Genomic DNA, 46,525 nt, shown 5'->3' with positions numbered 1-46,525 from the left:
CGACAAATCTACAATTTTTTTTTATTCGTAAAAGTTTCTTCCCTAAAAATCCATTCCTATATTTGAATTTTGACAAATTCCTATGAAAGAACTCACTTCGGCTGGTTTTTATAAGCTTCTTTTAGACGATCTGGGTTTTCCCGCAAAGGCAAAACAGGACATTGCATTACAACAGCTCGCAGACTTTGTAAATTCTAATTCCAAAGACTCTATTTTTATGCTTAAAGGTTTTGCCGGAACCGGTAAAACCACCATTATAAGTACCCTGGTTAAAAATCTTTGGAAGATTAAAAAATCGGGGATTTTGATGGCTCCCACCGGGCGAGCGGCAAAAGTGATCGCCAACTATTCCAAAAAGGAAGCCTTTACTATTCATAAGAAAATTTATTTCCCTAAAAAGTCCAGAGGATCGGGGGTGCAATTTGTACTTCAGCCTAATAAACATAAAAACAGCATTTTTATAGTAGATGAGGCCTCGATGATCTCTGATACTCCCGGCGAATCTAAATTAATGGAGAATGGAAGCCTTCTGGATGATCTTATTCAATATGTTTATTCCGGCCATAACTGCCAGTTGATCTTAATTGGGGACACCGCACAATTGCCTCCTGTAAAAATGGAAATAAGCCCTGCCCTTGAAGCCGATAAACTTCAGTTTGCGTATAACAAGGAGGTAAAGCATATTGAACTGGATGAGGTGGTACGCCAGGCCGAAGAGAGCGATATTCTTCTTAATGCCACCCGGATTAGAGAATGTCTCCAGGATGGCTTTTACGAGAGTTTTAAGTTTCAACTCGGTCCAAAAGCCGATGTGGTAAGGCTGCAGGATGGATATGAAATTATGGACGCCATAGAGGAGTCTTACTCCAATCTCGGCCACGAGGAAACCAGTATTATTGTTAGATCTAACAAAAGAGCTAATCTTTATAATGAACAAATAAGATCGCGCATTCTCTTCCAGGAGGAAGAAATTTCGGCAGGGGATTATCTTATGGTGGTGAAGAATAATTATTTTTGGATAAAACCAAGTTCAGAAGCAGGTTTTATTGCCAATGGTGATATTGTGAAGGTGCTGGAGATCTTTAGTATAAAAGAGCTCTATGGTTTCCGCTTTGCTGAAGTTAGGGTGCAAATGGTAGATTACCCAAATATGCGTGCTTTTGAAACCGTTGTGATGCTGGATACCTTAACCAGCAATACGCCTTCACTTACCTACGACGAATCCAACCAGCTTTACCAGGAGGTGATGAAAGATTATGTCGATGAAACTTCTAAATACAAGAAGTTTATGAAAGTGAAGAACAATAAATTCTTTAACGCTTTACAGATCAAATTTTCTTATGCTATGACCTGTCATAAATCCCAGGGTGGGCAATGGCATACTATATTTATTGAGCAACCTTACCTGCCCGAAGGCGTTGGAAAGGAATATTTACGTTGGCTCTATACCGCCATTACCCGGGCCACCGATAAGTTGTATCTTATTGGTTTTAAAGATGATTTTTTTACTGAAAATTAAAAATACTTAACCGTGAACAACCCACTTAAAATAATTGCAATGGTACCTGCCCGCTATGAGGCTTCCCGTTTCCCTGGAAAACTTATGCAGGACCTCGCCGGAAAAACGGTAATTAGAAGAACTTATGAAGCCGCCTTAAACACTAATTTGTTTGAGGAAGTTTATGTAGTGACCGATAGTGATGAGATTTTTGCTGAAATAAAGTCTTTTGGAGGAAAGGCTATAAAAAGCAAAAAGGAACATGAATGTGGCAGCGATCGTATCGCCGAAGCGGTAATGGATATGGACGTAGACATTGTGGTAAATGTGCAGGGTGACGAACCTTTTATCGACAAAGAAAGCCTGGTTAAACTTCTAAATGTTTTCCGGGAAGATGATGCCGGAATTATTGACCTTGCTTCATTAAAAACCGCCATGTCCGGAAGTGAAGAGATCACAAACCCTAACAATGTTAAGGTGATTACCAATAAAAATGATTTTGCCCTTTATTTTTCCAGATTTCCTATACCATACCCGCGAAATACCGACGCAAGGGTTACCTACTTCAAGCATATAGGAATCTATGCTTTCCGAAAAGAGGCACTTATAGATTTTTATAATTTCCCGATGTTACCCCTGGAAGCTGCAGAAAAAATTGAAGCTATACGTTACCTGGAATATGCCAAGAATATTAAAATGATTGAAACTACACATCAAACTATCGGGATCGATACTCCAGAAGACCTGGAGAAGGCACGTAAGATGTTTAAGGATTAATTGTTCAGAGCTTGCTTGTAGGTGCTAAGCGCACGTTCCCGGGCTTCTTTATGGTCTACCATAGGCTCAGGATATTTTTCTGTGCCGTATTCCTGAACCCATTTCCTGATGTACTTTTTATCCTTGTCAAACTTCTCGATTTGGGTTGTAGGATTAAATATTCTGAAATAGGGCGCTGCATCAACACCACTGCCGGCAACCCATTGCCAGTTTCCTACGTTAGAAGACATTTCATAATCCAGTAGTTTTTCGGCAAAATAAGCTTCACCCCAACGCCAGTCAATAAGTAGGTGTTTACAAAGAAAACTCCCCACCAGCATTCGCACGCGATTATGCATAAAACCAATTTCATTTAACTGTCGCATTCCCGCATCAACTAATGGGTAACCCGTTTTTCCGGTTTTCCATTTTTCAAATTCCTCTTCCTTATTTCGCCATTCAATGCGGTCGTACTTCTTTTTAAAAGATTCGGTAAGCGTATTGGGGTGATGATATAAAACCTGCATAAAAAATTCCCGCCAAATCAGTTCCTCAAGAAAAGTTTTATTGCTTTCGGCATTGGCCTTTTTTACCATTTTACGAACGCTAACTGTTCCGAAGCGCAGATGAGGGCCAAGTCTGGAAGTGCCATCTTTTCCGGGAATATTCCGGGTTTTTTCATATTGCTGAATCAAAGTGGGTGTGACATCATAATCGGGCACTTTTATTACTGAAAATTTAAAGCCAATTTCACTTAAACTTAAATTTGGTAACCTTGAATTTTTTACCAGGTTGTTTAGGGATTGACTGGTATAGTGAATCTTAAGGTCCAGGGATTTAAACTGTTCTTTCCAAACTTTCATATAGGGTGTATACACCACGTAGGGATTGCCGTCTTTCTTAACTACTTCATCTTTTTCAAAAATAACCTGGTCCTTAAAAGTGTGAAACCCGATATTATTTTCAGAAAGTATATCGGCTATTTCCTTATCTCTTTTTATAGCGTAGGGTTCATAATCGTGATTGGTGAATACTTCAGCAATTTTATATTCCTTTATTAATTGCTGAAAAATATCGTTCGGTTTTCCGTGGTATATTGCGATAGAACTTCCACAATCGTCCTGAAGATCCTTGCGCATTTGCTGAAGCTGCCCATGAATAAAAGTTACCCGGGCATCATTTTCAGGTAATTTATCAAGGATTTCAGTATCAAAAATAAAAACTGGCAGAACTGGATTTTTAGATTTTAAGGCTGCGAGAAAACCAATATTATCATCTAATCTAAGATCACGTCTAAACCAGAAAATATTCACTTCTTTATTCATTTACGAAATATTTAAAGTTGAGAGTCCGCCATCAACGCCAATAATCTGGCCGGTAATCCAACTGTTTTCTTTACTTAATAAAAACGCAGCTGCATTGGCTATATCTTTTGTGGTTCCAACTCTTTTTAATGGATGTCTTTCGCTCATCTTCTCCTTTTTGGAATCGTTGGATAATAATTTTTCAGAGAGGGGAGTATCTGTTAATGAAGGAGCTATTACATTCACGCGTATTGTAGGAGCATACTCAGCTGCCAGTGATTTCGCAAAACCTTCAATGGCACCTTTTGCTGCAGCAACACTGGTATGAAAAGGCATTCCAACCTTAACGGCCACGGTGCTAAAAAACACCAGACTTGGGTTTTCAGCATTTTTTAATTTCGGCATAATGCCCTGAACTACTTTTATCAAACTTAAAAAATTCAGGTTAAGTTCTTGCTCAAAATCCTGGAGTTTTAGCATTTTGAAAGGTTTCAGGTTAATGCTTCCGGGGCAATATACCAGGCCGTGGATTTCTTCCGGCAACTCCAAATTTTCAATATTATCTTTTAAAACATCAAATTCTAAATGTTCAACAGCGTCCTTTAATTTTCCTTTACTTCTTGAAGCGACAATTACCTTGTTATCTTTAACGAGTTGGTTCGCGATTTCTAGACCAATTCCCTTAGATCCGCCAATGAGTAAAATATTTCTTTTCATAAGTTATATGATTTAGTTTAAGATAAAATATCCTGTTTAAGCTTTGAATTTTTAGTCTTTGGCTTATCAAAATCACCAAAGAGATCTAAGAGTTTCTTCTGCCTGTAATTAAAGATCTCTTTAAGTTTTGGGGCAACCAGAATAGGATGAAACATTTGACCTAAAATTCCGAAAGGCAATTTATAATCTACAATATCTTCCATTTCTACGCCACCCGGGATTTCCTTTAAAAAATGTTTATGATGCCAAAGAGCATATGGCCCAAATCGCTGCTCGTCTACAAAATATTCTTTGTCCTTTACGTGTGTGATCTCGGTTACCCATTTGGTTTTTATTCCTGCAACGGGAGTAACTATATATTGAATAATTTGCCCCGGAAACATTGGACGATCTGCACCCGAAAGAATATTAAACCCCATATAATCTGGAGTAATAGTTTTTAAATTTCCCGGACTCGAGAGAAATTCCCAGGCCTCCTCCAGACCGATGGGCAGTTTTTGTACCGACTTTAAAGTGTAGATTTTCATTAGCTAAAATTTTATTACAAAATTAAAGACTATTTTGTTTAAAGTAAAATAATTAAAGTTAAACAAAATACAAATATGGAAATTATGGATGCTAAGGCTTTTCTGCCTATATTTGAGTAAACTAATTAACCTAAAAGACATGAAAAAATTACTTTTATTTCTATGTACCGCCGGTATTATGAGTGCAACTCAAGCCCAGGTACAGGCTCCACAACCGAGCCCCTTCACTAAAATCGAACAAAAAGTTGGGCTTACCGATGTTACTTTAGAATATTCCCGTCCCGGAATGAGAGATCGTGAAATTTTTGGAAATTTGGTGCCTTACGGTGAAGTTTGGCGTACCGGGGCCAACGAGAATACTAAAATAACTTTTAGTGATGATATTACTATTCAAGGGAATGAATTAAAAGCAGGAACTTACGCTATTTATACCATTCCTAAGGAAAAGCAATGGGAGGTTATATTTTATTCTGATGCTTCTAACTGGGGAAATCCCGTAGAATGGGATGAGGAAAAAGTAGCGCTTAAAGCCACGGCTGAAGTAATGGAACTTCCTTTTGAAATGGAAACCTTCACTATTTTAATAGATGATCTCCATTATAATTCTGCTGCTCTTAATTTTTGGTGGGACACAACAGTGGCGAGCTTAACTTTTAATGTGCCTACAGAGGCCAAAGCTATGGCGAGTATTGAAAAAGTTATGAATGGTCCGGGAGCAGGGGACTATTTTGCAGCTGCCAGTTATTATCACGATATCAACAAAGATTTGGAGCAGGCCTATGAATGGATCAATAAATCTGTAGAGATGGGGAATAATGCCTATTGGGTACTAAGAAGAAAATCTCTTATTGAAGCCGACCTTGGAAAAAAAGAAAAGGCTATCGCGACAGCGAAAAAATCCCTGGAAGCGGCAGAAAAAGCCGGAAACCAGGATTATGTAAAAATGAACAAAGACTCTTTAAAGGAATGGGGAGCTAAACAATAAAATAGAGGGATAAAAAAAGCGCCAATTGGCGCTTTTTTTATCCCTCTAAATTCTTTAATTCCTTATAATTTTTATTAAGCCGGTTTAAAAGAATACCGTAAATAAGCCGATAGAAAAGCCAGATTATTCCTAAAAACACTCCTATACTAAAGATTAAAACTCCGCTTAGAATAAGCCATTGCGTTACTGTAAAGCTATAATTGGCAACGTTTTCTACTTCAGTAGTAGCGGCATGATGAAAAATTGTGAAATAGGCATATACCAAAGAAGTAAGGGCAGTAGAGATAATAATAAAACCTATATAATATTTTACTGTTTTACGTGTAGTTAGAATATTCTTCATCAGGGTAGCGGCATCATCGGTACTAGATATTTTTTTGTAATTCCGGTAAAACCGGTAAATAAAGTAGAATGTTACTGCATAGCTTAGAATATAAACTATTACAGTAAATTCCTTTAAATTAATAACCTCCATTCTCTTCCAGAATTCTCCATCTGAAAGGGAAATGTTGAGCACCCCCCAGAACAGCAGTTCCAGAATGCTGATGATAAAAATCCACTTCACTATAGAAGAAGATTTCTTCCATAGCATCTTATAGATCTCATTATAGGAAAGCTTAGGAAGCGATGCCTCCTGTTGTTTCCAGTCTTTTTTTAATATATCAAGTTCATCCATATTTCCTTACGGATTTATTATGCTTTTTAATTTTGTTTTCACTCTGTTCATCTTTACCCTGGCATTAACTTCTGTGATACCCAAAGTCTCTGATATTTCCCGGTAATTTTTCTCTTCCAAATAAAGAAAAACAAGAGCCTTTTCAATATCATTGAGTTCACTAATTGCGGCATACATCAGTTTTAAGTTTTCTTCTACTTCCCCGTCATATTCCTCACTTTTAATCTTGAAATGCACCGAATCGAAATCCTGAGTTTTAATGCCTCTTTTTTTCTTACGGTACAAGGTGATAGCCGTGTTGAGAGCTACTCTATACATCCAGGTGCTAAATTTAGCTTCTCCCCGAAACTTGGGATAGGCCTTCCAGAGCTGAATGGTTATTTCCTGAAATAAATCTTTGTGGGAATCCTGATCATTAGTATAAATACGACAGATTTTGTGCGCAATATTCTGATGCTTCTCTAAATTGGTTATAAACTGATGTTCTAATTCTTTATCCACAGGAAATGCTTAGCTCATATAGGTAGGTAATTTAGACACAATGTTACAAAAAACTATAAAGTATCGTTAACGGGAGGTATATTTTTCAATTAAACTAATAGAAAAAGTAAATTTGGTTAAAACCAGTATCTATGAATATACCGAGAACTGAGTCGCCCCGAGTGGTTATTGTTGGTGGAGGTTTTGCCGGAATGTCATTGGCAAGAATTTTACTTAAGGAAGATCTGCAAGTTGTAATTTTAGACCGGCACAATTATCACACCTTCCAACCATTATTATATCAGGTTTCTACTTCGGGGTTGGAACCAGATTCTATAGCCTATCCTCTTAGAAAAATCACCCGTAATAGTAAAAAGGCAATTTTCCGATTGGCCGAGGTGAATAGTATCAATGCTGAAGCAAATAGCATTTCTACCAGTATTGGAGATTTGGCCTATGATTATCTGGTGATCGCAACCGGTTCTAAAACCAATTTCTTTGGAAATAAGAGTATTGAAGAGCACGGGATGTGGATGAAGACTGTTCCGCAGGCCTTGAATATTCGTAGTTTAATTCTCGAGAATCTTGAACAGGCAGTTATTACCGATGATCCTGAAAAGAGAAAAGCTCTTCTGAATTTCGTGCTGGTAGGAGCAGGGCCAACCGGAGTAGAATTGAGTGGCGCAATTGCCGAATTACGTAACCATATTGTGCCAAAAGATTATCCGGATATAGATCCTACAGAAATGCATATTCATCTCCTTGAAGGCCTGGACAGGGTTTTGCCCCCAATGAGTGAAAATGCATCAAAGAAAGCCCATCGGTTTTTAAAAGAATTGGGAGTACATATTCATTTAAATACGATGGTAGAAAGTTATGACGGTCACCTGGTTACCACCAATACCGACCTTCAATTAAAAACAGAAACCTTTATTTGGTCAGCCGGAGTAACGGGTGCTCCCGTACAGGGTTTAAATGCTTCGGCGTTGGTAGAAAAAGCTAATAGGTATGAAGTAAACGTCTTTAATCAGGTAAATGGTTATGAAAATGTTTTTGCTATTGGAGATATTGCCTTAATGCAAACCAAAGAGTATCCTAAAGGGCATCCCATGGTAGCACAACCTGCAATTCAACAGGGTAAACATCTGGCCAAGAATTTAAAAAGACTTATAAAAGGAGCGCAGCTCGAAGCATTTGAATATCGGGATAAAGGAACAATGGCTACCATAGGTCGTAATAGGGCAGTAGTAGATATGGGAAAAATGAAATTTTCGGGTTTTACTGCCTGGTTTGTATGGATGTTTGTACACCTCTGGTTTTTAATCGGTTTCAGAAACCGCCTGGTAACTTTTTTTAACTGGGTTTACAATTACATAAATTTTGATAAAGCGGCCAGGTTGATCATAAGACCTTTCAAAGGGTATGAACGAAATATGAAAATTGATAAAGAGGAAATTTAATCAAAAAAGCCGGTCTAAATCAGACCGGCTTTTTTTGATTAGATACATTTTCTTTAACGCGTTTTTCTAATTTCCTTATTGTAATCTTCAGCAAGGGAAGATATTTGGTTGTCTGTGAAGGCTTTACGTGTCATTTGAAAAACCTTGTGCTTCTCTTCATCCAAATGATGAATAACAATAGGTCCAAGCTCTTTTGCTAATTTTAGCCAGTTTCAATCATCCATCTTTGTGTCTTCCAGCTTTTCGATCAGTTCATCCCTATCGTGATGCTCGGCAACGCTGTGCCGAGCTTTTTCCTGGGGAAGGTACTTTCTTCATAAGAGGCACATAGAAATGCCTTTCTTCGACATCAGCATGTATTTTGAGTTCATGTTTCAGTTGCTCAAAAATATTTTTCTTTCCTCAGTATCCCCGTGTTTATTTTTATGAGTTTATCTACTAATTCCCTTTGGATTTCGTGTTCCTGCCAAAGAGCTTCAAAAATATTCATAGTATTTAAGTTTTATATTGAAAAAAAGCGGCAAAAGCCGCTTTAAATTTTATAGTTGTTGGAAAAGGCTATTCCTGTTCTTCTATAACTCCGCATCCCACTCTCGTACCGGCTTTTCCTGAAGGCTGAGAGGTAAAATCATCAACGCCATCGTGCACGATAATCGCTTTACCTAGAATGTCTTTTTCTTCATTACCACAGCCAATACACCATTCATCTGTAGACATAGTTACAGTCCCGTTACCATTAGCATCGGTTGTGAAGTTCCCGATATCACCTTTGTGGTATCCTTCAGCGTCACCCCATTTTCCATGTCTTTCGTCGGTAGGGTTCCAGTGACCTCCGGCCGAAGAGCCATCTTCTTTAGAACAGTCTCCTTTTTCGTGAATGTGGATAGCATGTTCTCCTTCGGGAAGCCCCGTTATAAGAGCTGTCATGGTAACTTCCCCGTTTTCTTGAGTAAAGACAACTTCACCCCCAAGTTCACTATTGTTACTTGGACTCATTGTTGCAGTTGCTTTTCTCATTTCATTTTCCTCTTCCATGTCTTCCATTGTAGAATTCATTTCAGAGTCGGTTGTAGTCTTGTCTTCTTCTTTTTTATCGTTTTTACATCCGATAATTGCTATTGAAGCAAAAATTACTAATGATAAACTAATACGTTTCATAATCTATTGATTGGTTTTCAGATTTAACAGTCCTAAATTAGCCTTATTCCAATTGTTCACCAAAGATTTAAGGAGAGCTTAACATTGGTCAGGGTAGAGCTATGGCGGTCTTATCTATCTCTGAGGTCAATTTTTTAGAGATGTAGGGATATGATTTTCGCTGGTTAAACTTTTATGAACGGGGCATTTATCTGCTATTTCCAATAACCTTTTTTTCTGTTTCTCATCAATATCACCTTTTATTTGGATTACCCTTTTAAAAGTATCTATTTTAGAGGTTTTATCTTCACAATTATCGCAATCTCTGGCGTGCTCCCGCGAATAAGTAACGTGGGTTTCCACATTTTCCAGCGGCCATTTCTTTCTTCTTGCATACATATGGAGAGTCATCGAGGTACAGGCAGCCAATCCGGCCGATATTAACTGATAGGGGGTAGGACCATAATCATTGCCACCGGCTTTTACGGGTTCATCGGCAATAAAATGATGCCTCCCGGCTTTCATTTGAGTAGTATAACCAGTGCTGCCCAGGTTGGCCACTACATCACTTTTTGATTCAGGAAGGATTTTTTCCTCAATTTTTAGATATTTTTGGGCCCAGGTCGCGATTGTATTTCCGGCGTAAACTGCATCTTCTTCAACTTCCATTAGGTGACTTGCGCCATCAAGGGAAATAAAGCTTTTGGGATGCTTTGCAGCCACATATAGTTCTTCGGCATTTTTTATGCCTACAATTCGGTCTTGCGGTGAATGCAGGATGAGGAGAGCTCTTTTTAGATCGCTTAAATAGGTACTGAGATCGTGTTCCCGAATATCATCTAAAAACTGCTTTTTTACTTTAAATGAGCGTCCGCCAATATTAACATTGGCAATTCCGGTTTTTTCGATTTCTTCAATATTACTCCTAAGCAAACCTTCTACGTGTTGTATGGTTGAAGGTGCAGCAACGGTAGCTACTGCTTTTACAGAAGGTATTAGTTTTGCAGCATACAAAACTGCTGCGCCACCCAGGGAATGTCCTACGAGCAAACCAGGCGCCCGATGTTCTTCTTTTAAGAATTTAGAAGCAGCAACCAGATCCTGAATGTTACCTGAAAAGTTGGTCTCTGAAAAATCCCCCTCGCTTTCTCCCAATCCGGTAAAATCAAATCTTAAAACTCCATAACCCGCAGAGGCGAGGGACCGGCTAATATTTTTAGCCGCGAAAAAATTTTTATTACAGGTAAAACAATGTGCAAATAATACAAAGCTATGTGGATCCTGATTGTGGGGTAACTCCAGGTATCCCATTAATTCTTCGCCATTCTTATTATTAAAATTTACCTTTTTGGTTTTCATAAATTAGATTTTACTTTAAATTTAGGAATTTGGTTTTAACTGAAAACAAAAAACTACAACCGGCCTGAACTGATTGTAGTTTTTTAACTAAGAATTATGGATTTTAGTCCAGTTCCTTAATCTTAATATTACGAAACCAAACCTTGTACCCGTGATCCTGTAATGCGATATGACCCTTATGGGTTTCCCCGAAACCCTCCCTATCTTTAAACTTCGAGTTGTTTACCATTTGGCCCCATTCTTTGCTGTGTAATGCAAATTCCATGATCAGGCTTCAGTTCAGCTCCACAGGGATTAATCGATTCCTAAAATTCGTTTTAATTTATCTTCATAGATTGCAGTCCCTGCAAAATCATCAAATTTCTTTTGGGTAGCTTCTATGATATGCTTTTTTTATGAAATGTGCTCCTTCTCGCGCTCCCTGTTCCGGAGACTTAATGCAACACTCCCATTAACAGATCCTGAGATTGCGACTAACTCAAGCTTGAAATAATAACGAATTAGGTGCTAATTAATAGGAACAGCAATTTTTAATTTTTTAGGAATAATAGTTACTTCGATTTCTTCCTTTTCTCCAATGTATTCCCCATCAATTTGAAAAGCAACCGGGCTGTAACATCTTACCTTCGCGTGTGTAGCCTGAATGATCTCGGCAAATTCGGGATCCAGGTTATCTTCATTTCTCAGAGTCTTAAAAATTTCGAGAATATCAAACTCCTTGAAAACAATTATTTCAAAAATACCATCATCGGGCTTTCCGTGAGGGTTAATATTGGCCCCGGTGCCGTATTTTTGGAAGTTAGCGAAAGCGAGTAAAATTCCTTTTTTCTTAAAACTGGCTTTTTCGGTATTTATTTCAAATTCGAATGGGTATTTACTTCGAATTAGTGTAGGGATAGAATGTAATAAATATCCAAATTTGCCATGTATGTTGGATTGATGGTAATTCTTAATTAATTCGGCATTTACTCCAAAATCACTCATATGCAAACAATATTCACCGTTTATACCGAGAACATCTATTTTTTTAAAGTTTTCGCCAAGTGCAATTTCGATTTGACGGAATAGGGGTAAAATAGTAAGGCCTAAATTAAAAGCCAGGCCGTTGGCTGAACCTGCCGGAATTATCCCAAGTGCAATATCAAGTTTGGCCAGAATTTCTGCCGCCATCTTTATAGTCCCATCTCCACCGGCAATTATTACCCGGGAGGGCCGTAACCTGGCTATAAGTGAATTAATTTTAGCAGCATCCTCCTTTCCACAGGTTTTATATAATTCACATTCAGAACCTGTTTTTGCAATGTTTTTTTTAACTTCAGTTATAAGTTGATCTTTATTAAGATTTCCGGCAACTGGATTAACTATAAATAAGATCTGCTTATTTTCTTCCATACCACTGATTAATAAATTTAAAATTAATTAATTTGGACGAAACCAAATTTTTTAAAGTCTAAAATTTTGAAACTTGATCTCAAACTCTATCGCGGTTATGTTAATGAGCAGGAGCTCGTGGTCTTCGGGCACTTATTTAAATCTCTGGCCCCCGATCGTTATCGTATGGATCGCAGGGGATTAAGACATGCAGTTTCTGTATTTCAAATGTTCCGTATAAAGCCGCTTAAAAATATCCAGATCAGGCTAAAATTTAAAAATAAAGAAGTAGTCACCAAAACCCTGGATGATGGATATTTCAGGTTTAACCTGCCATTTAATGAAAGGCTTGATAGTGGCTGGCATACCTATGAAGTTAGTGCCGAATTTAATGGGTATGGAATAGTGGAAAGCGGGGAGATTTTAAAACCGTATGAAAGTAAACTGGCTATTATAACCGATATTGATGACACTTTCCTAATTTCTCATTCCAATAACTTTTTTAAAAAGCTTTATGTTCTGTTGCTTAGAAATATCAATAAGCGAAAAATATTTGATGATGTTGTTGAACACTACCAGTATTTAAGTCTCGCAGGACAGGATGAAGCACAAGCTTCCAACTCGTTTTTCTACGTTTCCAGTAGCGAATGGAATTTATACGGATTTATCCATGAATTTGCGGTTATGCACCAATTGCCGAAAGCGGTAATTAAATTGAAAAAAATAAAAACCGGGATTTCAGATTTTTTATTAACCGGTCGCGGTTCTCACGATCATAAATTTGAAAAGATCAAGGATATAATCTCGTTTTATCCTAATTTGAAATATGTGTTGCTGGGAGACGATTCCCAAAAAGATCCGGCGATCTATGAAAGAATCTGTAAGATATTCCCAGAGAATATTAAAGCGGTTTATATACGCCAGACAACTAACAAGAAGAAGAAAAAAATTATAGAACTCCTGAAGAATTTGGAAAGTTTACATGTTTCTACCTGTTATTTTAAAGATAGTGAACGGGCGATAAATCATTCCAAAGCTTTAGGCATCAATTAATTTTTATATTTGCCTTCACTTAAAACTTTCCGTATTTGCAATTACAAGAATTTTTAAAAGCCCGGTTAAGTCTGCCGGAGAAAAGTATAGCTAATACTATAACTTTATTAAAAGAAGAGGCGAGTATTCCATTTATAGCCCGTTATCGCAAAGAGGCTACCGGAAATCTTGATGAGGAGTCCGTAGAACAAATCGCAAACCTCTTTAAAAGCTTCCAGGATTTAGACGCAAAAAAGAATAGTATACTCAAATCTATAGAAAAACAAGGAGTACTAAGCTTAGAACTGAAGGAAAAAATTGATAATGCCGGCACTATTTCTGAAGTCGAAGACCTGTACCTGCCTTTTAAAAAGAAAAGAAAGACCAGGGCCGATATTGCCCGGGAAAGAGGTCTTGAAGCATTGGCAAAGAAGTTGATGGCGCAAAACCTTAGTTATTCCAACGGCCTTGCCGCTAAATTTATATCAGAAGATTTTAAGAATGAAGAGGAAGTCTTTTCCGGAGCAAGAGATATAATTGCTGAATGGATTAATGAAAATACTTTTCTCCGTCGCAGGCTCCGACAATTGTATTCCCGGAATGCCAGAATAATTGTAAAACCGATTAAGAAGGAAATAGAAAATTTAGAAAATAGTAAATATTCCGATTTTGTTAATCTTGATGAGTCGCTTAACCGAATTCCTTCGCACCGATTTCTCGCGGTATATCGTGCCGAAAAGCAGGGACTGTTTAAGCTGAAGGCAGAAGTGAATAACGACCAGGCTCTTCAATTAATCCAAAAGAGTGTTCTCAAAGAGAAGGCTTCCATTTTCTCGGTTCAGCATATCAAACTTGCGGTCGGGGAAGCTTATAAGAGACTTTTAAAACCTTCATTTTCTACCGAATTTCTGAAGCTTGCAAAAGAAAAAGCAGACCGTACTGCTATTGAGGTTTTTGCTTCTAATCTGGAGCAATTACTAATGACCCCGCCGCTTGGAGCCAAACGGGTTTTGGGCATTGATCCCGGGTTCAAATCAGGGTGTAAAGTTGTTTGCCTGGACAGACAAGGGAATTTGTTGTATAATGAGAACATTTATCCGCATCCTCCCCAAAAACAAATTAGTCAGGCTTCTGCTAAGATAAGGACTTTGGTAAATGCTTATAAGATTGAAGCCATAGCCATAGGTAATGGGACCGCTGCCAGGGAAACCGAATTGTTTGTTAAGAAAGCCGGTCTAAGTCGCGAAGTTTCTGTTTTTATGGTAAATGAAGCTGGTGCTTCGGTTTATTCCGCTTCAAAGCTTGCGAGAGAAGAATTTCCAGGATATGATATTACGGTGAGAGGTGCAGTTTCTATTGGAAGACGACTCATGGATCCTTTAGCTGAACTTGTAAAAATAGAGCCACGTTCTATTGGTGTGGGACAATATCAACACGAGGTGGAGGAGAAAATGCTCAAGGAAAAACTGGATACGGTGGTGATGAGTTGCGTAAATAAAGTTGGGGTCAATGTAAATACAGCCAGCAAGGAATTACTTTCTTATGTATCCGGAATAGGGCCGTCTCTGGCCAGGAATATTATTGAACATAGAAATAAAACCGGTGCATTTAAAAGCCGGAAAGAATTACTAGAAGTACAGAGGCTCGGTGAAAAAGCCTATGAACAATCTGCTGGATTTATAAGAATAAAAAATGCTGAGAACCCACTTGATGATTCTGCAGTCCATCCTGAGAGCTATTTTATTGTTGAGAAGATGGCCAGGGACCATCACTTAAAACCAAAAGAACTTATAGGTAACCAGAAAATTATTCAGAAAATAAACCTGGAACACTATATCACCAAAAATATTGGTTTGCTTACCTTAAATGATATTCTCTCTGAACTGGAAAAACCGGGTAGAGACCCCAGGAAGGGACTAAGCAAATTTGAATTTGATGCATCTGTTAAAACTATAGAGGACCTTTCCGCAGGTATGAAACTCCCTGGGATTGTTAATAATATAACCAATTTTGGATGTTTCGTGGATATTGGGATTAAGGAAAGTGGCCTTATTCATATTTCTAAACTGGCCAATAATTTTGTTAGTGATGTAAATACTGTCGTAAAATTAAACCAGCAGATTGAAGTTACTATTCTTGAGGTGGATAAGGATAAAAAGCGTATTCAGCTATCGCTTATAGACTAAAAAAATTCTGAAAAGAGAAAACTATACGGGCTTCCACTTTTCAGAATTTATTATCAATTAGCAGCAATCAATTATCTTTTCGGTAGTTAGCTCCATCAAATTCTTCCCGATCATAGAATATGTCACCTGGTCGTCTTTTACTTATTTCCCGGTCATAATTTTCATCTTCCACAATGTGCTCATCATCCCACCGGTTCGATACAGAATTATCTGCATATTCTTCTTCTTTCCTATGTTTTACATGTGAATCTTCAAGAGGTTCCTTGTCCCGATTATAGGAACTTAAAACTGCTTTTTCGTAATCCCGACTTAAATGTGCCCCTTTTTCTATACGTTTGGTCTCAGCAAAGGTTTGATGATTGATACGGGTTGTATAAACAAACTTTTCGTCTTCCATAAGTTCAACTAATCCAACAGGAATGATCAAATGGTTTTGTCCATCTTTATTCACAAATTCCTTTATTTCTGGATCTGCCGGGGTGCCATAGGGATCATGCCTGGCATCTATAATCGTTTGATCTACATCTACATCCAGATATACCACGCGGTCAAGATTTCTGTTTATTAATAAGTTATCTACTTTTCCGATAACACGCTTGTCTGCATCTCTCACTGCCCAGCCCCGGATATCAGGATAACCACCGGCTACTTTATAATCCTTTAATTCGCTGAGGTAATATAAATGTTTTTCTTTATGCTTTTTCTTGCTCATAATTCTGTTTTTTATGGATTAAGAAATCAAGCTTTCCGCTTCGGAAAACCTATTTCCTTATCCTGACTATTGTACATAGTGGTGTTGTCATTAAGTTCTTCTATATCATCTGTATTATCTGTGTCTTCAATAAAAATGTCAGTATAAAGGAAGACATAGGCGAGAATCCCCAGGATGACTATTATCAGAATGACCCATGGCCATACCGGTCGTTTCTTTTCAATTTTAATTTCTGCCATTTTACAGAGGTTTATGGTTAGTTAGCTTAAATTTAAGGAAATGACGGCCTATACCTTACTAAGATTTGCCCAAAGAATTGTTAATTAGCTATTAACAGCACAAAAAAAAGGATGCCTGTAAAGACATCCTTTAATTCTTAATTTTGGTCTATATTATCTAAACGTGCCGGAAGGAAAAACAACCACGCTTTCGTGACCATTCTTTCCTACTGTAGCAACTCCAAAATAGAAATTGTCAATAACAATACCTTCCAGAGTAAACTCATTTACATCCCCCACAAATCTCGAGTGCTGCCATTGAGGAGCTGTGGTATCTCTCCAGTAAATTTTGTAACCGGCAATATCACCATCGACTTTTTCCCATCGCAATTTTGTAGAAGGAGCTACAATACCTCCAATTTCGACATTGTTTGGAGCAGGAGGTGCCCAGGCAAGAGAAGCCATATTGATTGCATTTACTGCAGTAAGTTTTTTTGCATAATCAAAATTAACGCCTTCTACCACGTCGCCATAATCAATGCCATTTTCTGTTCTTAAGTCCTGATGTTGACGGTTATAGTTTTCATGGGCTTCCATAATTCGTATTCCCGCGAAGCCAAGATCGTTAAAAGGTCTGTGATGTCCGCCTCGACCAAAGCGGTCCAGGCGATAGATCATCATAGGATTCATCTCCGGCATATAAGTCTGGGTTGTTTTATGAACATACCGGGCTAATTGCCTGGAAATTCCATCAACTTCACCACCATAATACCTACGCATATTTCTTTCCCTTTCAGTTTCTGTTTGAGGCACGGGTTCAGAAAAAATTCTAAAACTGCGGTTATCTATCACGCCATCAACACCTTCAATATTTCCAATCATATCGTTATTTAAAACTCCTATAATCTCCCAGTTATTATCTTTAGCATACTGAGCGAGGCCCTGCCCGCCAAATAATCCCTGCTCTTCTCCTGAGAGTCCTACATAAACAATGCTGCTTTCAAAATCGTAATTCGAGAGAACTCTCGCCGCCTCAATTGTTCCGGCCATTCCGCTGGCATTATCGTTCGCACCAGGGGCGTCGCCTTCAAAATCACTTCCATCAGAATTTCGCGAATCTATATCCCCGCTCATAATAATATAGCGATTTGGATATTTTGAACCTTTCTGAATGGCAACCACATTTACTACCCAGGCATCGTGAGGCACACGATCGCCATCCTCGGTAGTAACAAAATCTTTCTGATAAAAAACATCAAGACAATTATCGCATTGGGAAGAAATATTATCAAATTCAGATTTCACCCACCTTCTGGCCGCACCAATGCCACGGGTTTCTGAAACGGTATCACTGAAGGTGTTCCTGGTTCCGAAACCGGCCAGAGTCCTGATATCGCTTTCTATACGTTCAGCCGATACCTCTTCGATAATCTGGTAAATACGTTCATCGGTTTGCTGGGCCGAGATGTTTTGTATTGTAATAAAAAGAGTTAAAAGGGACGCAATGCCCAGAGTTGTTTTGGAAATCATAGGATATAAAAATTTAGATCCCTAAAGTACAGAAAGTTTAGACTATTTTAAAAAATTAAAGTTTAAAACATAAAAAAAGCCCCGGATAACCGGAGCTTATTATATTTTGTTCAAAAAACCTAATTAGCTGGCTTTCATCTCGTGGATTTCAGCCTTAGCTTCATTAACTTTTTTTTCGCTCTTCGAGCTGGTAAGGCCTGCTTTGGTTTTGGATTTTAAGGCGTCTACCTTATGGCTTAGAGAATCGGAAAATTCATTGAAATTCTTTCTTGCTCCTTCCAGATAATCGTCTCCGGTTTTAGTAATTGCTTTACGTGTTTCAACACCTTTTTTAGGGGCGAAAAGCAATCCTATAGCAGCACCAGCAGCTGCACCTGACAATAATCCTAATAACATTTTTCCTGATTTCATGGGTCTTAATTTTTATTTTTGATTTATAATTTCTCGAAAGATAAAATTACTTCAAATTAAAGCTCTAGCCATATTTTGCGAGTTAAGCTTGATATAAACTTTTTTGGCAAATGTCAAGGATTTTAACACTTGCTGGATTAAGTATGTTCAGCAAATAATTTGAGGATATCTCTTACTCTTTTGGTGTCTTCCACATAATATTGTGCACTGGTATTTTTAATTCCGACTTTTACGGTATAGGCATCTTCCGGGAGTTCTCTAAATAGATATTCATCGGTCCAGTCATCCCCAATAGCAAATATGAAATCATAGTCCTGACCAATCAGTTTTTTGTTGGCAGCTTTGCCTTTATTTACATCACTACTTTTAATTTCGAGAACTTTATTTCCTTCAAGTACGCTAAGTCCATGATTGGAGATGAGCTCTTTTAAAACACTTGAAAGCTCGTTGGCTCTCATTTCTCCCAGTTCCGGATCGGCTTTGCGGTAGTGCCAGGCAAGAGAATAATTCTTGTCTTCAATAAATGTTCCCGGCGTGCGGTCTACAAAGTTTTCAATTACCGGCCGTACTGCTTCCATCCAGTCGTTCTTTACATTTTCAGAAAGTTCCCACTCGCTGTTTTGTTTCCTCATCCAAATTCCATGTTCAGAGATGAGTTCTACCGAGTTTTTTAACCACCAGTTTCCAAGAGTGTGTTTGTCCCGGCCGCTTATGAGGACAACATTGGTTTTGTGGCCTTTGTTCAATTTTGAAATTAACTCAAGCAACTCCTCATCTGGTTTGGCATCTTCTGGTTTATCAGTGAAATCTACCAGGGTGCCGTCATAATCCAGGAAGAGAATACGACGTTTTGCCTTTTTATAGGTATCTAGTATTTCAGAAGATACTTTGGTAGAGATTCTTATGGATTGGGAGGCATCTCTGTTTTCTTTGGTGTCTTTTAAAGCTTTCATAAAATCATTTGCCCACTTTTCTACACTGTATCGCTTCAGTCTTTTCTGGAGCATTTTATTACGTTGTATCTGTTCTTCTTTCGGCATTTTTAAAGCTAGTTGTAATGCTTCAGATATTTGTTCGAAATTGTTTGGGTTGATTAAAATTGCTTCATTCATTTCATGGGATGCGCCGGCCATTTCACTTAAAATAAGTACTCCAGTATGGTCGGTTCGGGTTGCAACAAATTCTTTGGCCACCAGGTTCATTCCATCCCTAATTGGTGTAAGTAAGGCCACATCGCACGAGGTATAAAGGTCTATGAGATTTTCAAATGGCATAGATCGATAAAAATACCAGATAGGAGTCCAGTTAACAGTAGAGAATTTCCCGTTGATACGGCCTACAAGTTCATCTATTTCCCGTTTTAATCGCTGATATTGGGGAACATTGGAGCGGGAGGGAACCGCCAGCATTACTAATCTTACTTTTTCAACATATTCAGGATTTCTATCCAGAAAATATTCAAAGGCTCTTATCCTGTTAGCGATACCTTTGGTGTAATCGAGCCTGTCGATACTCAGGATAAGTTTAGCATCAGGGGTGGTTTTAAGGTGTTGATCCAACCTGTTTTGAAGATCTGATTTATCTTCAGAAGTATTCTCGAAATGGTCTAGGGCTGCTTGTTCAAATTTTTCGTAATCTATACCCATTGGGAAAGAATCTACCTTAACAATTCTATCGGGAAGAGTTACTTCATTAAAATCTACCTGTAGCCTCAATATCCTGCTTACAGAACTTAAAAAGTGACGTTCATAGTCATAGGTGTGAAAACCAATAAGGTCTGCGCCAAGCATGCCTTCGAGAACCTTTTCTCTCCAGGGGAGAGTTCTGAACACTTCATAGGAAGGAAATGGGATATGATTAAAAAAACCAATAATTGCTTCAGGTGCTTTTTCTCTAATCATATTCGGTACCAGTAAGAGTTGATAATCATGAACCCATATTTGGTCACCTTCCTGGTAATGTCTCAATACTTCATCGGCATATTTTTGATTAACCTGTTTATAAATTTCCCAGAAGCTTTGTTCTGCTTCCGAATATTCCATAAAATAATGAAAAAGCGGCCAGATGGTCCTGTTACTAAATCCATAATAAAAGCCTTCTATTTCTTCAGCAGTGAGGTTTACAGAAACACAAGCTTCCTCGCGGGCTTTTTTCTTAACATCCTGGGTAAGGCTTTCAGGGATTTCTTCCTCTGTAAGCCCCGTCCAGCCAATCCAGATACTATCGCCATCACGATGGAAAGATTTCAGGCCTGTGGCCAGTCCTCCTACGCTTGGGGTTACTTCAAGATTGTTATTTTCAATGCTTATTTGTAAGGGTAATCGGTTGGAAATGATAATGGTTTTACTCATAATTATATGTGAATGCTGTTGCTGCCGAAATGATTTTTATTAAATTTCCGAAAATCATAGCACACAACCATCCTTTTAAAAGAACTTTAAGACTATATGGATAATTTAGATTATGGAATAATAGGAAATTGTAAAAGTGCAGCGCTGGTTTCTAAAACGGGATCCCTGGATTGGTGCTGCCTGCCAAATTTTGACTCTGCCGGTGTATTCGCAAAACTCCTGGATGAAGAAAGGGGAGGAAGTTTTGAAATTCTAATTTCTGAAGACTATAATACGGAGCAGAATTACCTTTGGGACACCAATATTATTAGTACGATATTCGATAATGGCACCGATGCATTTCAGCTCATAGATTTTATGCCTCGCTATCCAAGGGAAGATGGCTCTTTTTATACTCCACCTGATATTATTAGGTTCTTTCGCCATTTAAAGGGAAAACCTCAATTCAGAATAAAATATGATCCTAAACTGGACTTTGCCAGGGAAAAGACCTATACTGAGAATAAGGGAGCATATTTAAAGAGTTTTACCAAAGAAGGTAAATATGATTCTCTTTTTTTCTATTCCACTTTCGAATTGAATGATATTGTGGAGCAAAACACGCTAAGCTTAACCGAAAATGCCTATTGCTTGGTTGGTTATCACGAAAAGCTGATTACCCAAAACCTGGACCGGGCCTATCTTAAATTTCAGCGTACCAAAACTTACTGGATGAACTGGAGCGCTAAAACCACAAGGTATACACACTATTCTGATGAAATTATGCGTAGTGCTTTGGTTTTGAAGGCTCTCACTTATAAAAAATCTGGGGCGGTTCTGGCTGCCGCTACCACTTCACTTCCCGAGACAATTGGAGAGGAACGAAACTGGGATTATCGTTTTTGCTGGATACGGGATTCCTCAATGGTGATAAAAGTAATGGCAGGGTTAGGTCACATGGAGTCGGCGCAGGAATTTCTACAGTTTATTATTGATATTATTCCCAATAAGGATGAAAAGATCCAGATAATGTATGGCATTAATGGCGAGAAAGAACTCACCGAACATATTCTGGACCATTTAAAAGGTTATAAGAACTCTCAGCCGGTACGGACAGGGAATGCGGCCTATATCCAGAAACAAAACGATATCTACGGAATTTTAATGGAGGTGATCTACCAGCAATTTCTTCAGTTTGAAACCTCCATGGAAAATTCAGAAGAACTCTGGACTATAGTACGCGGTATTGTGAACATTGTGGAAGAGCACTGGCAACAACCCGATAAGGGAATTTGGGAATTGCGTACCGAAGATCGGCATTTTGTATTCTCAAAATTGCTTTGCTGGGTAGCAGTAGACCGGGCAATAAAAATTGGAGATGTTCTGCGAATGGGTGTTAACGATACTAAGTGGAAAAGCCTTAGAGAAGATATTTATACCGATATTTATAACAATGGTTGGAATGAAGAAATCCAGGCTTATACGCAATCCTATGGCTCTAAAGATCTGGATGCTTCTACCTTACTGATGGAATCCTATGGATTCATTGAAGCAAAAGATCCACGCTTTATAAAAACGGTGGAAGCTACCGAAAGAGAACTCTGCAAAGATGGCTTAATGTATCGCTATAAAAATAAAGATGATTTTGGAGAACCTTCGTCTTCCTTTACTATTTGTACCTTTTGGTTAATAGACAGCTTGTTTAAAATAGGACAGCGAAAAAAGTCGAAAGAATTATTTGATCAGTTGCTAAGCTATAGTAATCATTTGGGGCTTTTTAGCGAGGATATAGATTTTAAAACCAAAAGATTGCTCGGTAATTTTCCTCAGGCATATTCTCATTTGGCGCTAATTGAGACAGCCGCAAATTTTAGCAGAGGAATTAGTGCTGAAGAATCATGGTTAAGCGAATTTTAAGCTTCTGAGTTTAGAGGAAACCCATTAGATAAACCTGGGCTAAACTATTAGTTCCAGGTTTAATTTTTTGAATCTGGTTTATCGGTATCGGTATTAAACTTAGGGTCTTTTAGTTCAATACGAGAACGGGTAAAATAAATACCTTCTTCTAATTCATTGATATAAGCCACCATTTGTTCCCTGAGCTTACAATGTAAATCCCAGGCAACAACTGCGTTTTTTGCACTACAAACAGCCCTGATTTGTAAAGATTTCTCGGTCATTCTTAGTACCTGAAGCAAAGGTGGGTGTTCCTGATCCCAATCTTCAGAATTTTCAAGAAGCTCTTTAAATTTCTTTCTCAGCTTTTCGACATCTACTCTGTAATCTACAAAAAGTTCAATTTCATTTAATTGGTGCGGACTGGTAATAGAAAGGTTTTCAAAGGTTTCAGAGATTACTGTTTTTAATGGAACGATAAGTCTTTTAAGATCCCAGGTTCGTACCACCATATAGGTAAACCTAATATCCTCAACATATCCCCAGCGATCTTCTATTATTACGGTATCCCCAATTCTTGCGGGCTTTGTGATCGCTATCTGTATTCCCGCGATAATATTTCCAAGGGTGCTTTGGGCCGCAATCCCCAGAATGATCGTAGCAAGGCCTGCAGAAGCTAACATAGAAACCCCAAGCTTCTCCATAGATCTGAATTGAGATAGAATTATAGAGGTACCTATAATCACTACAGTAAAAGTTAAAATTCTTCTGGCTACCGAGAAATAGGTAAAAAGCTGTCTGGCTTCATGGCTGTCTTCAGAAGTTACATCTCCTATTTTGTTTTCGGCTACATATCGCATAAAGAAGTCAATAATGCGCATAAAGAACCAGGTTCCTGAAGCAATTACAACCGCCAGTAAGATAGCATAAATGGTACTGGAAAACATTCCTGAATAGGAGATGAGGTTGTTTAAGGTTATATAGAAGAATAAGACTCCTGCTGCCATTGCCGCAGGTACTCCCAGCCTTTTCGATAGATCCAGGATTAACGGTTTATCAAAGGATTTGGCAATTTTTCTAATTAAAAGAATAACCAGACGCCCAAGTAAATATGAAATGAGGATTAATAAAATAGTAAGCACAGGTTTCCATAGAGGGACTCTGCCTATTTTAGCCTGGGACCATCTTGGCATATTCCTGTCTAAAAATGTGGGGCCAAAAATCTGGTAAAGTTCTTCAGTATTCTCTACTGTGTTAGACGATATTAACCAAATCGCACCGTAATTCTTATACTTAACTCTTTGCAGCCTAAATATAATATCACGGTTATCAATTTGGAGTTCACCAAAAACAATACTTCTTCGTGGCTGCCCGGCAACCGCCTGATTGGTGGTTGTTCTTAAATCTATTTGCCCATCTGGCCTGTCTGGTAACGCATCCCAATTTATGTCTACCCGTTGATCAAGTACATAATAAAGCTTTTGAGCCAAATCTTCAGCCTCCTTAATGTTAATGGTATTTGGCATTAAATTGAGGTTCAAAGCATGGGCAGCATCATTAAAATTTTGATTGCGACAGCTAATTACAAAATGCTCCAGAGTGGCCTGTGGAGTTTGTAAATTGAATTTATTGGGCGGGAACCCCAGGGGATTATTCAGCCGGGTTAAAGCAAAATAGGCCTCGTTGTATTCTTCAAGACTATTGGGTATGTAATTGGATGATTCGGTTTCATCTATTTTCTCTTCTGTAGGAAGTTCGATCTCTGCAGCAGTAGAATCCTGCTGCTGAAAGGCATAAACAGAAGTTTCCTGAATTAAAAAACTAAAAAGAAAAATGCATATTAATCTTAGACTGTTGCTCATACGATATTTTTGAAAATCCCCGAAACCATAATCAGCATAAACTTTAAAAATAAGCAATAAAAAAAAGACCGTCTAAATTTGACGGCCTTTTTAAAACAGATTTAATTGAAATTTAGAACATATACTTATTTTCTGAAGTCAGTTTTTCTGCGATGCTATTTCTAAGCTCCACAATATTGGGCATATTTTCATATTTGGTGAAGCGTTTAAGGCCCATAAGCATCATACGCTGTTCATCTCCTTCTGCGAAAGAGGCAATACCTTCTTTGGCTTTCTGGCTAACCGTATCTACGGCATGGTATAGATAAAGTTTGGCCATTTGGATTTGTTCTTTTTGTTGATCTTCTCCAAAGCGTTTTGCATTTTTCTCTGCTCTTAGTATTCCCGATTCGGCCATATAAGTTTCGATTAGAATATCGGAAGCTGCTAATAGCAATTGTTGATGCTCTTCGAGTTCCTGTCCAAATTTCTGAACAGCACTTCCGGCAACCATAAGGAATACTTTTTTCATTTTCTTGATCATTTCCTTTTCCTCTGCAAACAATTCTGAATAATCGGGTTTGTCCATAGAAGGGATGCCGGTGAGTTCATCACCTACAGCCTGGGCAGGTCCAAGCAGGTCTACGTGGCCTTTCATCGCTTTTTTAATCAGCATTCCCACGGCCAACATGCGGTTGATCTCATTGGTACCTTCGTAGATCCTTGCGATTCTGGCATCTCTCCACGCAGATTCCATCGGTGTATCGGCAGAGAAGCCCATACCCCCGAAGATTTGTATACCTTCATCGCTGCAATTCTGAATATCTTCTGAACAAGCCACCTTAAGGATAGAACATTCTATAGCGTACTCTTCAAAAGTTTTTAATTCGGCATCGGCATGAGATTCGCCGTTTTCCATGCGTATGCCTATCCTGTCTTCAATCATCTTTGCGGCCCTGTAGCTCGCAGCCTCCCCAACCCAGGTAGAAGTGGCCATCTCAGCCAATTTAGATTTTATCGCACCAAATTTCGCAATAGGAGTTTTAAACTGAACTCGGTCATTTGCATACTTAACAGCCACATCAGTAACACGGCGCTGTGCATCTAAAGTTGCACTGGCAAGTTTAATTCGACCAACATTCAAGGCGTTCATCGCAATTTTAAAGCCGTTTCCTCTTTCAGAAAGCATGTTTTCCACAGGTACCAAAGTATCATTGAAAAATACCTGCCTGGTAGAGGAGGAGTGGATTCCAAGCTTCTTTTCTTCTTCTCCAAAGGTGATGCCGTTGGGATTCTCCTTGTCGTATTCTACTATGAAACCTGTGATGTATTTATCATCCTCAATTCGAGCAAAAACTATAAAGATATCTGCAAAGCCCGCATTGGAGATCCACATTTTTTGACCGTTTATCTTGTAATGCTTTCCGTCTTCGGTAAGCTCAGCTTTTGTTTTTCCCGAATTAGCGTCACTACCTGCATCTGGTTCAGTTAAACAATAGGCACCAAACCATTCTCCGGTAGATAACTTCGGAACATATTTTTTTCGTTGTTCTTCTGTTCCATACAGCAGGATGGGCAAGGTACCAATCCCGGTGTGTGCTCCAAAAGCTGTAGCAATAGAACCGGTAGCCCCTGAAATATAATCACAAACCAACATGGTTGATACGAAGCCCATTCCAAGTCCGTCATATTCTTCAGGGATCGCTACGCCAAGAAAGCCAAGTTCTCCGGCTTTTTGCATTACTTCTTCGGTAAGCGCATAATTTTTCTTTTCGAACTCTTCTTTCTTCGGCCAGATCTCACGATCTACAAATTCTTTCACCGAATCACGCATCATTTTTTGTTCCTCGGTAAAATCTTCCGGGGTAAATATGTCTTCCGCTTTGGTCTCCTTAACCAGAAATTGCCCACCGCGCAAAAGTTCTTTTTTATTTTCTGTTTCCATTGTTGTATTGTTATTTTATTTATTGTTCTTGAATTTTAAACCAGGTGCCATGCAATCATTTTAATGTTAACCAGATTTTCAATTCACATTCTTTAATTTTTATTCTGAAATATTTTCTTGAAACTAATTAAAAAACTCATAAACTCCTGCTGCCCCTTGTCCGGTACCAACGCACATTGTAACCATAGCGTATTTATCTTTTAAATCGCGTTTACGCATTTCATCGAAGATCTGCACCGAAAGTTTTGCTCCGGTACAACCCAATGGATGGCCCATGGAAATTGCACCTCCATTTGGGTTGACCTTGTCAGGATCTAATCCTAATTCCCTGATTACCGCCAGGGATTGTGATGCAAAAGCTTCATTTAGTTCGATGAGTTGCATATCATCTTGCTTTAATCCGGCTTGTTTTAAGGCTTTTGGGATAGCTTCTACCGGCCCAATTCCCATAATTCTTGGGGGAACCCCAACAGGAGTATAACTTACCAGCCGGGCTATTGGTTCCAGGTTGAATTCCTTTACCATTTCTTCACTCATAACCATCACAAAAGCAGCTCCATCGCTCATTTGTGAAGAGTTACCCGCGGTTACGCTACCGCCTTCGGCAAAAACCGGTCTAAGTTTTCCTAAAACTTCCTTGGATGTATCGGCTCTCGGACCTTCATCCTTAGTAACTGTATAAGATTTAGTTTGTTTTTTTCCGTCTTTTCCTACAAAGGTTTCATCAACATTAATAGGTACTATTTGATCCTGGAATCGGTTTTCTCCTTGAGCTTTCAGAGCTTTTTGGTGTGAATTAAAAGCGAATTCATCCTGATCTTCCCGGGAAACCTTGTATTTGTTAGCTACTGCTTCTGCAGTAAGGCCCATTCCCCAGTAATAATCTTCATTCCCTTCTTTGGCAACTTTGTAATTAGGGACTGGTTTGTAGCCTCCCATTGGAATGTAGCTCATACTTTCGGCACCACCGGCAATAATGCAGTCGGCCATGCCGCTTTGGATTTTGGCAGAGGCTATCGCGATTGTTTCCAGACCTGAAGCACAATACCGGTTTACCGTCATCCCCGGTACTTTATCGGTATCGAGACTCATTAATGAGATCAGACGGCCTACGTTTAAACCTTGTTCGGCTTCAGGCATTGCATTTCCAACAATTACATCATCGATTCGGGTTTTGTCGAAATCTGGCAATTGTTTCATCATATATTCAATAGTCTCAGCTGCCAGATCATCAGGCCGCTTAAATCTGAACACTCCGCGGGGAGCTTTCCCCACGGCTGTTCTGTATGCTTTTACTATGTATGCTGTTTTACTCATTTTATTTTGTATTTTGTATAATGGATATTGAAATTCCTGGTTATAATGTAGGTTGTAAATTGAAAGTCATTTTTTTTCAACCTACATTATACTCTATACGATTAATTTCTTAGCGGCTTCCCTTTTTTCAACATATGCTGAAGTCTTTCCAGAGTTTTGCGCTCTCCGGTCAATGAAAGGAACGCTTCCCTTTCCAGGTCAAGTAGATACTGTTCACTTACCATTTGCGGTTCAGAAAGGTCTCCACCGGCCATCACATAGGCCAGTTTGTTGGCGATCTTCTTATCGTGGTCGCTAATGTAATTACCAGCATTCATCTGGTCGGTACCTACTAAGAAAGCTCCTAAAGCCTGTTTCCCCAGAACTTTTATATCTGTACGGTGAATGGGTTTGGTGTAACCGTTTTCAGCCATTAACAGGGCGTGTTTTTTAGCGATTGCCAATTGCCTGTCGGGATTCACCACTACTATATCTTTTCCTTTTTGAAGGATATTAAGGTCGTAAGCTTCATGAGCCGATGTAGAAACCTTTGCCATTCCAATGGTTAAGAAGTGTTCTCTTAATCGGTTTAATTCAACATCGTCTTTTTCAAAAGTATCAGCAGCACGAACGGTCATTTCCTTTGAACCACCGCCTCCGGGAATTACCCCAACACCAAATTCAACTAAACCAATGTAGGTTTCGGCAGCTGCCACAACTTTATCGGCGTGAAGAGAAAGCTCGCATCCACCACCAAGGGTCATTGCGTGAGGTGCAGCAACGGTTGGAATAGAGGAGTAGCGCATCCGCATCATCGTATCCTGGAAATATTTAATCGCCATATTCAACTCTTCATATTCCTGTTCCACGGCCATCATGAAGATCATTCCAATATTAGCCCCAACAGAGAAATTTTTTCCATTGTTGGCAACTACCAAGCCCTGGTAATCTTTTTCAGCAATATCTATGGCTTTATTGATTCCGTCCAGCACATCACCTCCAATTGCGTTCATTTTACTTCGGAATTCTACATTCAGGATACCATCGCCAAGATCTTCAACCACCACTCCGCTGTTTTTGAATACCTCTTTGGATTCCCTGATGTTGTCCAGAATGATAAAAGAATCCTGCCCTGGTATTTTTACATGTTCCTTTTTTGGAATATCGTAGAAATAGGTATTGCCTTCCTTAACGGTATAGAATGATTCCTTGCCGTTTTCAAGCATTTCATTTACCCAGGCGGCAGGTTTTTTGCCTTCAGCTTCAATAAGTTCGATTCCTTTTTTTACGCCAACGGCATCCCAGATCTGGAAGGGACCGTGTTCCCAGCCGAAACCGGCCTTCATCGCGTCATCAATTTTATAAAGTTCGTCGGTTATCTCCGGAATTCGATGGGAAACATAGGCGAAAAGTGCCCCGAAGCTTTTTCGGTAAAATTCCCCGGCCTTATCTTTCCCGTTGATTAAAACCTCAAAACGATCCTCTACATTGTCTATGCTTTTGGTTTCTTCCAGAGTAGCAAAAGAAGCCTTCTTCTGGTCGCGATATTCTAAAGAGTCCAGGTCCAATGATTTTATGGTGCTGGAACCATCTTCATTTTTTATTTTTTTGTAAAAGCCTTGTCCGCTTTTACTGCCGAACCATTCGTTGTCCACCATTGTTTGGATAAAATCCGGAAGAGCAAAAAGTTCATGTTCTTCATCGTCTGGTACTCCTTTGTGAAGTCCGTTGGCTACGTGTACCAGCGTATCCAGTCCTACCACGTCAACTGTTCTAAAGGTGGCAGATTTTTGGCGACCAATTACGGGACCAGTAAGTTTATCGATTTCCTCAATGCTCATTCCCATATCTTTCACCATATGAAAAAGGCTCATAATACTGAAAATCCCAACCCGGTTTCCAATAAATGCCGGGGTGTCTTTGGCTACCACCGATTTCTTTCCGAGGAATTTTTCTCCATATTCATTAAGGAAGTCAAGCACCTCTTCTGAAGTATCTGGTCCAGGAATAATTTCAAATAATCTCAGATAACGGGGTGGGTTAAAGAAATGTGTTCCGCAAAAATGCTTTTTAAAATCATCGCTACGGCCTTCATTCATCTGTTGAATTGGAATTCCTGATGTATTTGAGGTAATAAGAGTTCCAGGTTTGCGGTGTTTTTCCAGGTCATCAAAAACCTTCTTTTTAATGTCCAGACGTTCCACTACCACTTCTATGATCCAATCTGCTTCTGAAACTTTAGATAAATCATCTTCCAGGTTTCCTGTTTGGATACGCTTAGCAAATTTTTTGTGATAGATCGGAGAAGGTTTAGATTTTAGAGCACTTTGCAAAGACTCGTTAACAATTCGGTTTCTAACTTCCTTATCCTCGAGAGTGAGACCTTTTTTCTTTTCTTTATCATTCAGTTCCCGGGGTACGATATCCAGCAGGAGCACTTCTACGCCAATATTGGCAAAGTGACAGGCAATACCGCTCCCCATAATTCCGGAGCCTATTACGGCCACTTTATTGATTCTTCTTTTCATGTTGTTAGTCAAATTTTACTATAAGGTTTTCGTTTCTTTTTTTAATGGTTCAGCTATTCGCAGCTAATAAAATCTTTATTAATGCTTTAGTTTAACTTCTTCTTTATAGATCTTTTTTTCTGAAATAAGGTCCATAATGGTATTGGCAACTTCAATAAAGGTTTTTAGGTCTTCTTCAGAGACCGAATCTTTTACAGCCTCATCAAACCTTAACACTACTTTTTTGGAGTATTCACGCATCTCCTTACCAAAATCGGTCAAATGAATAAGAACACTTCTCCCGTCTTTGGGGTTCTTACGCCTTATAATAAGTCCCTTGTCTTCCATGGTCTTTAGTATCCTGGATAAACTGGTTGCCTCCATTCCCATTTTGGGTCCAAGTGAAGTAGAAGGTGTGCCGGATTCAGGGTCGATGCTTAAAAGAGCAAAACCGGTGGCCATTGTACTACCGGCCTTTCCGGCTTCTTCATTATACATCTTTGAAACTGCCATCCAGGTGGCACGTAAAACATAATCTATCGTTTTTTCCTTCATTTTTGATACTTGATTCCCAAAGTTAAGAAAAAAATATTATGCACGCATAACAAATTGAATGAAAATTGAAAGGTAGAAGTGAGTAACCTTAAATTTAAAGGAATTACATAAAAAAACTCTCCTTGTAGGGAGAGTTTTAACTGTAATTTAGTAAAAGCCATGTCAATTAATCATAACCATAAATCTTGTTGAATTTATCGATATAAATTTCCTTGATATTTCTACGTTTTAATTTCATAGTAGGAGTGAGGTGACCTTCGTCTATTCCCCAGACCTCTGGAGTGAGTTCAATGACCTTTACCCTTTCCCATTTTCCAAATTTCTGGTTATAGAAGTCTACTTCTTCCATAATTCTATTTTTCACGCGGTCATTCTCTGCGATAGTCTTATGGGAGCCATCTCCAAGATCAATCTTTTTCCTTTTAGCCCATTCCTGAATGAATTCAAAGTTAGGTTGAATTAAGGCGGCAGGCATCTTTTCACCATCCCCAATTACCATAATCTGCTCGATAAAGCGTGATTGCTTCATGACATTTTCAAGAATTTGCGGAGCAACATATTTACCACCGGAGGTTTTGAACATTTCTTTCTTACGATCGGTTATTTTAAGGAATCCATCTTTATCCAACTCTCCAATATCTCCGGTATGAAAGAAATTATCATCGTTTATTACTTCTTTGGTTTTTTCGGGGTCTTTGTAATAGCCTAACATAACATTGGGACCTTTGCAAAGAATTTCTCCATCTTCTGCGATTTTCACCTCCACATTCTCTAATGGTTTACCAACGGTACCAATCCGGAAGTTATAGTCACGCTGATCGTTTACCGCAATTACCGGCGAGGTCTCTGTTAGCCCGTAACCTTCCATAACCGGAATTCCTGCAGCGGCAAATACACGTGCCAATCTTGGTTGTAAAGCTGCCGATCCCGAAACGACGAGCTCAATATTACCGCCTAAACCTTCTTTCCATTTAGAGAAAATCAATTTTCTGGCCAGTTTAAGGCGCGTTTCATACCACCATCCGTTGGCCTCATAAGGTTCATATTCCAACCCAAGTTCTACAGCCCAGAAGAAAAGTTTTTGTTTGATTCCTCCTACGGTAGAACCTTTGGCGATTATTTTGTCATAAACTTTCTCCAGTACCCGGGGAACAGCAGATATTACATGAGGTTCAACCTCCTTCAGGTTGTCGCTAATCTTCTCTATAGATTCTGCAAAGTGAATAGAAACTGAATAGTACTGATATAGATAAAGAATCATTCTTTCAAAAATATGACATACAGGAAGAAAACTCAGGGATACATAAGTTCCAACCTCGAAGGGGACACGAGTCGCACTGCCCAAAACATTACTTGTGATATTTTTATGAGAAAGCATAACACCTTTTGGTCTTCCGGTAGTACCGGAAGTATATATGAGGGTAGCCAGATCATCGGGCTTAACAGCTTTCATTAGTTTTTCCACCTCTTCCTGATTACTTTTATCTTCACCCAGTTCAAGAACTTCTTTCCAGTTTTTACATCCTGAAATCTCGTTAAAACTATAAACTTCCTTAAGCCCGGTATTTGCCCGTATAGAATTTACCTTTTCAAGAACTTCAGTATCTGACACGAAACAATAAGTAGCCTCGCTATGGTTGAGTACATATTCATAGTCTTCTTCAGAAATTGTAGGATAGATAGGTACGTTTTGAGCTCCAAGCTGAAGAATACCTATGTCCAGTACGTTCCATTCAGTTCGGTTTGTGGTAGAGATTATTGCAATTTTTTCATTGGGTAAAACTCCCATCCTGAGTAAACCACGACTAATTTGATTTGCCTGGTCTATGTATTGTTTGGTTGAAAGGGACTCCCACTGTCCGTCGTATTTTGTTACCAGGGATTTTTCTAAAGGAAAATTTTCCAGCTGATAATAAGGAAAGTCAAAAAGTCTTTTCGGTTGGTTCATTTGTGTGGTATTAATAAATCCCTTGCAAAATAGGAAAATTGCAAGCTATTTCAAATTGATTTTTTAAAATAAGCATAGATATATTAGTAAGTATGCGAAAAAAATATTGAAAAAGGACTGATTAAAATGATTTTAAACTTTACTAATATTTAGTTAAAAGTTTATAAAGTTTTTAAAATCAACCTATTGAAGTTTATTGAAATAATAAACCCCGTAAAGACTTTTTACGGGGTTTGTGCAAAAAAACAATTAATTTTTCTCGAGCCACTTTCTGGCATTCACGAAAGCTTCGAGCCATGGAGAGACCTCATCTTTCCTCCCCTCTGGGTAATGCGCCCAGTTCCATGGGAAAGTAGAACGCTCCAGGTGAGGCATCATAACCAGGTGTCTTCCTGTCTTGTCGGTTAGCATAGCAGCATTGTAATGCGATCCATTTGGATTTGCAGGATAACCTTCATAACCATATTTCGCAGGAATATCATATTGCTCTTCTTCGTAAGGGAAACTGAATTTACCTTCCCCGTGAGCAGCCCAAATCCCTAGTTTACTTCCGGCAAGACTAGAGAGCATCACCGAGTTGTTTTCCTGAATTTCTACGGAAGTAAAGTTACATTCAAACTTATGAGATTCGTTATGCAGCATCTTTGGCTTTTGGTCATGTTCAGAATTAATCAATCCTAATTCGATGAATAGCTGGCAGCCATTACAAACACCCAGTGACAAAGTATCTTTTCTTCTGAAGAAATTATCCAGGGTTTCTTTGGCTTTTTCATTATAAAGGAAAGCTCCAGCCCAGCCTTTTGCACTTCCCAGTACATCTGAATTAGAGAAACCTCCCACCGCAGCGATAAACTGTATATCCTCTAGATTTTCCCTTCCTGAGATCAAATCGGTCATATGCACATCTTTCACATCGAAACCGGCCAGATACATGGCCCGTGCCATTTCACGTTCCGAATTTGAACCTTTTTCCCTAAGGATGGCCGCTTTTATTCTGGTCTCTTTAGAGGAGGGGAGTTTGCCGTCGAAATTCTTCGGAAATTTAAATTCCAGCGGCTGTTCTTTATAGTTGTTAAAACGCTCTGTGGCTTTATCTATTCCACTTTGTTTCCTATCAAGAAGGAATGAGGTTTTATACCATAGATCTCTTAATTCGGGGATATTTAAGCTTAGTTTTTCTTTTCCGTTTTGGATTGAAACCCTATCTCCTTCCACGACTTTTCCAATTTTGAAGAATTCGATGTTCTTCTCTTTGAGAATATCCTCTGCGGAAGCATCTTTAGCCTGAAAAACAATTCCGCAGTTTTCATTGAATAGTAATTTAATTGAATCCTTTTCATTTAAAGGCGAAAGATCAAAACTCGCAGCGAGATCTACATCGGCAAAGCACATTTCCAGAAGACTCGTGATCAATCCTCCTGAAGCCACATCATGCCCGGCAAGAATTTGCTCATCTTTTACCAGTTGCTGAATCGCATCAAAAGCCTCGGCGAATTTTTTATCATTTTTTATAGTAGGAACTTCATTGCCCACCTTATTCAGGATCTGCGCGAAAGAAGAGCCGCCAAGTTTAAAAGAATCCTGGGATAAATTGAGGTAATAAATATCTCCGCCGTTTCTCTGTAAAACCGGTTCCACAGTTTTGCTGATATCGTCACAGTGACCGGCAGCCGAAATAATTACAGTTCCTGGGGAAATAACCTCGCCATCCTTATACTTTTGCTTCATAGAAAGCGAATCTTTCCCTGTTGGAACATTAATGCCAAGGGAGATCGCAAAATCCGAAACTCCTTTTACGGCCTCGTATAGTCTCGCATCTTCACCTTCATTATTACAGGGCCACATCCAGTTTGCAGAAAGTGAAATGGATTTTAGGCCTTTTTCCAACGGGGCCCAAACGATATTGGATAGTGCTTCCGCGATTGAATTTTTTGAACCTGCCACCGGATCAACCAGAGCAGAAACAGGGGAGTGGCCAATAGAGGTGGCAACTCCTTCTTTTCCATTGTAATCCAGGGCCATCACTCCGCAATTGTTTAGCGGAAGTTGTAAAGGGCCGGCAGTTTGCTGTTTGGCCACGCGTCCTGAAACACATCGATCCACCTTGTTGGTAAGCCAATCTTTACAAGCTACTGCTTCAAGTTGAAGCACCTGTTCTAAATATTTATAAATTTTATCGGTTGAATATTGTACTTCCTCATATTCCCTTTTAATGGTTTTATCGGTCATAACCGTTTTTGGGGAACTCCCGAACATATCTCCCAGTTCAAGGTCCATCGGTTTTTGTCCTGATTTTTTTCCTTCAAAAGTGAATTTATGATCATCGGTTACCTCTCCTACCTCATACATTGGGGAGCGCTCACGATCGGCTACTCGTTTGAGGATTTCGAGTTTGCTCTCACCAATCACCAGTCCCATACGTTCCTGGGATTCGTTTCCTATAATCTCTTTTGCTGAAAGAGTAGGATCTCCAACAGGTAAAGCATCAAGATCTATTTTCCCACCGGTTTCTTCCACCAATTCGCTTAAGCAATTCAAATGTCCACCGGCACCGTGGTCATGAATGGAAACAATTGGGTTTTCTTCATGTTCTACCATTCCGCGAACCGCGTTGGCAGCACGTTTTTGCATTTCCGGGTTAGCTCTTTGAATAGCGTTTAATTCGATCCCGCTCCCAAATTCTCCGGTATCGGCAGAAGAAACGGCAGCACCGCCCATCCCAATGCGGTAATTTTCACCACCTAGCACAACAATTTTATCTCCTTTCTTCGGAACGTCCTTCTGCGCCTGGTCGGCTTTTCCGTAGCCAACACCTCCGGCAAGCATAATTACTTTATCGTAGCCCAGTCTTCGGTTATGCTCGGCATGTTCGAAGGTAAGCACAGATCCTGAAATAAGCGGTTGGCCGAATTTATTTCCGAAATCTGAAGCACCATTGGATGCCTTTATCAAAATATCCATAGGGGTTTGGTAAAGCCATTCCCGTTCAGGCATTCCATTTTCCCAGGTGCGATCTTGTTCCATTCTGGAATAAGAAGTCATATAAACGGCGGTTCCTGCCAGGGGTAAGGAACCTTTTCCACCGGCCAGCCTGTCACGTATTTCTCCGCCACTCCCGGTAGCAGCACCGTTAAAGGGTTCTACCGTAGTTGGGAAGTTATGGGTTTCGGCTTTTATCGATATTACTGAATCGAAATCTTTGTTTTCATAATAATCGGGGACATCAGGTTTTTTTGGTGCAAATTGCTGTACGCGCGGACCTTTTACAAAAGCCACATTATCTTTATATGCTGAAACAATATCATTTGGATTTTCCTGGGAAGTTTGCCTAATCATTTTAAATAGTGAAACAGGTTTTTCCTGTCCATCGATAACAAAAGTTCCATTAAAGATCTTATGACGACAATGTTCTGAATTAACCTGAGAGAACCCAAAAACCTCTGAATCGGTGAGTTTTCTTCCCAGTTTTTCAGAAAGATTTTCAAGGTAAGTAACCTCTTCCGGATTTAAAGACAGGCCTTCTTTTTGGTTATAAGTCTCTATATTTTCGATTTCCATGATAGGCTCAGGCTTAATATGAATATCGAAAATATCCTGATCCAGTTTTTCATATTTCTGGGTAAGCATGGGATCGAAATCATGAAAATTCTTATCCACTTTCATAAACTCCTCGATGCGTATTATGCCTTTAATTCCCATGTTCTGGGTAATCTCAACGGCATTGGTACTCCAGGGGGTAATCATGGCGGCACGGGGCCCAACAAAAAAATCTGCCAGAGCAGATTTGTTGAGTTCTTGAGTATTTCCGAAAAGCCAGTTTAATTTAGTGATGTCTTGCGCCGAAAGGGTAGTATGCGTTTCTACCGCATAAACCTTGGCAGATTGGGTTCCGAAGAAAAGGATCATTCCAGGTTGTTTTGTGTTGTTTGAGAAAGCACAAATTTAGGTTTTTTCAGGAGAATACATACTGTCAATTATTGTGATTTTTAGCAGCCAATACAAAGCTTTAAATCCTGATAATTAATATTTCCCTAAATCATCGGTAGTATTCAGTTCCAGCATTTCCCAGTCTTGATTATTAAAGGTTTTGGAAGGGGCGGCAATAGATTTTTTTCTTCTCAAAGTTTGGTCCTTCCCAAAATCATCAGCATTATTAATTTCACCAATTACATCGATTAAATCTCCGTTTTTGAAAAGCCCGATAGGATCATTTCCGTTAAAATCAAGTGGAGAACCGGTTTTGAGTTGATCGGCATTTTCGATTAATTCAGGAAGATTAGCCGATTCATTGGAAATTACAAAGACATCATTATGGGCAATTTCTCCAGTGAGTTTAAGCTCACTCATCCATTCGCCACTACCGTTTTGTTGTTTTTTAAGGGAATATGCTTCGGCTTCGAGGTTGATAGTATTGCCGGTAAGGTTAATAATCTCCAGAGCTTTGTTGAAGGAACTACCCTCAATATATTCGGAAAAGAAAATTTCTGAAGGAAATTTTTCTTCAGCTTCTAAAGGGAATTCCAGGGCAGGATCTTCATCTGCACATGAGAATAATAAGAGGAGAAAGGGAAGAAGTAGTTTTTTCATTTGTTTATAATTTTAACCCTAATTTGACATTAAACACATGCTCAAAAATATACTTCTGGTTGCGGTCATTTTTGGGTCCAGCAGCGCGCTGGTTTAAGATTCTGAAATTAAAAATTCCAAAATGAAAAAGAAATACTTTTCAAAAAACGGGTAGAATCACCCAAGGATTTTTCCCCTGGATGCATAAAAGCACGAAAAAACCGAGTTTATTCCTTCTTTTCCAACAAGGCCATGTAGAACCCGTCAAAGCCCGTTTCTGAAGAAAGAAGCTTCTGGTCTCTGATAAGCTTAAATTCTTTACCTTCATCTGAAGCAAGGAAAAATTCAACCTGCTGTTGATTCTCAGAAGGGAGAATAGAGCAGGTAGCATAGACCATTTTTCCTCCCGGTTTTAGCATTTTAGAGTATTTGGCAATAATTTCAGCCTGGGTCTTTTTAATATTATCGATAAACTCTGGTTGTAATTTCCATTTGGCGTCAGGGTTTCTGCTTAGTACCCCCAGTCCGCTGCAAGGAGCGTCGATCAGGACTCTATCGGCTGTGTTGTAAAGTTTCTTTACCACTTTAGTAGTGTCTATCGCTCTGGTTTCAATATTATGGGCACCAGCTCGTTTTGCGCGGCGTTTAAGTTCCTTAAGTTTGTTTCCATAGATATCGGTTGCGATTATCTGACCCTTATTTTCCATCAGGGCGGCCAGGTGAAGGCTTTTTCCACCAGCACCCGCACATGTATCTACCACGCGCATTCCGGGTTCTACTTCCAGAAAATGAGCGACCATTTGGGAAGAGGCATCCTGAACCTCAAATAAACCATTCTTAAATGCCTGGGTTCTGAAGACATTTGCCCGCTCTTCTAATTGTAAGGCTTCCGGATATCCTTTTACTTTATAAGTAATAATTTCTTCTTCTTTTAATATCTGCTGGAGTTTTTCGGGAGTGGTCTTGAGGGTATTTACCCTTAGCAGTACTGGCGCCTGTTTGTTTAATGCACCGATTTCTTTTTCCCAGGTTTCTTCGCCGAGCTCGGCTACTCCGGTTTCATCCAGCCAATCCGGGATAGATTCCCGCATTTTTCTAATTTTACTCAGGCTGTCAAATTTCCCTTTAATCCTTCTGGTAGGAGTACCTTCAAATTGTGGCCAATCTGGCAATTTTATTCCGCGAAGGGTTGCCCAAACGGTAAAAATACGAAACAGATTTTCCCGGTCAAACGGCTCCTTAACTTCGGCGATTTCGGCATAAAGCCTTTTCCATCTCACGATGTCGTAAGTAGTTTCAGCAATAAAACTACGGTCACGTGCACCCCAGCGTTTATCGCGTTTTAAGGTTTTCTCTATCACTTTATCGGCATAAGCTCCTTCGTTGAAGATTTCTGAAAGGGCATCAAGGGTTGCAAAAACCAAATTCCTGTGTAAACGCATAATCAAATTTTGAGGCTGCAAAGGTAGGTTTTTTTACCCGATAATCGAGATTCTTAAAATCCCAGGTTTTAGTTCTAATATTAACTCAATTTTAGATTTCCGGATTGCTTGTGCTGTGGCAGTTTATCTTCAGAAAAATTTATCTTTGGTCAAAATCCCGTATGGGCAAATAAATCTGAAATTATTTCGAAATGAAAAAAATACTTTTTCTTGTTCTATTGCTAAGCTTTTCCTGTAAATCTGACAAATCTGAAAATACTGAGACTTCTGAGGCAAGGAAACCTGAAAAGAAAGAATTCAGCAGTGTTGTAATAGAAAATATTTTTGAGGATGATTCACTTAGTATTCGCGCAGTAGAGATCATTGGAAATAATCTTGCTTTTGCGGCAAATAAAGGAACTTTCGGACTTTATAACAATCAAACAGGAGAAATGAAAACCGGAGTAATAAGCTATGGTGACTATATCCCTGAATTCAGGGCAGTGGCCAGTACAAGTAATGATGTCTTTGTGTTAAGTGTAGGCAATCCCGCTTTGCTTTATAAAACAGGAGATTCTGGCCAAATGGAACTTGTTTACCGCGAAGAAGGTGAAAAGGTTTTTTATGATTCAATGACTTTTTGGAATGACCTGGAAGGTATAGCCATAGGGGATCCAACAGAAAATTGTTTGTCTATGATTATTACCCGGAATGGGGGAAAGAGCTGGGAGAAATTAGACTGTAGTTTGTTACCAGAAACTACAGAAGGGGAAGCCGCTTTCGCCGCAAGTAATTCTAATATTGCTGTGGTTGATGATAATACCTGGGTACTTTCAGGAGGGAAGAAGTCGAGAGTATTCTATTCTCCAGATAAAGGAAAAACCTGGGACGTATTTGATACACCGCTAATTCAGGGAAGCGAAACCACAGGTGGGTATAGCATTGATTTTTATGATGAAGATAATGGGATTATCATAGGTGGTGATTATACTAAACCTGATGATAATTCAGCGAATAAAGCAATTACCAGCGATGGGGGTAAAACCTGGAAATTGATTGCCAAAGCTGAGGAGCCGGGCTATAAAAGCAGTGTTAGATTTGTGCCTAATAGTAATGGAAAAAATATTGTTGCTACAGGATTTACTGGAATTTCTTTTTCTGCTGATGGAGGCAAAAACTGGGAACAGCTTTCAGAAGAAAGCTTTTTTACGCTGAGGTTTCTTAATGATTCTACTGCTTATGCCACCGGGAAAGGCAGAATATCACGCCTTCTTTTCAAATAATAATTATAAAAACCCCGGAAGATTTCTCAACCGGGGCTCTAACTACTAACTAACCAAAAAACTAAGTTTTTTATTAATCCTGGGTTTATTAATCCTGGGTTTTATCCCGATCTTTTTTAGCTCGATATTCCTTAATTAATTTCTTATGGAATTCGTCTTCCAGCTTATGAAGTTTGATGATATCCTGAGCTGAAATAATTTTCTTGAGTTCCTGAAAAAGCTCCTTTTTTATTACGTATTCTTCTTTTTCTATATCAAGGTATTCCTTAAGCATTCCATTTGCCTGGTCTTCACTAATACATTCGGGGTTGCTAAGGTCCATATTCATGTGTTCCCGTTTATGTAAATCCTTTTTTTTGTCTTCATATTCATTATAAATCGGCCAGAATTTTTCGGCCACTTTGGTACTCAAGCTAAGTTCCTGAGTAATATAGGCGGTTTTGAGGGCTTTAATTTTTTCCCGGTGAGCTTCCCTCTCTTCAGATTGCGCCTGTATTTGCATTAGCGCAGGAAACATTAGAAATAAAACTATAATTTTTTTCATAATCTTTTTATTCAAGAATATATGTGGGATCTTCTACATTTTCTTCCAAATAATCCAACATGGCTTCTGGATTAACTTCATCAAAATTAGAATTGTCCAATACAATACCATCATTAAAAAGGAATCCTGAAATTTCTGTAGTGGTAAGGTCTATATTATTATCGTCTATATAATTCTCAAGTACCGACAGTTCTATGTTTTGCCAGGTGTCTACGGGAGCCGGATTTATATAAAGCGAGCCTGCCAACGCAATAATTATAGCTGCTATACTTGCAGCATAAAACAAATATTCCTTTTTAAACAACGGAATAATTTTAGGCTCATGCGAATCATTTTCTGGAAAGTCAATCTCTAAATTTTCAAAATAGTTCTCCGGAACTTTGAAACCAGAACCTTCAATATTTTCCAGAACTTTTTCCGATTCCAAATCTCCAACCATATCCAATACTTCCTTTTCCAGTTCCTCAAAATAATTTGGAGGAACTGAAAACCCCGGGTTATTGCGATATGGTAAATTATCCTTTTTCATTTATTTTTTAGACTCCAAATTTCATTAAAGGTTTAATTTTTTTTGAGATACTCTTCAATTTTTTTTACTGCAATATGGTAGGAAGATTTCAGGGCGCCTTCACTGGTTTCAAGAATTTCAGCCATTTCACGATATTTCAATTCTTCAAAGTATTTCATATTAAACACCTGTTGTTGTTTTGGGGGCAGGCTTGCGATGGCTTTTTGAAGTTTCAACTGGATCTCGTCTCCCTCAAAATAAACATCGCTTTCCAGTTTGGAGATCAAATGGTCTTGTAATTCCTGTGAATTTATCTGTGATCGTTTAGCTTTTTTGTTTAGAAAAGTGAGTGCTTCATTTGTGGCAATACGGTACATCCAGGAATATAACTGACTTTCACCCTTAAATTGATCGATGTTTCTGTAGATTTTTAAAAAAGTATTCTGGAGCACATCGTGGGTGTCATCATGATCCTTGACCATATTCCTGATATGCCAGTAAAGTCTTTTTTTATAAAGATTAACGAGCTCTTTAAAGGCGGTCTCGGCTGAAGCCTTTTCCTTCAAACGATGTATTAACAGATTTTCGGAGTCTTCCAATGGGTTTGGATTTTAGTTGGATTCCCATTTAAAAAAGGCTAAAGGTATATAAATCTTTAAATTTTGATGAATTTACCCGAAGTAAAATATTATATGGTCTTTTAGCGCCTGTTAAAGCGACTCTGATCGTTTAAAAGCAAAAAAAACCGATTAAATGCAAAAAATGTTTGTTGGTTTATTATTTTGAATTATATTTACATTATCAAAATGATTTAATCTTTTTGCCCCAATAAAAACGAATTAAATCTTTTATTTTCATTTGCCCCAAGATGAAAATAATTTTTGAAAAATGGATGGAGACCTACTTTCATCCATTTTTTTTGTTTTAAGATTTAGTTGAATTTACAGCGCCTTTAGCAAAGAACTATTACTCGAAAGACTGCATTTCTACAAGTTTTTGGTAAGTTCCTTTCTTCTGAAGTAGCTCCAGGTGTTCACCTTCTTCTACGATTTCACCTTTTTGCATCACCACGATCTTATCGGCATTTTGGATAGTAGAGAGGCGATGGGCAATAACTATAGATGTTCTGTTCTTCATCATATTCTCCAGAGCCTTCTGTACAAGCTTTTCGCTTTCTGTATCAAGGGCTGAAGTCGCTTCGTCCAGAATCATAATTGGGGGGTTTTTAAGTACCGCCCGTGCGATAGAAAGTCTTTGTTTTTGACCTCCACTTAATTTATTTCCAGCATCTCCTATGTTTGTTTCAAGGCCCTTAGGCAGATGTTTTACAAATTCCCAGGCATTGGCAATTTTAAGCGCATCAATTATCTCTTCATCAGAAGCATCATCTTTGCCGAGAGCAATATTATTTCTAACCGTATCATTAAAAAGAATTGAATCCTGGGTAACCAGCCCCATAAGGTGCCTTAAGGACTTCTTGGTCATATCTTTAATATCGATTCCATCTATACTAATGCTTCCTTGGTTAACGTCATAAAAACGAGTGATAAGATTAGCAATTGTAGATTTTCCACTTCCTGATTGCCCAACCAGGGCAACGGTTTGACCCTTGTTAACCTTTAAATTAAAATCTTTAAGGACATTCTCCTCTTCATATCTGAAGCTTATGTTGTTAATTTTAATATTGTCTTCAAACTCTTCTTTTATAATCGCGTTGGGTTTATCTGTGATCGTGGATGGAGTTTCCAGCACCTGCAGAATCCTTTCGGCTGCGGCATTTCCTTTTTTGACAGAATAAGAGGCCTTTGAAATTTGTTTAGCGGGAGTTAAAATATTATAGGCTAAACCTAAAAATGCGATAAAAGTTGCCGCATCCAGGCTGCCTTCAACCAGAACCATTTGGCCTCCAAACCAAAGAATGATGACTATAACAAAAATCCCTAAAAATTCACTGGCAGGGGAGGCTAGGTTTTGACGGTTGATAAGTTTATTAAGAATATGATTCAGGCGGTTTGTGGAGGCCTGAAATCTTTGCTGCATTTTATCTTCGGCGTTAAAACCTTTTATGATCTTCAGGCTGCTAAGGGTTTCTTCTACTACCGATAGGAAATAACCGTTTTCCTCCTGGGCTTTATGGGACTGTCGCTTTAATTTTTTACCTATAAGGGAAATTATAAATCCAGAGATTGGTAGGAATACAAAGACAAAAATGGTGAGTTTGGCACTCATCATCAACATCGCTATGATGGTGAAAATTATTGTAAGGGGTTCTCTTACAATGAGTTCTAAAATTGATAGAAAGGAAGTTTGAACTTCATTTACATCGGCTGTGATCCGGGAAATAGTATCGCCTTTTCTTTTTTCAGAAAAGTAGGAGACGGGTAGTGCCAGGATCTTTTTATAGAGTGCATCCCTAACATCCCTTAAAACCCCATTTCTTAAAAAGGTGATGAAATAAGCGGCCAGATAACCAAAAAGATTTTTAAGCAGGAATAAAAGAACAACTATCCCGCAAATAAAAAGAAGGGCCGAGATCTCATCTTCGGCCACTTTCTGTGTTACTTGATAATTGAAATATCCGGTTACATAATCTTTTATCCCACCCAGACCATCCCAAACGGGTTTTGCCGTTACCCTTTTGGTTTTATCAAACAAAACCTGGATTACTGGAATTAGTGCGATAAAAGACAGGGTGCTAAAAACCGCATAAAAAATATTACAAATAATATTCAATATGGCATACCTTTTATAAGGTATTGCATACTGAAGAATTTTTCGGAAATAACTCATATAGATCGGCGATTAGCCTAATTGTAGTTCTTTTTTGATCCTTTCAATTTTCTCAGCTAGTTTCTGATTTTCCTTATCGAAATTTTTTATACTATCCAATTGAGAATTCACGCTGATGTAAAATTTGATCTTTGGCTCTGTACCGCTTGGTCGGGCCGCAATCTTAGTCCCATTCTCGGTATAGTAAATCAGGACATTAGATTTAGGAATTTTGATGTCCTCTTCGGTATGATGCTGTAAATTTTTAGCACTGGAAGCCTGGTAATCCTCGATTAGAACAACTTTTTCTTCGTCAATTTCTTTCCATGGATTTTCACGAAGATCGATAAGCATCTGTTTTATCTCGGCTTCGCCCTCAATTCCCTTTTTTACCAAAGAGATCAATTCTTCGCGGTATAAGCCATATTCGGTATATAATTTAATAAGTTGTTCGTAAAATGAACTTCCATTAGCCTTCATTTGTGCTGCGATTTCACAAGCCAGTAGGGTAGCGGTTGCTGCATCTTTATCACGAACAAAATCTCCAACCATATAGCCGAAGCTTTCTTCCCCACCACCAATAAAATCGAGGGACGGATTTTCTTTTATTAGTTTTGCGATCCATTTAAATCCGGTTAAAACCTCGTGGTATTGGGCACCGTAATCTTCAGTGATAATCTTTATCATTGGCGTTGAAACAATAGTAGAAGCCACAAAAGAATTATCGGATAATTTCCCCTGTTTTTTATGTTGCTCCAGCAGGAACCAGGTCATTACCAGCATTGTCTGGTTTCCGTTAAGGAGAATCATTTTACCGTTTAGATCGCGCACTGCAACACCTAAACGATCCCCATCGGGATCAGTCCCGATTACGATATCTGCATCTTTTTCATCAGCTAGCTTAAGCGCCATTTCCAGAGCTTCCGGCTCTTCAGGATTTGGAGACTTTACCGTTGGAAACTGTCCATCTGGTTTTGCCTGTTCTTCTACGATAAAGACATTTTTATATCCGGCTTTTTTCAGTACCTGTGGATTGGTTGTGGAGGCTGTTCCGTGCAAGGAAGTAAAAACGATCTTTAAAGCTTCTCTTGCTGAAGCCGGAGTATCAAAACTACCGTTTTTAACTGAAGCGTCTAAAAAGGCTTTATCAACGTGCTTATTGATACTATGTATTAATTCTGGTCTGGCCTTAAAGTTTACTTCGTCATATTCCAGGTTATTTATAATCTCTATAAGTTTAGCGTCCTGTGGGGGCACTAATTGGCCGCCATCCCGCCAGTAAACTTTGTAACCATTGTATTCCGGCGGATTATGGCTGGCGGTAAGCACAATGCCGGCATGGCAATCCAGATATTTTACTGCGAACGAGAGTTCCGGAGTGGGTCTAAGCTCAGAAAAAAGATAGACGTCAATATCATTAGCCGAAAATACTTCTGCAACCATTTTTGCCAATTCTTTAGAATTATTACGGCAATCATAGGCAATGACAACCTTAAGGTCTTCCCCCTCGAATTCAGTTTTTAGCAAGTTTGAAAGGCCCTGGGTATTTTTTCCAAGGGTGTATTTATTGATTCTGTTAGTACCAACGCCCATGATACCTCTCATTCCACCAGTTCCGAAGGCAGCATTTTTATAAAAGCTTTCTTCCAGCTCACGGGGATTGTTATCTATTAGATCATTGATACGGGATTTAGTGTCCTCGTCGAATATATCGGTGAGCCAGTCTTTGGCTTTAGCCAGGATTTCAGGTTTAATTTCAGCCATGATTAATTATTTTGCTTAGCAAAAATAAGAATTAATGCTTTAAAAGAATTATAAATTCGGGGTGGTTTTATTAATAAGATAACGGTCTTTATCCCTTTTGGAACGTAGGATTAATTCTCCTAGAAAGCCGGCAAGGAATAGCTGTGAGCCAATTATCATTACGGTTAAAGCGATATAGAACCAGGGGTTAAGTGCCACCAGGATGTTGGGCTCGTTGTGGTACATCTTCCATAGTTTAGAGATGCCTATCCAACCTGCAGCAATGAAACCAAAAAGGAACATTAAAACTCCCAAGGCCCCAAAAAGGTGCATTGGACGTCTTCCGAATTTAGAAAGGAACCAGATGCTTATTAGATCTAAGAACCCATTGATGAATCTTTCAGCTCCAAATTTGGTCGTACCGTATTTTCTTGCCTGGTGTTTTACTTCCTTTTCTGTTATTTTGGAAAAGCCAGAATTTTTAGCCAAAACAGGAATATAGCGGTGCATCTCCCCATAAACATCTATGTTCTTAATAACCTCCCGGCGATAGGCTTTTAATCCACAATTAAAGTCGTGAAGTTTAACTCCCGAAGTTTTTCTTGCGGCAGCGTTAAAAAGTTTTGATGGAAGATTTTTGGTAAGAACGTGATCGTAGCGTTTCTTTTTCCAACCCGAAACCAGATCGTAATTTCCCTCCTTAACCATTTGATAAAGCTCCGGAATCTCCTCGGGGTTATCCTGGAGATCGGCATCCATAGTGATAACTACATCTCCCTGTGCCCGTAGGAACCCGGCATGCAGGGCCTGGGATTTCCCGTAGTTTCTATTGAATTTTATACCTTTTACGTCAGAATCATTTTCAGCAAGTGCTTCAATGGTCTTCCAGGAATTATCGGTGCTACCATCGTCAATAAAGATGATCTCATGAGAAAAGGAATTGGACCGCATTACTTTTGCGATCCAATTATATAATTCTACCAGAGATTGTTCTTCGTTTAATAAAGGTATAAC

At 38.9% G+C, this 46,525-nt stretch carries 37 protein-coding genes and 1 pseudogene; 8 read left to right on the top strand and 30 right to left on the bottom strand.

The annotated features are described in order from the left end of the window. Positions 1-82: 82 nt before the first annotated feature. Both VIM94_RS07585 and kdsB read left to right on the top strand, forming a co-directional pair. The gene (locus VIM94_RS07585) at positions 83-1,519 is read left to right on the top strand and encodes an ATP-dependent DNA helicase (RefSeq protein ID WP_332038689.1); all 1,437 of its coding nucleotides are present in this window, start codon (positions 83-85) and stop codon (positions 1,517-1,519) included. Between the two features lie 39 nt (positions 1,520-1,558). Then, entirely contained in the window at positions 1,559-2,275 is a 717-nt protein-coding gene (gene kdsB / locus VIM94_RS07580) for a 3-deoxy-manno-octulosonate cytidylyltransferase (protein ID WP_332038690.1), read from the top strand. Here kdsB and VIM94_RS07575 read toward each other — a convergent pair. Genes VIM94_RS07575 through VIM94_RS07565 form a run of 3 tightly spaced genes read right to left on the bottom strand, consistent with a single transcriptional unit; the run spans position 2,272 to position 4,802 of the window. Next, positions 2,272-3,579: a deoxyribodipyrimidine photo-lyase gene (locus VIM94_RS07575; protein WP_332038688.1), complete on the bottom strand. Its 1,308-nt coding sequence runs from the start codon at positions 3,577-3,579 to the stop codon at positions 2,272-2,274. The genes kdsB and VIM94_RS07575 overlap by 4 nt on opposite strands. Then, the gene (locus tag VIM94_RS07570; protein WP_332038687.1) at positions 3,580-4,275 is read right to left on the bottom strand and encodes an SDR family oxidoreductase; all 696 of its coding nucleotides are present in this window, start codon (positions 4,273-4,275) and stop codon (positions 3,580-3,582) included. Between the two features lie 17 nt (positions 4,276-4,292). Further along, on the bottom strand, positions 4,293-4,802 hold the full coding sequence (locus VIM94_RS07565) for an SRPBCC family protein (RefSeq protein ID WP_332038686.1): 510 nt from the start codon (positions 4,800-4,802) through the stop codon (positions 4,293-4,295). Between the two features lie 139 nt (positions 4,803-4,941). Between VIM94_RS07565 and VIM94_RS07560 the strand changes: the two genes are divergently transcribed. Then, a complete protein-coding gene (locus VIM94_RS07560) occupies positions 4,942-5,787 on the top strand; it encodes a DUF2911 domain-containing protein (protein ID WP_332038685.1) in 846 nt (281 codons plus the stop codon). 37 nt (positions 5,788-5,824) lie between these two features. Here the strand turns inward: VIM94_RS07560 and VIM94_RS07555 are convergent, their stop codons facing one another. Together VIM94_RS07555 and VIM94_RS07550 are read right to left on the bottom strand one after the other, a co-directional pair. Next, a complete protein-coding gene (locus VIM94_RS07555; protein WP_332038684.1) occupies positions 5,825-6,463 on the bottom strand; it encodes a hypothetical protein in 639 nt (212 codons plus the stop codon). Between the two features lie 6 nt (positions 6,464-6,469). After that, complete coding sequence (locus VIM94_RS07550) at positions 6,470-6,964, bottom strand: sigma-70 family RNA polymerase sigma factor (protein WP_332038683.1); 495 nt, start codon at positions 6,962-6,964, stop codon at positions 6,470-6,472. Positions 6,965-7,095: 131 nt separating this feature from the next. Between VIM94_RS07550 and VIM94_RS07545 the strand changes: the two genes are divergently transcribed. Then, a complete protein-coding gene (locus tag VIM94_RS07545) occupies positions 7,096-8,403 on the top strand; it encodes an NAD(P)/FAD-dependent oxidoreductase (protein WP_332038682.1) in 1,308 nt (435 codons plus the stop codon). Between the two features lie 558 nt (positions 8,404-8,961). Here VIM94_RS07545 and VIM94_RS07540 read toward each other — a convergent pair. The 5 genes and pseudogenes from VIM94_RS07540 to VIM94_RS07520 form a co-directional block, all read right to left on the bottom strand. After that, positions 8,962-9,561 carry a superoxide dismutase family protein gene (locus VIM94_RS07540; RefSeq protein WP_332038681.1) on the bottom strand — a complete coding sequence of 200 codons (600 nt, stop codon included), beginning with the start codon at positions 9,559-9,561 and terminating at the stop codon, positions 8,962-8,964. A gap of 126 nt (positions 9,562-9,687) precedes the next feature. Continuing rightward, a complete protein-coding gene (locus VIM94_RS07535; RefSeq protein ID WP_332038680.1) occupies positions 9,688-10,899 on the bottom strand; it encodes a bifunctional alpha/beta hydrolase/OsmC family protein in 1,212 nt (403 codons plus the stop codon). Between the two features lie 103 nt (positions 10,900-11,002). Next, positions 11,003-11,164 (bottom strand): family 16 glycoside hydrolase, encoded by a 162-nt coding sequence (locus VIM94_RS07530; protein ID WP_332038679.1) that lies wholly within the window; start codon positions 11,162-11,164, stop codon positions 11,003-11,005. Positions 11,165-11,193: 29 nt separating this feature from the next. Then, a pseudogene (locus VIM94_RS07525) lies at positions 11,194-11,350 on the bottom strand (sugar phosphate isomerase/epimerase); the annotation flags it as partial. A 56-nt stretch (positions 11,351-11,406) separates the two neighbouring features. Then, a complete protein-coding gene (locus VIM94_RS07520; RefSeq protein WP_332038678.1) occupies positions 11,407-12,291 on the bottom strand; it encodes a diacylglycerol/lipid kinase family protein in 885 nt (294 codons plus the stop codon). A gap of 66 nt (positions 12,292-12,357) precedes the next feature. Between VIM94_RS07520 and VIM94_RS07515 the strand changes: the two genes are divergently transcribed. After that, complete coding sequence (locus VIM94_RS07515) at positions 12,358-13,323, top strand: App1 family protein (RefSeq protein ID WP_332038677.1); 966 nt, start codon at positions 12,358-12,360, stop codon at positions 13,321-13,323. 35 nt (positions 13,324-13,358) lie between these two features. Beyond that, positions 13,359-15,488, top strand: coding sequence for a Tex family protein (locus VIM94_RS07510; protein ID WP_332038676.1), 2,130 nt, complete (start codon positions 13,359-13,361; stop codon positions 15,486-15,488). A gap of 67 nt (positions 15,489-15,555) precedes the next feature. Here VIM94_RS07510 and VIM94_RS07505 read toward each other — a convergent pair whose 3' ends face one another. From VIM94_RS07505 to VIM94_RS07485, 5 genes are all read right to left on the bottom strand, one after another. Then, positions 15,556-16,200: a PRC-barrel domain-containing protein gene (locus tag VIM94_RS07505; protein ID WP_332038675.1), complete on the bottom strand. Its 645-nt coding sequence runs from the start codon at positions 16,198-16,200 to the stop codon at positions 15,556-15,558. A gap of 26 nt (positions 16,201-16,226) precedes the next feature. Further along, positions 16,227-16,439: a hypothetical protein gene (locus tag VIM94_RS07500; RefSeq protein ID WP_332038674.1), complete on the bottom strand. Its 213-nt coding sequence runs from the start codon at positions 16,437-16,439 to the stop codon at positions 16,227-16,229. A gap of 153 nt (positions 16,440-16,592) precedes the next feature. Then, positions 16,593-17,948, bottom strand: a complete 1,356-nt coding sequence (locus VIM94_RS07495; RefSeq protein ID WP_332038673.1) for a M28 family metallopeptidase — start codon at positions 17,946-17,948, stop codon at positions 16,593-16,595. Positions 17,949-18,071: 123 nt separating this feature from the next. Then, a complete protein-coding gene (locus tag VIM94_RS07490; RefSeq protein WP_332038672.1) occupies positions 18,072-18,359 on the bottom strand; it encodes a YtxH domain-containing protein in 288 nt (95 codons plus the stop codon). A gap of 137 nt (positions 18,360-18,496) precedes the next feature. Further along, complete coding sequence (locus tag VIM94_RS07485; protein ID WP_332038671.1) at positions 18,497-20,710, bottom strand: bifunctional alpha,alpha-trehalose-phosphate synthase (UDP-forming)/trehalose-phosphatase; 2,214 nt, start codon at positions 20,708-20,710, stop codon at positions 18,497-18,499. Between the two features lie 96 nt (positions 20,711-20,806). On the opposite strand from VIM94_RS07485, the gene VIM94_RS07480 reads away from it, so the two are divergent. Continuing rightward, positions 20,807-22,606 carry a glycoside hydrolase family 15 protein gene (locus VIM94_RS07480; RefSeq protein ID WP_332038670.1) on the top strand — a complete coding sequence of 600 codons (1,800 nt, stop codon included), beginning with the start codon at positions 20,807-20,809 and terminating at the stop codon, positions 22,604-22,606. Between the two features lie 59 nt (positions 22,607-22,665). Here the strand turns inward: VIM94_RS07480 and VIM94_RS07475 are convergent, their stop codons facing one another. The 9 genes from VIM94_RS07475 to VIM94_RS07435 all read right to left on the bottom strand — a co-directional run bounded on the left by VIM94_RS07475 (position 22,666) and on the right by VIM94_RS07435 (position 38,685). After that, entirely contained in the window at positions 22,666-24,447 is a 1,782-nt protein-coding gene (locus VIM94_RS07475) for a mechanosensitive ion channel family protein (RefSeq protein WP_332038669.1), read from the bottom strand. Positions 24,448-24,559: 112 nt separating this feature from the next. Then, complete coding sequence (locus VIM94_RS07470; RefSeq protein WP_332038668.1) at positions 24,560-26,371, bottom strand: acyl-CoA dehydrogenase family protein; 1,812 nt, start codon at positions 26,369-26,371, stop codon at positions 24,560-24,562. A gap of 123 nt (positions 26,372-26,494) precedes the next feature. Continuing rightward, positions 26,495-27,688: an acetyl-CoA C-acyltransferase gene (locus VIM94_RS07465; RefSeq protein ID WP_332038667.1), complete on the bottom strand. Its 1,194-nt coding sequence runs from the start codon at positions 27,686-27,688 to the stop codon at positions 26,495-26,497. A gap of 101 nt (positions 27,689-27,789) precedes the next feature. Next, positions 27,790-30,195: a 3-hydroxyacyl-CoA dehydrogenase/enoyl-CoA hydratase family protein gene (locus VIM94_RS07460; protein ID WP_332038666.1), complete on the bottom strand. Its 2,406-nt coding sequence runs from the start codon at positions 30,193-30,195 to the stop codon at positions 27,790-27,792. 78 nt (positions 30,196-30,273) lie between these two features. Further along, positions 30,274-30,729, bottom strand: coding sequence for a MarR family winged helix-turn-helix transcriptional regulator (locus VIM94_RS07455; protein WP_332038665.1), 456 nt, complete (start codon positions 30,727-30,729; stop codon positions 30,274-30,276). 166 nt (positions 30,730-30,895) lie between these two features. Continuing rightward, a complete protein-coding gene (locus VIM94_RS07450; protein ID WP_332038664.1) occupies positions 30,896-32,677 on the bottom strand; it encodes a long-chain fatty acid--CoA ligase in 1,782 nt (593 codons plus the stop codon). Between the two features lie 249 nt (positions 32,678-32,926). Beyond that, positions 32,927-36,583 (bottom strand): phosphoribosylformylglycinamidine synthase, encoded by a 3,657-nt coding sequence (purL, locus tag VIM94_RS07445; RefSeq protein WP_332038663.1) that lies wholly within the window; start codon positions 36,581-36,583, stop codon positions 32,927-32,929. 114 nt (positions 36,584-36,697) lie between these two features. Next, positions 36,698-37,264 carry a hypothetical protein gene (locus tag VIM94_RS07440; protein WP_332038662.1) on the bottom strand — a complete coding sequence of 189 codons (567 nt, stop codon included), beginning with the start codon at positions 37,262-37,264 and terminating at the stop codon, positions 36,698-36,700. A 206-nt stretch (positions 37,265-37,470) separates the two neighbouring features. Beyond that, positions 37,471-38,685 (bottom strand): RsmB/NOP family class I SAM-dependent RNA methyltransferase, encoded by a 1,215-nt coding sequence (locus VIM94_RS07435; RefSeq protein ID WP_332038661.1) that lies wholly within the window; start codon positions 38,683-38,685, stop codon positions 37,471-37,473. Positions 38,686-38,876: 191 nt separating this feature from the next. On the opposite strand from VIM94_RS07435, the gene VIM94_RS07430 reads away from it, so the two are divergent. Next, on the top strand, positions 38,877-39,947 hold the full coding sequence (locus tag VIM94_RS07430; RefSeq protein WP_332038660.1) for a WD40/YVTN/BNR-like repeat-containing protein: 1,071 nt from the start codon (positions 38,877-38,879) through the stop codon (positions 39,945-39,947). A gap of 88 nt (positions 39,948-40,035) precedes the next feature. Here the strand turns inward: VIM94_RS07430 and VIM94_RS07425 are convergent, their stop codons facing one another. The 6 genes from VIM94_RS07425 to VIM94_RS07400 form a co-directional block, all read right to left on the bottom strand. Beyond that, positions 40,036-40,491: a hypothetical protein gene (locus tag VIM94_RS07425; RefSeq protein WP_332038659.1), complete on the bottom strand. Its 456-nt coding sequence runs from the start codon at positions 40,489-40,491 to the stop codon at positions 40,036-40,038. A 7-nt stretch (positions 40,492-40,498) separates the two neighbouring features. Next, positions 40,499-41,020 (bottom strand): hypothetical protein, encoded by a 522-nt coding sequence (locus VIM94_RS07420; protein WP_332038658.1) that lies wholly within the window; start codon positions 41,018-41,020, stop codon positions 40,499-40,501. Positions 41,021-41,052: 32 nt separating this feature from the next. After that, positions 41,053-41,598, bottom strand: coding sequence for an RNA polymerase sigma factor (locus tag VIM94_RS07415; RefSeq protein ID WP_332038657.1), 546 nt, complete (start codon positions 41,596-41,598; stop codon positions 41,053-41,055). A 367-nt stretch (positions 41,599-41,965) separates the two neighbouring features. Continuing rightward, positions 41,966-43,789: an ABC transporter ATP-binding protein gene (locus VIM94_RS07410; protein ID WP_332038656.1), complete on the bottom strand. Its 1,824-nt coding sequence runs from the start codon at positions 43,787-43,789 to the stop codon at positions 41,966-41,968. Between the two features lie 12 nt (positions 43,790-43,801). Continuing rightward, positions 43,802-45,532 carry a phospho-sugar mutase gene (locus VIM94_RS07405; protein ID WP_332038655.1) on the bottom strand — a complete coding sequence of 577 codons (1,731 nt, stop codon included), beginning with the start codon at positions 45,530-45,532 and terminating at the stop codon, positions 43,802-43,804. 48 nt (positions 45,533-45,580) lie between these two features. After that, positions 45,581-46,525: glycosyltransferase family 2 protein (locus VIM94_RS07400; protein WP_332038654.1), on the bottom strand; the 945-nt coding region annotated here is incomplete at its 5' end.

It is taken from the genome of Salegentibacter sp. (genome assembly GCF_036568425.1).
In the GTDB taxonomy this organism is placed as follows: Bacteria; Bacteroidota; Bacteroidia; order Flavobacteriales; family Flavobacteriaceae; genus Salegentibacter.
This window is presented reverse-complemented; position numbering and strand designations above follow the sequence as displayed.

Bases quoted from the DNA above. Each gene is read 5' to 3' on its own strand.
- VIM94_RS07420 (WP_332038658.1), bottom strand. From the start codon at position 41,020: ATGAAAAAGGATAATTTACCATATCGCAATAACCCGGGGTTTTCAGTT.
- VIM94_RS07530 (WP_332038679.1), bottom strand. From the start codon at position 11,164: ATGGAATTTGCATTACACAGCAAAGAATGGGGCCAAATGGTAAACAAC.
- VIM94_RS07425 (WP_332038659.1), bottom strand. From the start codon at position 40,491: ATGAAAAAAATTATAGTTTTATTTCTAATGTTTCCTGCGCTAATGCAA.
- VIM94_RS07485 (WP_332038671.1), bottom strand. From the start codon at position 20,710: ATGAGTAAAACCATTATCATTTCCAACCGATTACCCTTACAAATAAGC.
- VIM94_RS07440 (WP_332038662.1), bottom strand. From the start codon at position 37,264: ATGAAAAAACTACTTCTTCCCTTTCTCCTCTTATTATTCTCATGTGCA.
- purL (WP_332038663.1), bottom strand. From the start codon at position 36,583: ATGATCCTTTTCTTCGGAACCCAATCTGCCAAGGTTTATGCGGTAGAA.
- VIM94_RS07570 (WP_332038687.1), bottom strand. From the start codon at position 4,275: ATGAAAAGAAATATTTTACTCATTGGCGGATCTAAGGGAATTGGTCTA.
- VIM94_RS07435 (WP_332038661.1), bottom strand. From the start codon at position 38,685: ATGCGTTTACACAGGAATTTGGTTTTTGCAACCCTTGATGCCCTTTCA.
- kdsB (WP_332038690.1), top strand. From the start codon at position 1,559: ATGGTACCTGCCCGCTATGAGGCTTCCCGTTTCCCTGGAAAACTTATG.
- VIM94_RS07535 (WP_332038680.1), bottom strand. From the start codon at position 10,899: ATGAAAACCAAAAAGGTAAATTTTAATAATAAGAATGGCGAAGAATTA.
- VIM94_RS07455 (WP_332038665.1), bottom strand. From the start codon at position 30,729: ATGAAGGAAAAAACGATAGATTATGTTTTACGTGCCACCTGGATGGCA.
- VIM94_RS07480 (WP_332038670.1), top strand. From the start codon at position 20,807: ATGGATAATTTAGATTATGGAATAATAGGAAATTGTAAAAGTGCAGCG.
- VIM94_RS07565 (WP_332038686.1), bottom strand. From the start codon at position 4,802: ATGAAAATCTACACTTTAAAGTCGGTACAAAAACTGCCCATCGGTCTG.
- VIM94_RS07575 (WP_332038688.1), bottom strand. From the start codon at position 3,579: ATGAATAAAGAAGTGAATATTTTCTGGTTTAGACGTGATCTTAGATTA.
- VIM94_RS07555 (WP_332038684.1), bottom strand. From the start codon at position 6,463: ATGGATGAACTTGATATATTAAAAAAAGACTGGAAACAACAGGAGGCA.
- VIM94_RS07495 (WP_332038673.1), bottom strand. From the start codon at position 17,948: ATGATTTCCAAAACAACTCTGGGCATTGCGTCCCTTTTAACTCTTTTT.
- VIM94_RS07585 (WP_332038689.1), top strand. From the start codon at position 83: ATGAAAGAACTCACTTCGGCTGGTTTTTATAAGCTTCTTTTAGACGAT.
- VIM94_RS07500 (WP_332038674.1), bottom strand. From the start codon at position 16,439: ATGGCAGAAATTAAAATTGAAAAGAAACGACCGGTATGGCCATGGGTC.
- VIM94_RS07465 (WP_332038667.1), bottom strand. From the start codon at position 27,688: ATGAGTAAAACAGCATACATAGTAAAAGCATACAGAACAGCCGTGGGG.
- VIM94_RS07470 (WP_332038668.1), bottom strand. From the start codon at position 26,371: ATGGAAACAGAAAATAAAAAAGAACTTTTGCGCGGTGGGCAATTTCTG.
- VIM94_RS07505 (WP_332038675.1), bottom strand. From the start codon at position 16,200: ATGAGCAAGAAAAAGCATAAAGAAAAACATTTATATTACCTCAGCGAA.
- VIM94_RS07560 (WP_332038685.1), top strand. From the start codon at position 4,942: ATGAAAAAATTACTTTTATTTCTATGTACCGCCGGTATTATGAGTGCA.
- VIM94_RS07545 (WP_332038682.1), top strand. From the start codon at position 7,096: ATGAATATACCGAGAACTGAGTCGCCCCGAGTGGTTATTGTTGGTGGA.
- VIM94_RS07405 (WP_332038655.1), bottom strand. From the start codon at position 45,532: ATGGCTGAAATTAAACCTGAAATCCTGGCTAAAGCCAAAGACTGGCTC.
- VIM94_RS07410 (WP_332038656.1), bottom strand. From the start codon at position 43,789: ATGAGTTATTTCCGAAAAATTCTTCAGTATGCAATACCTTATAAAAGG.
- VIM94_RS07460 (WP_332038666.1), bottom strand. From the start codon at position 30,195: ATGAAAAGAAGAATCAATAAAGTGGCCGTAATAGGCTCCGGAATTATG.
- VIM94_RS07540 (WP_332038681.1), bottom strand. From the start codon at position 9,561: ATGAAACGTATTAGTTTATCATTAGTAATTTTTGCTTCAATAGCAATT.
- VIM94_RS07430 (WP_332038660.1), top strand. From the start codon at position 38,877: ATGAAAAAAATACTTTTTCTTGTTCTATTGCTAAGCTTTTCCTGTAAA.
- VIM94_RS07450 (WP_332038664.1), bottom strand. From the start codon at position 32,677: ATGAACCAACCGAAAAGACTTTTTGACTTTCCTTATTATCAGCTGGAA.
- VIM94_RS07475 (WP_332038669.1), bottom strand. From the start codon at position 24,447: ATGAGCAACAGTCTAAGATTAATATGCATTTTTCTTTTTAGTTTTTTA.
- VIM94_RS07520 (WP_332038678.1), bottom strand. From the start codon at position 12,291: ATGGAAGAAAATAAGCAGATCTTATTTATAGTTAATCCAGTTGCCGGA.
- VIM94_RS07490 (WP_332038672.1), bottom strand. From the start codon at position 18,359: ATGAAATCAGGAAAAATGTTATTAGGATTATTGTCAGGTGCAGCTGCT.